Raw genomic sequence first — 56,029 nt, 5'->3', positions numbered from 1 at the left:
TGCGAACGCTTCAAACTCGAACGTCAGGGTCTGTACTTGGTCATCCGCCCCAAAAAGCAACCGGCCCGGACCTAGACCGGCGTTCTATCCCTGCCTCTAGCTGTCGCCTTGTGGGTCCTGATATCCATCCAATAGGCAATCCGGGACGGCGCGGTTCATAAGGTCGCGCGTTCGCTGGATGTGTTCCGGATTGAGGTCTGGACGATCCGCTATGAGATTTCGTGTCCACTCATCATGAATCTGTTCCGTCCATTTTCCACGATACAGACGGCCACCCGCTGCGAGTTCTACAAGGAGGTCTCGCAGCGGGGCCGGATAAAGAACACAGGCGTCGAGGACGGCGGTATATGGAGAGGTCTTAATAGCCCATCCCCAATTCCTGGGCTTGAGCGGCTAGCTCCTCCATTACCTTTTTCCGCTCCTCCTCCGCATTGTTACGGTAGGCAGCCAGATCGCTGAATTTTACGCGCCGATGAGTGCCGACCATATTAAACGGGAGCTTACCCTCTTCGAGTAGGCGAATGAGGTATGGCCTCGATACATTGAGATAGTCAGCCGCCTCCTGTGTCGTGAGTTCGGCATGAACAGGGATTATCGTTACAGCGTTCCCCTGTCCCATTTCGGTGAGGAGATGATTGTGTTGGCTCGATTTGCTCCCTCCAGAAACGCCAGCCGAAGAAGCAGGGCGAACTTGTTGCGGGCCAATTTGACACCAGATCGAACGAAGCTCTCAGCGCTGTTGTAAGGCGGGTTGGTCACGATGTTGTCGGCTGGCGTCTTTGCGGTATTGAAGTCGATTCCGGATGTGCCAAAGCCCCGGTCAAATAGGTCCGAACTGCGTACTGGATTGCCACGGCTCGCCAGAACTCGGGACATCGCCCCGTCGCCGCAAGCACATTCCCATATCTCTCCGGTGAAGGTCTCATTTTCCATGAGGGCATGTGTCGCCCACGCGGGCGTCGGAAAATAGTCGGGGCCGGCGAGATCAGCAAACCGCTTCATGGTGGGCTTGAAGCCACCGTTGAGGTTGTAGGTAGCGTCCATATGATTCGCCCTCCAGTTAACGGGTGCGGCGGATTGACTCAGGCCGGCGGCCATTCCCCCTATCGGCTGGGTAGCGCCATGCTGTCTTTAGCACCGATGGATTTAGGCCCTCAGTCTTAATTGAGCGATTTCTAATATGCCTATAGCTTAGGCAGCGCGGGAGAATGGTTGCCACCACCCGCAATGGCCGGTGCAGTACCCCCCGAAGTGATACCCCCGCTGCACCGGTCGTTGCCTCCGGCGACTGTCGCGCGACGGTATAGACTCCTGTATGCTTTAGCGGAAAGCTTAGGAGGCGGTCATGACCAAGCTGACAAGCGCCGCAGACATGGCCCGGTCGGTGGGCGTTGATCCGAAAGCGTTTCGACTGGCATTGCGAGACGCGCAGTTCCCCTGGCAGCACCAGACCAACGATGATTGGAGCGTGGAACTCGATAGCCCAGAGCATTCATCAATGCGGACCGTGCTGGTAACCCTCCTAAAGAAGCGCAAGAAGCCCATTGCCCGTCTTGTCGGGCGCGCTAATTCAGCGGGTGGCAATCCCTAAAATTGCCACCCGCTGTCCTGACTATATTCCTATTTTCAGCTTGGGTTTGTCAGCCATATAATCGCCCCCAAGAAGGCGATTGTATATTTGACAGACCCATTGGCGAATCTAGGGCGCTTTGATATGAATCGCGCATGGGGTTTCTCGATCAACTCAAAGCCGTTTGGCCTCTCGTGACGCAAGCGCCATGGGGATTTGCGCCGGTTGCGTTTGCCGTCCTTGCTTCAGGATGGGCAGTAGGGCGATTCATGTATGGCCAGCGGATTGCGCTCCTAAAGGAGCGGATCGAATCCTACAAAGAGAAGCTTGACGGCGCGTCACCCGAAGAGGCGCGGTTGCGTATTGACCGGCTTGAAGCTCGCATTCGGCAGTTGGAGGCTACCGCACCGAGAACACTTGGCCCGGAGCAAATGGAGGCTATTGCAGAAGCTGGGCGCCGTTCGCCCGGCAGAATCCTCATAACTTACGATTCGGCTGCGTCGGACGGGGGCGCCTTGCAAGCCCAGTTTTTGCAGGCTTTCCGAAAAGCCGGGTGGACAGCTTCAGGGAATTTCATGGCGGGAGGTGAAGACGATTATCTCCACGAGTTTGTACTGAACCTGCCGGCCGACGCGACACCCGCATCACAGGCCGCCCGCACCGCACTACAGTCAGCTAAAATCAGCTTCGCAAGTGGCCAAAGAAGCAACAATATAGTCCAGATATAGACGCTGAGATCGTGATTTTCGCGAGGGTAATTTAAGGCTTTTTATCGGGCCTTTTCTGCATGTCTTCCTTCGGCGGCGTCGTCTTCGCCACCTTCCGAAGTGCTTCATTCAACGGCTCCTCGGAATCGACGGCGCCAATCTTGCGCGCCAACTCGCGGAATTTCTTATACTGCCTGTCCTTAGCGTGCTGGTCGGATTCCAGAGTGCGAGCAGCTTTCTCTTTTTGCGTCTTTTCGTCGGTCAAGACCGATTCCCTTTACCGGAGTAGGCAAATCACCTATATTCCTTGCGGGCAAGGATCGCTAGTTCGGGTAGCGGACGACGGGATTCGAACCCGCAATGGCTGACTGGGAAGAAAGCTGTTTTACCGTTAAACTACGTCCGCGTAGTTCGCAGGGGTCGGGAAACCGGCCCCTTTCGCGTTAGAATGGGATCTCCTCATCTAGTTCCCGGGATGGCCGAGCAAAGCTGGTTTCTTGCTGTAGAGGCTGCGGGGGCAAGGCGACCCTTTCGCCCTTGGGCGTCAGCACGAACGTTCCATCAGTCACCCGATCCACGTATCCCTTTTCAACGTAGAGCGACATATGGCGCCGCAGGTTTGTCTTGTTGAGTTCAACATTGTTATGCCGACCGAATTCAACGATGTCGTCATAGCCGGCGCCGTTCGGCCGAAGGTCCTTCATCATTGCTAGGATGCTGCGCCAAGCCTCCGACATGCCCCTCCCTGTCGTCGCAGGACGCCGGCGTTTAGGGCGCTCTTCCGGGCTCGCATCGACCTGGGCCTTAACCGCCTCTAACTCTTGCACTCGGCCTTGGAGTTCTCTCCAGCGGGTTTCCTGAACCGCAAGATAGTCTTCCGCGTCGACAACCTTTTGACGGGCGACCTGCATAGCCGTCTCGGCGGCCTGCAGTTCTTGCCTTCGCGTCGCCAGTTGCGATTCGAGGTATTCTTTGATCATGCATCGGACGTAGCGTCACCCGGGGCAGATGTCAATTGCGGGGTTTTTACCCACCCATGTCTTTTTACACGGGGGACGTTGACAGCCGGCAATGAATCGATAATTAATCCCCCTGACGCCCGTCGTCGCACTATTCGTCCCGGCTCTGTCGTTCTGACGCGGCCCGGAACGCAATGGAGCGCTCCGGAGCGCTGGGCTCTTTCCCAGCTAACTCCGAAGGTCAAAGACGATGGTTTATTGTCAGTTGCCTAAAGGCGTTCACGTGCGTGAATACGTTCGTGTCCGCTTTGGAAGGGTAGAGTTCATCACCGAACACTGCCGTTCCTATCCTTCTCGCTAACGGTTTGGCGACCCTGAGAAGGTGATAAGAAGGCGACGGGCGTCACCTGTTCCATCATGAATCATTCGTGAGTCCGGGTCAAGGCCGGCGTCGACGCTTGCGTTGTTCGCCGCGCCAGAGCGGCAACTGAAGTTGGACCGGTTTTCGATAGTGGAGTTCCTTAGATCGTAACAGGCCCGCGATAGGTCAGGCGCTTTCCCTTGGCACCCTTCAACGCGATCAGCGAGCGGACGTTATCTTCTATGCCCAGGGCCGAACGGTTCGAATAGCGGAAGTCGAATTCGGCTAGATAGCGGTGCAGGTGGTGTTCAGCACAATGCTGGTAGACGCCCTTCATGCCGCGCTTGAAGATCGAATAGAAGCCTTCCACGGTATTGGTGTGGATGGTCTTTGCGCCTTCGTAGCGAACGTATTCGTCCTTGGAATGCACAACCGTATCGTGCGAGGCGAACTCGCTGCTGAGATAGCGGTAGCCGCCCCATTCGTCGGTCATCATGGCGGTTTCCTTCGCGATGTTGGCGCGCACGATAGGCATGACTGTTCCGATACGGGCGGTATCGACATGGAAGGAACGGGCACGGCCACCGCGCTCGACCAACGTAACGACGGTGTTCTTGTGAGCGCTGCCACCAGCCTTAACCGGGGTGCCGGCCAAACGTCCGATGTAGGTCTCGTCAACTTCGACGGTCTTGTCGTTGCCGCCCATGGGCGTGAAGTCATCCGAACGCATGGTTTCACGAATGCGATGGCAAAGGAACCAAGCGGTCTTGTAGGTGATTTCCAGAGCGCGGTGCAGCTGGTGCGCCGAAACGCCCTTCTTGCTGGCGCACATGGCGTGGATTGCCTGAAGCCAAATGTGCAGCGGAAGCTTTGACTCTTCGAAGATCGTGCCCATGCGAACCGTGAACTTCTTGCGGCAATCCGAGCACTTGTAGAGGCCGTGGATTTCGAGGCCGTGCGGGTTCTTCTTGGAAGCCTTCGTGCGTCCGCCCTTCAAGGCGTAGTGCTTTTCCATAGAGCCGCAATGATGGCAAACCGGACCCTGCGGCCAGAGCATACCCTCGACATGCTCGAAGGCGGCGGCTTCATCGTGGAAGTAGGGGCGGGACAGAACGGACATTAGCGATAACTCCTTGGATTAGTTATCGCATAATCATTTGGGTCTGTCAAATATATAATCGCCCCCAAGAAACGGGTTCAAACCGTGAACAAAATCTGGCATGGTGCCCATCATGCCCTTCATTTCTCCGATTCCCCTCAACCCGCTGATCGACGGCCGCCAGTCGGAGCGGGCCATGCTGGTGCGGCGTGGCGTGCAGCGGTTGTTGATGGACATGGGCGCGCATGTGCTGCCTGAACTGTCCTTGGCCACCGGCCGCCGTGCCGACCTTGTGGCGCTGACCCGCCAGGGCGACATCTGGATCATCGAGATCAAATCGTCGATCGAGGATTTCCGGGTCGACCGCAAATGGCCGGACTACCGGCTGCATTCCGACCGCTTCTTCTTCGCCACCCATCCCGGCGTGCCCGCGGAGATCTTTCCCGACGAATGCGGTTTCATCCTCTCCGACGGCTATGGCGCCGAGATCCTGCGCGATGCGCCCGAGCACCGCATGGCGGCTGCGACACGCAAGGCGCTGATGCTGAGGATCGCGCGCGCCGGGGCCGCGCGGCTGCTGGCGGCGGAGCTTGCGGGCGTGGCGGTGCCAGCGCTCGAGGGGGAGAGCGAATAGAGTTTTGGGTGCTGCGATCAGCGCCTGGCTGGACGTTTCTGCTCTTCCTGTGGCGCGACGTCTGTCAGCTTTCACCGAAACCGCAAACGGCATACCCACAGAACCCTACTCCATCTCCTCGTCAGCGTCTCCCGCAGCCGGCGCCACCAGCAGCACGGCGGCGCCGACAAGCGCGGCGATGAGGGAGCCGGCGAGGATGCCGACCTTGACCGCATCCTGCAGCGCCACATCGCTGGCGAAGGCGAGCAGGCCGATGAACAGGCTCATGGTGAAGCCGATGCCGCAGAGAAGCGAGATGCCGACCAGGTGCAGCCAGCCGGCATTCGCCGGCAAATCGGCGAAACCCAGCCGAATGGCTAAAGCCGAGGAGCCGAAGACGCCGACCAGTTTGCCGGCGACGAGGCCGGCAGCCACGCCCAGCGTCAGCGGCTCGACCAGCGCGGCCAGGCTGACGCCGGCGAGCGAGACGCCGGCATTGGCGAAGCCGAAGATCGGGATGACGACGAAAGGCACGATCCTGTGCAGACCGTGTTCAAGCCGATGCAGCGGCGAATGTTCAATATCGTGGCTGATGCCGGGAGAGCGTTCGAGCGGAATGGTCAGCGCAAGTGCTACGCCGGCGAGCGTCGCGTGGACGCCCGACTTCAGCACCAGCACCCACAAGACGATGCCGAGCACGAGGTAGGGCACGAGTGTTAGCACCCGCATGCGGTTGAGCACGACGAGCACGGCGATGACCGCGAAGGCAGCACCCAGATAGGCGAGCGACAGGCCACTTGTATAGAACAGCGCGATGATGATCACGGCGCCGAGATCGTCGATGATGGCCAAGGCGGTGAGGAAGATTTTCAGCGAGGCCGGCACGCGATTGCCGAGCAGCGACAGCACGCCGAGCGCAAAGGCGATGTCGGTGGCGGTCGGGATCGCCCAGCCGGACAGGGCAGCGGTGTTGTCGCGGTTGATGGCGACATAGACCAGCGCCGGAACCACCATGCCGCCGGCCGCCGCAACGCCCGGCAGCACGCGACGCGGCCAGGTCGAGAGCTGGCCGTCCAGCATTTCGCGCTTGATCTCCAGCCCGACCAGCAGGAAGAACACCGCCATCAGCCCGTCATTGATCCAGTGCGAGACGCTGAGCGGCCCGAGATAGGCGTGGAGGCCGGCAAAATAGGTTTCGGACAGCGGCGAGTTGGCGACGATGAGGGCAAGTGCCGCCGCGCCCATCAGAATGATGCCCCCGGCTGCCTCGCCATCGAGGAATTCGCGAAAGATGGAAACCGGCCGCGCCGTGTCGTCCCGCATGTCGCCTCCGTCACTTCGGAATCACCTTGGCAGATGATGCGCAAGCCTTGGTTGCGAGGCAAGCAGCCCGCCAGTCAGCCTGTGGTCAGCGCGGCGCGCGCTTGGCGAGAATCCGCTGCAGCGTGCGGCGATGCATGTTGAGCCGGCGCGCGGTCTCGGAGACGTTGCGGTCGCACATTTCGTAGACACGCTGGATGTGCTCCCAGCGCACGCGGTCGGCCGACATTGGATTTTCCGGCGGTGCGGCGCGTTCGCCCGAGGTGCGGGTCAGCGCGGCAAAGATGTCGTCGGCGTCGGCCGGCTTCGACAGATAGTCGATGGCGCCGAGTTTTACCGCGGTCACCGCGGTGGCGATGTTGCCGTAGCCGGTGAGGATGACGGCGCGGGCGTCGTCGCGCTTCTCGCGGATGGCGGCGACGACGTCGAGGCCGTTGCCGTCACCGAGCCGCATGTCGACCACCGCATAGGCCGGCGGATGGGCGCGTGCTTTCGTCACCGCCTCTTCGACGCTGTCGGCCGTCTCGACCACGAAGCCCCTGGTTTCCATGGCGCGGGCAAGCCGCGTCAGGAACGGCTTGTCGTCATCGACGATCAACAGCGAGGTGTCCTCGCCTTCAACCATTGCGCCAGTCGTTTCGTCTCCGCTCATCGCTTCCAGAAATCCTGCTGCCTTAGTTTTACGCAGATACAGTTCCGCAACACTATTGTCCAATTTTTAGCGCCTGCAACCGGGCTCGACAGGGCCACGATGCAGGTTTCAGGCGGTGTCGAACATGCTCGATGACGATTCCGGATTGAGGAAGACGCTGCGCGGCCACGAAATCTGCACCACGGCGCCCTCGCCCAGCCCGCTCGAATTGCGGAAATCGAGCGTGGCGCCGGAGCGTTCGAGCAAGGTCTTGGCGATGAACAGGCCAAGACCCAGGCCGCCGCCGGCCTCGGTGCCTTGGCGCGTCGACATATAAGGCTCGCCGATGCGGTCGATGATCTCGGGCGGAAAGCCCGGCCCGTCGTCGATGATCGAGAAGCTGACGTGATCGTCATCCCAGCTCCAGCGTACGGTGACGGTCTTGCGGGCGAAGTCGACGGCGTTCTCGACCAGATTGCCGAGGCCGTAAATGACGCCCGGGTTGCGCCGTCCGACCGGTTCGGCACCGATGCGCTCGCCCGGCCGGAGCTTGATCGAGATGCCGAAATCGCGGTGCGGCGCCGTCACCTCCTCGACCAGCGAGGTCAGCGGCAGGCGCGATAGATGCGCCTCGCCCTCGGAAGACAGGCTGGTCAGCCGTTTCAGGATCTCGCGGCAGCGTTCGCTCTGCGAGCGCAGCAGCGTTACGTCCTCGCGATATTTCGGGTCGTCGCCAAGCACCTTCTCCATCTCCTTGGCGACAAGCGCGATGGTAGCGAGCGGCGTGCCCAATTCATGCGCGGCGGCGGCGGCAAGGCCATCCAGGGCGGAAAGATGCTGCTCGCGCTGCAGCACCAGCTCGGTGGCGGCGAGCGCGTTGGCGAGCAGGCGCGCTTCCTCGGCGACGCGGAAGGCGTAGATGGCGGTGAAGGCAATCGAGGAAAACACCGCCATCCAGATGCCGGCGACATAGACGAACGGCATCGCTAAAGGCGCGTCTTCATGCCAGGGTAGCGGCTGGTGGAAGAAGACCAGCAGGGTCGCCGCCGCCATGACCAGCGCGCCGAGCACCGCGGTGAGGCGCAGCGGCAGCGACGCCGCCGAGATGACGACGGGCACTGTCATCAGCACTGAAAACGGGTTGGTGAGACCGCCGGTCAAATAGAGCAGGCCGGCAAGCTGCAGGCTGTCGAAGGTCAGGATGACCAAGGCCGACAGCGGGGTCAACCGGTGCGCCGCCGGGTAGCGGAAGGTCAGCCAGAGGTTCATCCAGGCCGAGCAGGCGATCAGCGCGAAGCACATGCTGACCGGTAGCGGGAATTTCAGCCCATAGGCGACGAGAAGCACCGTCAAGCTCTGGCCGACGATGGCCAGCCAGCGCAGCCGGATCAGCGTGTTGAGGCGCAGCCGCTGGCTTTGTTGAAAGTCGGGCGCGTTGAGGATCTTGATCATGGCCAAGGATTATAGCCGGGAAAGGACAAGCGGTAGATGTTTCTATCCGGATGCATCATGTCCCGCGCGGTTTTGCCCGGCTGGTGGCTGCAGCGGCGAGCGGGTTTTCCGGCCAGACATGCCGGGGGTAGCGGCCGCGCATGTCGGTGCGCACATCGGCCCAGGAGCCGCGCCAGAAGCCAGGCAGGTCGCGCGTCGTCTGGATCGGCCGGTGCGCCGGCGACAACAGTTCGAGCGTCAGCGGCACGCTGCCGTTGGCGATCGCCGGATGCCGGTCGAGGCCGAACAGTTCCTGCACACGGATCGCCAGCACCGGCCATTCGCCGTCATAGCGGATCGGCACGTGGCTGCCTGAGGGGGCGTCGAAATGGGTCGGCGCCAGCGCGTCGATGCGGCGCTGCAATTCATGCGGCACCAGCGCCATCAGGCCTGATGAAAGCGTGCCGGAACTGATCGCCGCCAAGGACGACGCGCCGGTGAGGAACGGCAGCAGCCAGTCGTCGAGGCGCTCAAGCAGCGCGGCGTCGGAAACATCGGGCCATGGCGCGCCGAGGCCACGATGCAGCCAGCCGAGCCGCTGGCGCAGCGTTTCCGCCTCCTTGCCCCAGTCCAGCAGCGAGAGGCCGTGTTCGCGCAGAGCCTCGAGGATCGCCTGATCCGCGTCGGCGCCCGATGGCGCCGGCAGCATGCGTTCGGCAAGCGTGATGGCGCCGAGCCTGGCGGTTTCGCGCACGCGCACGGCGCGCCGGTCGAGGTCGAAGCTCGTCTCGCGGCGGGTCTCGATCCTGTCGGCGAGTGCCGCACGGATATCGGCCTCGTCGACGGGAGCCGCCGCGCTGATACGGGCGTTCTGCGCCTTGCCCTGCAGGTCGGCGACGACCAGCCATGTCTCGCCCGCCAGCGCATCGGCGGCATCAAGCATGGCGCCCGAACCGTTGGCGAGCACGAAACGGCCGCGCTCGCCGCGCGCTTTGGCGACGCGATCCGGCCAGGCGTGGATGAGCAAGGCGCCGGCAGGCGCCGGCTCGTTGTTCGTCGCACCGCCGGCCTGTTTCGCCAGCCGCTCGGCAAGCTGCCGCGCCGCGACGGCGCGCGGCGACTTCTCCGTGCGAAACCGCATCAGCCGCCGCTCGAGGTCGGCGCCGTCGCCGCCAAGGCCGCGCTCGGTGAGCAGCACGGCGAGCGTCGCCGCCTCGAAGGCGTGGCCGCTCCTTGCGGCTTCGGCGACCATGTGGGCGAGCCGCACCGGCAGCGCCAGCTTGCGCATAGCGCCGCCCGCATCGGTCAGTCGCCCCTCTCCGTCGATGGCGTGCAACGCGCGCAGCAGCGCCCTCGCCTCGTTGAGCGCCGGCGGCGGCGGCGGATCGAGGAAGGAAAGACTTGTCGGATCTGCAACGCCGAAGGCGGCGCAATCGAGCAGCAGGCCGGAGAGATCCGCCTCGAGGATTTCCGGTGGCGTGAAGGCCGGAAGGGCCGCCGTCTGCTCGGCCCGCCACAGCCGGACGGCGACGCCAGCTTGCGTGCGGCCGGCGCGGCCGGCGCGCTGGTCGGCGGAGGCGCGACTGACCCGCACCGTCTCCAGCCGCGTCAGGCCGCTGGCCGGCTCGTAGCGCGGCAGGCGCGAGAGACCGGAATCGATGACGACACGCACGCCGTCGATGGTGATCGAGGTTTCGGCGATCGAGGTCGCCAGCACCACCTTGCGGCGACCCGAGGGCGCCGGCTTGATGGCGGCATCCTGCGCCCTGTTGTCGAGCATGCCGTAGAGCGGCACGATATCGGTGTCGGCGCCGATGCGGTCCTGAAGGCGCTCGGCCGTTCGCTCGATCTCGCGCTGGCCGGGCAGGAAGGCGAGCACGCTGCCGCTCTCCTCGGCGAGTGCGGCGCGGATCGCCCTGGCCATCGCGTCCTCGATCGGAACACCGGCCGGCCGCTCGTCGTAACGGATGTCGACGGGAAAGGCGCGGCCTTGGCTTTCGATCACCGGGGCGCCGGACAGCAATCCGGCGACGCGCGCCCCGTCGAGCGTTGCCGACATCACCAGCAGACGCAGGTCCGGCCGGAGCGCACCCTGCACGTCGAGCGCCAACGCCAGACCGAAATCGCCGTCGAGCGAGCGCTCGTGGAACTCGTCGAAGAGCACCGCCGAAACACCCGGCAGTTCGGGATCGTCGAGGATCATCCGCGACAACACGCCTTCGGTGACGACGAGGATCTTTGTCCGGGCCGAGGTGCGGTTCTCCATGCGCATGGCGTAGCCGACCGTGCCGCCGGGCTCCTCGCCGATCAGCTCGGCCATGCGGCGGGCGGCAGCGCGGGCGGCGAGCCGGCGCGGCTCGAGCAGGACGATCTTGCCTGCACCCAGCCATGGCGCGTCGAGCAGCGCCAGCGGCACCAGCGTCGTCTTGCCGGCGCCGGGCGGCGCCACCAGCACGGCGCTGTTGCGCTTTGCCAGCGCTTCGCCAAGCGCCGGCAGAACGGCGGAGACTGGGAGCTCCGGCAAGGGTTTCATTTTCATCGCGCCCGCATATCAGCGGCTGCGGTCAGCGCGCAACCGGGCCATCCCGGCCGGCTCAAAGGCGGGTCCGCGAAAACGGGTTCCAGCGCACCGTGCCCAGCCTCGCCTCCTCGCGCACCATGGTCAGCAGGCCTGAGCCGCCGACTACGGCGAGGCCGACCAGCGACAGGGCATCGGGATACTCCTGGAAGAACAGCGCGCCGAGGATCACCGCCCAGACGATCTGCGAATAATGCGTCGGCGCGATGCGGTTGGCAGGGGCGTATTTGACTGCAAGCAGTTGCAGCAACTGTCCGCAGGAGGTGAAGGCGCCCGATATGACAAACCATGCAAGCTGCCTGGCGTCGGGCAGCGTGAAGGATGTAGCGGCAGCACCCATGCCGTTGAAGGCCAGGCCGTAGCCGATCAGCACGCCGAGCATGGTCGTGCGCTTTTCCTGCTGCGCCAGCGAGCGCATCAGGATGACGCTGGTGGCGGCGAGGAAGGCAACGCCGAAAGCAGCAAGATGGCCGAGATGCAACTCGCGAAAGCCCGGCCGCACGACCAGCATGACGCCGGCAAAACCGGCGACCACGGCCAGCCAGCGCCAAGGGCCGACCTTCTCTTTGAGGATGACGGTGGAAAGAATGGTGACGCAGAGCGGCGCCAGGAAGATCAGCGCGTAGGCTTCGGCCAGCGGGATGGTGGTGAAGGCATAGACGCTGAGCACGCCCGATGCGATGCCGGCCCAGGCGCGGGCCTGCACCGCCCAGGGCCGCCTGGTGCGCCAGAAGTCGCGCCAGCGTTCGCCGTTCGGCTGGGTGAAGAGCAGGAAACAGCCGGAAAACAGTCGAGAAGAAGCCGATCTCGAAGACGGTGAACTGCCCGCCCAGGCTTTTGACAACGGCGTCGTTGCACGAATAGCTTGCATAGGCGATCAGGGCGAGCAGGATTGCGTTCGGCACGTTGTTCCATTTCCGGGGAGAGTAGAGTGAGAGTACTGGCGCTCGGCGCGCATCCGGACGACATCGAGATATTCATGTTCGGTACGATGGCCGCCTATGCCACGCAAGGCGCGGAACTGACTTTCGCCATAGCCACGGACGGCGCCAAGGGCGGCAGAGGCGATCCGGCAGCGCTTGCCCGCGCGCGTCGCGAGGAGGCGGCAGAAGCGGCTGGGTTGCTCGGCGTCGTGCCGCGCTTCCTCGACTTTCCCGACGGTGCGCTCGTCGCCGACGCCGCCCTGATCACGGCGCTGAAGGCGCTGATCGGCGAGGTGAAGCCTGATCTCGCCATCACCCATGCGCCGAACGACTATCATGGAGACCACCGCGCGCTATCGGATGGAGTGCGAATCGCCGCGTCTTTCGCTGTGCCGGTGCTGCATGCCGACACGCTTGGCGGCACCGGCTTTTCGCCGACGCTTTATGTCGACATTTCCGGTCACGCCGACATCAAGGCGCGGGCGATCCGGGCGCATCGCTCGCAGGACCCAGAGCGCTTCGTCGACGCGGCGCGCACGCAGAACGAATTTCGCGCCGGCCAGTGCAACGGCGCGAAAGGCATGCTCGCCGAAGCGTTCCGCTTCGAGCCGGTGTTCCCCTTCGCCGACATCCGCGCTCTGCTGCCGCCGGCGCCGCCGATCCGGCCGGTGACGGTCAGTACGAAGATCGTCACGTGAGCCGGCTGCCGGTATGCCGGGCGCTCTGACAGCCACGATGCTCCTGGAATTTTCTTAGCCAGCTCAAGGCCTTCGCAAACCATGCTGCAATGCAGCAACGAATTCGCTTGCCTTGTTTAGTAAAAATTGCATCACTAAACAAATTACTAAACATTCGCCGCGCCACCGCGCCGCCATGTTTGGGCCCCTGAGGAGAGGGGTTAGCGGGCTCTTGAAACCGTCATCCGGACGCGTTTCGCAAATGGGAGGAAGGCATGAAATCGACCTTGAAACTGAAGTTGGGTCTGGCCTCGGCGATGCTTGCGTCGACAGCCGTCTCGAATGTCGCGCATGCGGAAGACCTGACGCTTTGCTGGGCAGCCTGGGACCCGGCCAACGCACTTGTGGAACTGTCCAAGGACTTCACCAAGGAAACCGGCATCGGCATGAAGTTCGAGTTCGTGCCGTGGACCAACTACGCCGACCGCTTCCTCAACGAGCTCAATTCGAAGGGCAAGCTGTGCGACCTGATCATCGGCGACAGCCAGTGGATCGGTGGCGCGGCCGAGAACGGCCACTACGTCAAGCTGAACGACTTCTTCGACAAGGAGAAGATCAGCATGGACGACTTCGTGCCGGCGACCGTGGTCGGCTATTCGGAATGGCCGAAGAATTCGCCGAACTACTGGGCGCTGCCGGCCATGGGCGACGTCGTCGGCTGGACCTACCGCAAGGACTGGTTCTCCAAGCCGGAACTGCAGAAGGAATTCAAGGAGAAGTATGGCTGGGATCTCGCCGCTCCGACGACCTTCGACCAGCTGAAGCAGATCGCCGAGTTCTTCCAGAAGCGTGAGATCGACGGCAAGACGGTCTACGGTGCCTCGATCTATACCGAGCGCGGCTCGGAAGGCATCACCATGGGCGCCATGGACGTGCTCTACAGCTTCGGCTTCAAATACGAGAACCCCGACAAGCCCTATGAGATGGACGGCTTCGTCAATTCCGAGAAATCGGTGAAGGGGCTGGAGTTCTACAAGGCGCTCTATGACTGCTGCACGCCGCCCGGCGCCTCGAACAGCTACATGGGCGAAGGCGTCGATGCCTTCAAATCCGGGCAGGTTGCGATGCACATGAACTTCGCCTTCACCTGGCCGGGCCTGCAGAAGGACGAGAATGTGGGTGGCGACAAGATCGGCTACTTCGCCAATCCCAAAGGCCCCGACGGCGAGCAGTTCGCCCAGCTCGGCGGCCAGGGCATTTCTGTTGTCTCCTATTCCGACAAGCAGGAATCGGCGTTGAAATACATCAAGTGGTTCGCCAACAAGGACGTGCAGGCCAAGTGGTGGTCGCTTGGCGGCTTTTCCTGCCTCAACGCGGTCGTGAAAGACCCGAACTTCCCGGCCAGCCAGCCCTATGCGCAGACCTTCCTCGACTCGATGGCCATCGTGAAGGACTTCTGGGCCGAGCCGAGCTACGCGCCGCTGCTGCAGGCCTCGCAGAAGCGCTTCCACGACTATGTCGTCGCCGGTCAGGGTTCGGCCAAGGACGCGCTTGACGGCCTGGTCAAGGACTGGACGCAGGTCTTCCAGGACGACGGCAAAATGTGAACGGCTCCTCCCGAGCTAGACCCGAGCGTCCCGTGCCGCCCTTGGCACGGGACGCAGTTCAGATAAATTCCATTGTCGAGACGTAAAGTGACCGAAGCAGGACTGACCATGCTCAATCGGACTGCGGACAGCGTTGCCCGAGCCACGCCTGAGCCGTTGGCCCGCAAGGTCCGGGGCATCAGCGACAAGGGCCTCGCCTGGCTGTTCATCTCGCCGACGATCCTTTTGCTGCTCGCCATCAACATCTTTCCGCTGTTCTGGGCGATCTACCTGTCCTTCACCAACTACCGGGCCAACCGCCCCAACGAGGTGGTGAAGAACCTCGGTCTTGCCAACTACAGGCGTATCCTCGGCGACCAGGACATCTGGATCGCCATGCAGACGACGGCGCATTTCGTGTTCTGGACCATTCTTTTGCAGACGCTGATCGGCTTCACGCTGGCCTGGCTGATCGACCGCAAATTCCGCGGCCACGCCTTTTGGACGACGATTATCCTGGTGCCGATGATGCTGTCGCCGGCGGTGGTCGGCAATTTCTGGCGCTTCCTCTACGAGCCGCAGATCGGGCTGTTCGCCTACGCCATCTCGTTCGTGTCGGGCATTCCGCCAACGGACATCCAGATGCTCTCCAACGTCTCGCTGGCGCCGTGGTCGATCATCATCGTCGACACCTGGATGTGGACGCCCTACGTGATGCTGATCTGCCTCGCCGGGCTGCGCTCGATCCCCGAATACATCTATGAGGCGGCCGAGGTCGACCGCGCCTCCAACTGGCGGCAGTTCTGGTCGATCACGCTGCCGATGGCCCTGCCCTTCATCATGCTGGCGGTGCTGTTTCGCGGCATCGAGAATTTCAAGATGTTCGACATGGTCAATCTCTTGACCGGCGGCGGACCGGGTTCGACCACCGAGGTCGCCTCGATCACCCTGAAGCGGCAGGCCTTCGAGAGCTGGCGCACCGGCTATTCCTCGGCCTTCGCCATCATCCTGTTCGTCGCGGTGTTCGGGCTGGCCAACATCTACGTCAAGGCGCTGAACAAGGTGAAGCAGAGATGAGCCTGACCACAGCCCATTCCGTCGTCGCACCTTCGGCAAACGCGAAGCTCATCGCCGGCACGATCATCGTGGCCTATGCGCTGATCTCGATCGTGCCGCTGCTGTGGATCTTCGCCACCAGCTTCAAGACGCCGCCCGACTCGATCGCCTATCCGCCTAAGGTCGTGTTCCAGCCGAGCATCGAGGGCTATTGCAATTTGTTCACGACCCGCACGCGGCAGACGCCGGAATACATCAACTCGCTGGGACCGGCGACCGGCTTCTGCGACGAGACGGTGCGCAAGCGCAACATGGTGATCGCCGGCCCGTCGAACTTCCTGCCGCGCTTCGTCAATTCGCTGATCATCGCCTTCGGCTCGACCTTCTGCGCGGTGTTCCTCGGCACGCTGTCGGCCTATGGCTTCTCGCGCTTCAAGGTGCCTTTGGCCGACGACTTGCTGTTCTTCATCCTGTCGACGCGCATGATGCCGCCGATCGCGGTCGCGATCCCGATCTATCTGATGTACCGCGAGCTCGGCCTCTCCGACACCGCACTTGGCATGATCTTGCTCTACACGGCGGTCAACGTGTCGCTCGCGGTATGGCTGCTCAAAGGCTTCATCGACGAGATCCCGCGCGAATATGAGGAAGCGGCGATGATCGACGGTTACACGCGGCTACAGGCCTTCTGGCGCACGGTTTTGCCGCAGGCGACCACCGGCATTGCCGCGACCGCCATCTTCTGCCTGATCTTCGCCTGGAACGAGTATGCGTTCGCAGCGCTCTTGACGTCCGGCACGGCGCAGACCGCGCCGCCCTTCATCCCGACCATCATCGGCGAAGGCGGCCAGGACTGGCCGGCGGTGGCGGCCGGCACGACGATCTTCCTGGTGCCGATCCTGGTCTTCACCATCCTGCTTCGCAAGCAATTGCTGCGCGGCATCACTTTCGGCGCGGTGCGCAAATGAGCCTGACCCAACCGACGAAACGCAAATCGCGCTGGCCGGCCTGGGCCAGGCGCGGGTTTATGGAAAACGTCGCAACAGTGATCATCGCCATCGGCTTCCTGATGCTGTTCCAGCCCTTTGCGCTCTCGCTCTACACCTATTCCTTCATCACCATGCTTTTCGGCACGGCGATGTTCATCGTCGTCTCGAAGTTCCCGGAGTAGACGATGGCCGAGATCCGCGTCCAGAATTTGAGAAAAGCCTTCGGCGATTTCGTCGCCGTGCAGGATTCCAGCTTTGTCGTCGAAGATGGCGAGTTCTTCGTCATGCTCGGGCCGTCGGGCTGCGGCAAGACGACGACATTGCGCATGATCGCCGGGCTGGAATTGCCGACAGGCGGCAACATCCTGCTCGGCGGCGAGGACGTCACCATGCGCCGCGCCCGCGAGCGTGACATCGCCTTCGTCTTCCAGCTGTTCGCGCTCTATCCGCATATGAATGTGCGCAAGAACATCGGCTTTCCGCTACTGGCGCAGGGCATGCCTGCCGTCGAAATCCGCGAACGGGTGGAAGAGACGGCGAAGCTGCTGCGCATCGATCATCTGCTCAACAAATCTGTCTCCGGCCTTGCCGGCGGCGACCGCCAGCGCGTGGCGCTCGGCCGCGCCATCGTGCGCCGGCCGAAATGCTTCCTGATGGACGAGCCGCTGGGGACCCTTGACACTGAATTTCGCGATTTGATGGTCCATGAATTGCGCGAGCTGCACAACCGCATCCACGCCACCACGGTCTATGTCACGCACGACCAGATGGAAGCCATGTCTATGGCCGACAAGATCGCGGTGATGAACCACGGCGTCATCGAGCAGTTCGGCACGCCGCGCGAGATCTACGACCGGCCCGCGACGATGTTCGTCGCCGATTTCATCGGCTCGCCGCCGATGAATTTTTTGAGGTTTGGCGGTGGACTGGCAAAGGGCGCGAAGGAAATCGTCGTGCAAGGCGCCAAGGTGGCGGTGCCGGAGGTGCGCGAGGATATCGCGCCGTCTGACATGGCGCTCGGCATCAGGCCCGAACACATCCGCTTCGACGATGCCTCGAAACTGCGCGGCGCGATCTACGGGACCGAATATCTCGGCACCACGCAGATCGTCGCGGTGGAGACGGCGGACGGCATCATCAAGGCACGGGTGCCGGCCGAAATCCGGCTCGCCGCGGGCGACCATGTCGGCCTTTCGCTGAACAGCGCGCGGTTGTCGCTGTTCGACAAGGGGTCAGGGCGCGCGGTCAGAACCGCGGTTCATGACTCGGCCTCCCAGGGGAGAGCGCAGCATGGCTGACGTGCACATCAGAAACGTGAGCAAGAGCTTCGGCGAGCAGATCGCCGTGAGCGGTCTCGACCTGCATATCGCCGACGGTGAATTCGTCGTGCTGCTCGGGCCGACCGGCGCCGGCAAGACGACGACACTGCGGCTGATCGCCGGGCTGGAGCGGCCGGATGCCGGCACGATCCATATTGGCGGCCACAATGCGACAGCGCTGTCGCCGGCTGAGCGCGACACCGCCTTCGTCTTCCAGCAATATTCGCTCTATCCGCATCTGTCGGTCTACGACAACCTGGCCTTTCCGCTGCGCTCGCCGGCGCGAAAGATGCCGGAAGACCAGATCCGCCGCCGCGTCGAGGACGTGGCGAAGATGGTGCGCATCCACCACAAGCTGAACAACCGCTCGACGAAACTCTCGGGCGGCGAGATGCAACGCGTCGCCATCGGCCGGGCGCTGGTGCGCAGGCCGGCGATCTATCTGATGGACGAGCCGCTGTCGTCGCTCGACGCCAAGCTGCGCGGCGATCTCCGGCTCGAACTGAAGCGCATCCAGGCCGAGCTGGGCGCCACTATGCTCTATGTCACGCACGACCAGATCGAGGCGATGACCATGGCCGACCGCATCGGCATCCTGGCCGATGGCGTGCTGGTGCAGATAGGCACGCCGCGCGCGATCTATTCGGAGCCGGCAAATCTCCATGTCGCGGCACGGCTCGGCCAGCCGGCGATCAACCTGTTGCCTGCCGGGCTGCTGCCCGATGGCGGCGCGCCGGCCGGAACCAGGACCATCGGCGCCCGCACCGAGCATCTTTCGATCGACAAGGCGGCGAATGGCCATGCCGACGGCGTCGTCGACTGGGTCGAGCATCTGGGCGACCAGAACCATCTGCACGTGACGGTCGGGGCCAAAAAACTGGTGACGCTGACCGACCCCGACACGCCGCTGGCGAAAGGCGACAAGGTGACGATCCGCTACCGCGCGCCGCTTTATTTCGGCGCGGACGGGCAGAGGCTGATGTGAGCGGTTCGAAGTGTTCTCCATCCGGGCTCTTGCAACGCCGGATTTCTGATTGACTGACGCGGCACGGGACGGGACGAATTCGATGAAGCACTTTTTCAACCGCAGGGACTCGATCGTCACCGAAGCGCTCGACGGTTTGCTGAGGACGATCGGCGCCGGCGACTTGGCGCGTCTCGACGGTTATCCCGAGATAAAGGTCGTCCTGCGCGCCGACTGGGACAAGACGAAGGTGAGCGTCGTGTCCGGCGGCGGCGCCGGCCATGAACCCTCACATGCCGGCTTTGTCGGCAAGGGCATGCTGACCGCCGCGGTTTCGGGCGAGATCTTCGCTTCGCCGAGCGTCGAAGCGGTGCTGGCGGCCATTCGCGCCGTTACCGGCCCTGCCGGCTGCCTGCTCATCGTCAAGAACTATACGGGCGATCGCCTCAATTTCGGCCTGGCTGCCGAGAAGGCGCGCGCCGAGGGCTTTGGCGTCGAGATGGTGATCGTGGCCGACGACATCGCGCTGCCCGACATCGCCCAGCCGCGCGGTGTCGCCGGCACCTTGTTCGTGCACAAGATCGCCGGGCAGCTGTCGGAGACCGGCCATGATCTGACTGCGGTCGCGGCAGCAGCGCGCGCGGCGGCCGCCGATATCGTTTCACTCGGCATCTCGCTCTCGTCCTGCTCGATCCCCGGTCAGCCGCACGCGGAACGGCTGGGAGCCGGCGATGGCGAGCTCGGTCTCGGCATTCATGGCGAGCCGGGCGTCGAACGCATTGCCGTCCAGAGTGCCGAGAAACTGGTTGCGATCATGGTCGAGCGCATCGCGGCGCGGCTCGATCCCGCAGCCGATTATGCGCTGCTGATCAACAATCTCGGCTCCGTGCCACCGCTCGAGATGGCCCTTGTCGCCAACGTCGTGCTTGCCTCGCCGCTGGCGGCACGGGTGACGCTTACCATCGGGCCAGGGCCGCTGATGACGGCGCTCAACATGAATGGTTTTTCGTTGTCGCTGATCCGGCTCGATGCGGAACGCGAGGCTGCCCTGCGGGCACCGGTGGCGCCGCACGCCTGGATGCCGGCGCGAGCCGTCCGAGCGCCGGCGATCGTGCCGGTGGCAAGTGCTTCTGTCCGGCACACGGCAAGAAAAGCCAGCAAGGACACGCATACCGAGCGGCTTGTCGTCACCATCTGCGAACGGCTGATCTCGCTCGAAGCGACATTGAACGCACTGGATGCCAAGGCCGGCGACGGCGACACCGGCTCGACAGTGGCGACCGGCGCGCGCAGCGTGCTCGAGCGGCTTGGCATCTTGCCGCTCGCCGACCCTGCAGCGACCCTTGGCGAGGTCGGCGATATTCTGAGCAAATCCATGGGCGGCTCCAGCGGGGTCCTGCTGTCGATCTTCTTCACCGCCGCAGCGCAGGCGCTGGAGAGCGGCGTCGGCGTGAGCAAGGCGCTGCTCGCGGGCCTCGACCGGATGACCTTCTACGGCGGCGCCAAGCCGGGCGACCGCACCATGATCGATGCGCTGGAGCCCGCCCTGAAAGCGCTCGACACCGGCGACCTGGAAGACGCTGCAGCTGCGGCGCGGCGGGGTGCCGAGGCCACTGCTGCCATGCGCAAGGCCAAGGCCGGGCGGTCCGCCTATATCGGCGACCAGCTTCATGGCGTGGTCGACCCTGGCGCCCACGCCGTTGCCGAGGTCTTCACCGCCTTGGCGGAGTTGCACGCGACGGCCTGAAGGTGGATGACGATGCTTCGACTGTCAGACAGGGAATCGTCCCACACTGCGCAAAGAGCGGGAACCGGAAGCATGGCTGACATGGCCACGGCAGATCTTTCCAGGCTAATCGAGGCTGCGGCGGACACGATCGCGGCGCATGCCGACGAATTGACCGCGCTCGACCAGGCGATCGGCGACGGCGACCATGGACTGAACATGAAGCGCGGCTTCGAGGCGGTACGCGCCGAGGCCGATGCGTTCGCGGCAAAACCGTTGCCGGAGGCGCTGAAGGCGATCGGCACCAAGCTGGTGATGACCGTCGGCGGCGCTTCCGGCCCGCTGTTCGGCACGCTGTTCATGGCGCTGGGCAAGGAGATTTCGGCCGGGCCGGACCGTGCCACGCTGACGATGGCCTTCGGCAAGGCCATCGAAGCCGTAGCCGCGCGCGGCAAGTCGCAAACCGGACAAAAAACCATGCTCGACGTGCTGCAGCCGGTGCATGAGGCGCTGGCCGAGGAAAAGACAGCCGCCGAGATCGTCGCCGTCGCCGACAGGGCGGCGCAGGCCACGGTGCCTATGAAGGCCTTGCGCGGGCGCGCGTCGTTCCTCGGCGACCGCTCGATCGGCCATATGGACGCCGGCGCCCGCTCGACCGCGCTGCTGGTACGGGCGGTGGCCGAAACAATCGAGAGGCACGCATGAGCAATGTCGGCATCGTCATCGTATCGCATTCGCCGCTGGTCGCCGAAGGCACAGCGGACATGGTGCGCCAGATGGTCGGCGACGAAGTGCCGCTTGCATGGTGCGGTGGAAACGGCCATGGCGGGCTGGGAACCAGCGTCGAAGCCATCATGGGTGCCATCGAAAAGGCCTGGTCGGAGGCAGGCGTGGCCATTCTCGTCGATCTCGGCGGCGCCGAGACCAACTCGGAGATGGCGGTGGAGATGATCGGCGAGCCGCGCGCGCAGAAGATCGTCGTCTGCAACGCACCGATCGTCGAAGGCGCCGTGATGGCGGCGACGGAGGCGTCCGGCGGCGCCTCGCTCAAGGAAGTGGTGGCGACGGCGCATGAATTGTCGCCGGCGTGAACGAACGGGAATTTTGACAGCATGTCCGCATCCGCCGAAGCCACCGTCCTGATCACCCACGAGGTCGGTCTGCACGCGCGCCCTTCGGTGAAGTTCACCAAGCTCGCCAAGACCTTTGCGGCCGAAGTGGAGGTGGCGCTCGCCGCCAACGGGCCGTGGTTCGACGCCAAGAGTATCGTAAAGGTGATGGCGGCCAAGGCGCCGAAGGGCACGTTGCTGCATATCCGGGCCAAAGGGGATGGCGCCGGCGAAGCGGTCGTCGCGCTGGCCGAGCTGGTGCGGCGCGATTTCGACGAGAGCGGGGATCATGCCCGGACCGCTTAGGCTGCAGGGGATTTCGGCCTCGGCCGGCTATGCCGAGGGGCCGCTGTTCCGTCTCGACCGCACCGCCTTGCATTACACCGTCAAGGCGACCGCAGCCGATGAAAAGGCCGCGCTGGAGGCTGCAATCGGCATGGCGACGGGGCGGCTTGGCGCCCTGATCGAGACCGCCGACAGCGAGGCCGCCGGCATCCTCGAATTCCAGATCGCCATGCTGGAGGACGATGCGCTGAGCGGCCCGGCTTTTGCGGCGATTGATGCAGATCAGCCCGCCGATGCGGCATGGCGACGGGCGCTGGATGCCGAGATCGCCGGCTACGAAACATCCGACCAGGATTATTTCCGGGCGCGCGCCGCCGACCTGCGCGACATCAGGGACCAGGTGCTGCGCGCCTTGAGCGAGGACGATGAGAGCGCGGCACCTGCCGGCGCGATCTTCTACGGCGAAGACATCGCGCCGACGCGGTTTCTCGAAACCGACTGGAGTAGCGGCGGCGGCATCGCGCTGAAGGCCGGCAGTGCCGCCAGCCATGTCGCCATGCTGGCACGCTCGCGCGGCGTGCCGATGGTTGTCGGGCTTGGCGCTTCGCCGGCTAATCCCGTTGGCGTTGCCCTGCTCGACGCCGAGCATGGCGGCATCGTGCTGGCGCCGTCAAAGGCGGAGATCGAGGCGTTCCGCCGGTCGTCATCGTCCTTCGCGGCACGCCGCGACAAGGCGGAAACCTATCTGGCACGACCCGCGGTGACGAAGGTCGGCACGGCTGTGCGGGTTCAGGTCAACATCGCCGATCCGTCCGACGTAGACGGCATCGATATCGCGACCTGCGACGGCGTCGGGCTGATGCGCACCGAGTTCCTGTTCGGCAAGACATTGCCAGACGAGGAGACGCAGTACCGTGCCTATCGCAAGGTTCTGGAATGGGCCGGAGAAAAACCGGTCACCATCCGCACCGTCGATGCCGGCGGCGACAAGCCGGTGCCGGGTTTCACGGTCGAGGAAGGCAACCCGTTTCTCGGCCTGCGCGGCATCAGGCTGTCGCTGGCGCGGCCCGAGATCTTGCGGGTGCAAATCCGGGCATTGCTGCGCGCCGGCATCCACGGCAATCTGAAAGTGATGTTTCCGATGATTGCCGTCGCTGACGAATATGCACGCGCCGCAGCCCTGCTCACGGAGGAGCAGACCGGGCTTGCCGCGCGCGGTGTCGCGCACAAAATGCCGCCGCTCGGCATCATGGTCGAGGTGCCGTCGGTGGCGATCGCGCCGGAGGCGTTCGCCGATGTCGCCTTCTTCTCGATCGGCTCGAACGATCTGACGCAATATGTGATGGCTGCGGCCCGCGACAACGCTTCGGTCGCGCACCTGAATTCGGTCCGACATCCGGCCGTGCTCCGGCTGATCGCCTCGGTCGTCGCCTTCGGACGGGAGCGGAAAATACCTGTCAGCCTGTGCGGCGATGCCGGCGGCGACCCGGCATCGATCCCGGCGCTGCTCGAAGCCGGCCTGCGCGACCTCTCGGTGGCGCCTGCCCAACTCGCCATGGCCAAGGCGGCCATCGCAGATGTAACCGTCTAGGCGCCGGCATGGTCGACCAGACGCCTGAACCCGGTCCGGAAGAGGCGATCCGCGCCTACAAGACGATCCTGTCGCATGTCATCGACCAGCGCCCGTCCGGCATGCGCCAGCGCCTCGCCGATGCGCTCGGCAAGCATCGCAGCTTCGTCACCCAGATCTCCAGCCCGGCCTATTCGATCCCGATCCCATCTAAACATTTGCCGGCTATCTTCTCCGTCTGCCATTTCAGCCAGGCCGAGCGCGACCAGTTCCTCGTCGCTTACCACCAGGCGCATCCGGGCAAGATGTCGGTGGCATCGGGTCTGCGCAAGACGCGGCATGTGTCGCTGATCGTTCCCGATTTCGGCGACGACAGGCAGAACGCCGCGCTGGACCGGGCAATCAACGATTTCATCCAGAAGATCACCAGCATCGCCGGCAAGGGCAGCGGCTAATCGCCTTAAGCAAAAGTGTGTCGGGAGGACACCATGAAGAAATTCCTGAATTCGGTAGACACGATGCTGACCGAAAGCCTTGATGGCTTCGTCGCCGCCCATGCCGACATCCTCGTGCTGGGCGAGGAGCACAAATTCGTCCGCCGCAAGGTGCTGAAGCCGGGCAAGGTGGCGCTGATCTCCGGCGGCGGCTCGGGCCACGAGCCGCTGCATGGCGGGCTGGTCGGGCACGGCATGCTCGACGCCGCCTGCCCCGGCCAGGTGTTCACCTCGCCGACGCCGGACCAGATGCTGGCGGCGGCGCAGGCCGTCGACACCGGCGCCGGCTGCCTGTTCATCGTCAAGAACTACGAGGGCGACGTGATGAACTTCGACATGGCGGCCGAGATGTCGGAGGGCGTCATGCAAGTGGTGACCAATGACGATGTCGCGGTCGAGAATTCATCCTACACCACAGGCAGGCGCGGGGTTGCCGGCACGCTGGTGGTCGAGAAGATCCTCGGTGCGGCGGCAGAGCAAGGCATGGCGCTGGAAGCGCTGAAGGCACTGGGCGAGCGCGTCAATGGCGCAACGCGCTCGATGGGCGTGGCCTTGACCAGTTGCACCGTGCCGGCGGCCGGCAAGCCGACCTTCGATATAGGCGACGGCGAGATGGAGTTCGGCGTCGGCATTCATGGCGAGCCCGGCAGGCGGCGCGATGCCTTGAAGAGCGCCGATGCCATCGCCGAGGAGATCTGCACGGCGATCCTGGGCGATCTGGACGGCAGCGCAAAGGGCCCGGCGCTGCTGTTCGTCAACGGCTTCGGCGGCACGCCGCTGATGGAACTCTATTTGATGTACAACAGCGCCCGGGCGATTTTCGAGAAGCACGGGGTGACTGTAACCCGCTCGCTGGTCGGATCCTATGTCACGTCACTCGACATGGCCGGCTGCTCGATCACGCTGACCATGCTCGACGCCGAGACGACCGCATTGTGGGACGCACCCGTGCATACGGCTGCACTGCGCTGGGGAATGTAGCCCGGACACCCGCGGCCTGTCAGGCCGGCGTCAAAATCCTGTGGATCAGATTGTCGGTCCCGAACTGCCGTTGCCCGCCGTGACGCTGGACAATCTGCCGGCCTTGCGCAGCACCGGCGCCACATATTTCTTCTTGGTCATCCGAATAGCCTCCGATTTTGCGCCAAGAATGGAGGATAACCCTTCGCCAAGTCAATTCTGGCGCCAGGTTTGGTGCCGCCGCACTGGTTTCCGTGGTGCTTTTCTGCAACCATATTCGCAACATTGTCTTCCAATGCGCAAAACGCCGACCCAGGTTGATGCTGCCACCACTTGCGCCCGCTGATGAAAATCTGCTGCTGAACTATGCGGATCCGGAGGCTCGAACGGCCGAGGTTCCGACAGCTAAAACTTTGTTGGCCCTGCTGGCCAATGCCGAATTCCACGGCGTGCTGCCGATCATGCTGCGCAAACTGCAGGAGCGCAGCGACGCGCATCTGCCTCGGGATGCCGGCGTGCAGGAGACGCTATCCGATCTGCGCCAGAAGTCGACGTTGGTCACCGGGCAGTCGATGCTGCTGCAATACCATGGCGACCGCATCATGAAGGCGCTCGCCGCGGACAAGATTCCGGCGCGGATCGTCAAGGGTCCGGCCTTTGCACGAAAGCTGTACCGCAATGTCGCCGATCGCCCCTTTACCGACATCGACATCCTGGTGGAGCCGGCCCGTCTCGACGACGCCAACCGGGTGATAGCAGCATCCGGTTTCCGGCTGTGCAGCGGCGAAGCCCAGTCGCAAGATCTGCAGGAGTTCAAATGGCTGGAGAAGGAGAATTCGAGCCTGCTGATCGAGCTGCATGGCAATCTGGTGCATGATTCCGGCATGCGGCGGCGGCTGTCGCTGGGGTTCAAGGAATTGCGCGCGATCGACGGCGACGAGGCCGACACGCCGGCCGCCCTGCTCACCATCGCAATTGTCCACGCCTCCGGCGGACATAAATTCCACCGGCTGCAGCTTTGCGTGGACGTGCTGCAAGGCGTGCGGGCGCTGCAAACGCCCGATGCGGAAGCGCGCCTGCTGGAGGCGGCGCGCATGACCGGCATCGAGCTTGAACTGGCGACCGTGCTCGATGTGACCGGCCGGCTGTTCGACGAGCCCCGCGGGCTCGAACTCGCCAACCGGATCAGGCCCGATCTCGGCATTCGGCTCGCCAGATGGCTGATCACCCGGGATACGCTGCTCGGCGTCAATTCGAGGAACAGGATGCGTTCGCGCCTGCGGCGCGATGCCTTCCGCTGGGTCCAGAGATTGGCGAAGCCAAGGCCATATCGTGCCTGATCCCGGAACAGGCCCGGTCGTCCTGCCGTCAGTCGGCCAACGCCGAGCGGATCAAGGACGCCGCATCGGCCGGCTGTGCGCCCACCTCCAGCGCAAAGGTCGGAACTGTCGAGACCAGCCGGGCGATCGTCGCCAGCCGGCGCTTCTGCAGCGGCAGCAGGCCGGTCATGCCGGTCCTGACATTGTCGGCGGCCAGCGCCACCATGGCGTCGGTCCTGGCCATGGCAACGAGCCGGGTCTGGCCATCGGCCGAACGCGCTAGATGAAGGAGTGCTGCGACCGGCCGGGCACCGGGGCCTTCGACGCGGATGATCTTGCCGAGGTGCTCGAGCGAAACGGCCTGTTCGCCATTGCGGTCCCAGGAGGGACCGAGGCAGGGCGAAACGAGCGGGACCAGCTCGGCCGTCTTGCGGTGGATCTTCACATGGCGCGGCAGGCCCCAGGCGACGGCCTTGTCCGACGCCACGTTCAGGATCATGGCATCGTCGGAGCAGAGGCCGAAGCCCTGCGAAGCCAGAGCGAGCGACGTCGTCGTCTTGCCGGTGCCGCTGGGCGCATGGACGAGAACCAGGGCATCGCTATCCGGCAGCGTCAGCCCGGCCGTGTGCAGCATATGCTGGCCGCCGGCATCGAGCGCGGCATCGAGCACCAGCATCCAGAGCGTCCAGGCGATCTTCGTATCCGGGCGGACGCGGATTTCGGCCCAACGCTCGCCGGCATGGATCGAGACCGTGTGGCGGCCGGGGAAGATCAGATGGACGATCTCACTGGCGTCGACCATGCGGCAGTGGCCGTCCTCGGGCACCTCGCCGTCGAAGGCGAGTGTCCCGGCCGGCGTCTCGGGCAGTGAAAGCGTCTCGACGACGCTGACGCGAAAATCCGGCTCTACCGTGCCGGTGATGCGCAAGGTGCCGAGCATGCGGTCCAACTCCCGCCACAGCTCGGCGCGTTCGGCCGAGATGCCGATGACCTGTCCGTCAAGGGCATAGCAGGTATCTGCGGCCGAGCCGCTCAAGCGGTTTTGCCCTCGGCGTGGTGACGATAGATCTCCACCATTCCGGGCAGGCTGTCGCTGACCACCGGCCGGCCGTCGAGGCAGACCCAGCAATGCGCCGACATGCGTGGCGCATGCATCGACTTCGGGTCGACGCCGAAGCGCAGATCCGGGTCGAAGCCGGCAAGGCGCAGGAAGCGATGCGCCAGCAGGCCTTCCCTGAGACACCTGCGGTCGCGCATCAGCCAGGGATGCCTGACCGTGCGGTTGACGCTGGCGACGATGTAGGCGGAGGGCAGGCCGAGATAAGGGGTCGGCGCGCTGAGCGGCGCCCATTTCAGCACGGTCTCGAAATCGCGTTGGCCGATCAGCACCGGCATCAGCCGCGCGCTGGCCCATAGATGGGCGCGAAACAGCGCGCGCAAGAACGGGCCGTCTGCCATCACGCCCCCGGATCGGCGAGGATACCTTCCGTCACCAATTCGGCGGCCAGGGCCGCCATGTCCTGGTCGAGCATATCCTTGTCGACCTCGAACTCGTCGGACAGCAGATCGACGATCTGGTCGAGGCTGCGCGCGCCGTCGACCTTGTCGAGAAAGGCTTCGGTGGTGCCGTTGCAGGTAAAGAGTTGGCCGCTGCGCGCCAGAAGCACCACGGCGCCGTCGCCGACATGCTGTACCGAGGCGTCGTCCGCCAGCCGCAGAACCATTTCAGAGGCGATTTCGACCATGGGCCCTCCCCAGACCATGTACGTTAGCTGGAGAGCAATTAGCGCGGCAGCGCGGTGCTGTCTATCGTCGGGCTGCTTCTATCGCTGAAGCGGCCTTCTTGCGTCGGCTACCTGCTGACAGCCGTGGCCACCAATTTCGACAGTTTCTCGCGCTTGCTCAACACAGGCTTTTCGTAAGTTTTCTTCACTGGAACCCCCGAATTTCGTCGAAGATTGTACGTGCCGATCAGCGGCGGCCTTTGTCAAGCCGGCGAACCGATTCTGCCGGAGAGTTGCTTTTGTTCCCCTAGGTAAGCTAAAAAGTCGCCGGGGCTTAGGGGAGTAGTTAGTATGCGTTACAATTGGGAACGGGCGCCGACGGCGTTCGAACGTCATCGGAAAGCCCTGGCGGCGGCGATATTGATAGCCGGCGGCGTCGGCCTGATGCTGGCGGCATTACCGCTCTAACAGCTGATATCATCGACCGACACGAACGCGCTTCGGGCGCCAGAGGGTTGGTGGGTGGCCGCCAGGCCGGGGCCGGCTCGACGCGCCTGGCCGGTCACGGCGATGAAGTGGCGGTCGCGTCCTTCAAAGCCCTGGCTGAAACGCTGCACGTCAAGCACGGCCGGCTTGCCGTCGGGCTATCACCCAAGCATCAGCTGCTGAGCCGACGTCCTTGGCTGCGGCATCGCGATCCCCAAAGCCATGGTGCCGGATATCCGCGCCCAAGGCGAGAGCAGGCATCGACGAAATTCCGGGAAGACATGGTTTCGAAAAACGGCATAGGCTAATGCAAGACGGCAAATTTTCCTGGAGGAAGTTGGATGGCGTCACGCTACCATGAAGTCTACGAAGGCTGGAAACGCGACCCGGAACTGTTCTGGGCCGAGGCGGCCAAAGCGATCGACTGGTATTCGCCCCCCGACAGTGTCTTCGATGCGCAAGCCGGCGTTTACGGCCGCTGGTTCACCGGTGCCTCCTGCAACACCTGCTTCAACGCCGTCGACCGTCACGTCGCAGGCGGCCGCGCCGACCAGATCGCGCTGATCCACGATAGCGCGATCACCGGCACGGTCAGGAAGTTCACCTATGCCGAACTGAAGCGCGAGGTGGTCGCGCTGACTTCGGTGCTCAAGAACCGTGGCGTCGGCAAGGGCGACCGCGTCATCATCTACATGCCGATGGTGCCGGAAGCGGCCTTCGCCATGCTTGCCTGCGCGCGCCTCGGCGCCGTGCATTCGGTGGTCTTCGGCGGCTTCGCCTCGCACGAGCTTGCCACCCGCATCGACGACGCCAGGCCGAAGCTGATTATTTCCGCTTCCTGCGGCCTGGAGCCTGGACGCACCGTCGCCTACAAGCCGCTGCTCGACACTGCCATCGAGCTTTCCAAACACAAGCCGGACGCCTGCCTGATCCTGCAGCGCGACCAGTTGCGCTGTGAATTGAAAGACCATTACGACATCGACTATGCCGACGCCGTTGCCCGCGAGCGCGCCGCCGGCGCCAATGTCGATTGCGTCCCGGTGCTGGCCACGGATCCGCTCTACATCATCTACACGTCAGGCACGACCGGCCAGCCGAAGGGCATCGTGCGCGACAATGGCGGCCACATGGTCGCGCTGAAATGGACGATGGAAAACGAGTTCGGCGTCAGGCCGGGCGAGGTGTTCTGGGCGGCATCCGATGTCGGCTGGGTGGTCGGCCATTCCTACATCGTCTACGGCCCGCTGCTGCATGGCTGCACCAGCATCCTGTTCGAGGGCAAACCGATCGGCACGCCGGATGCCGGCACATATTGGCGGGTTATCGCCGAGCACGGAGTCGTCGCGCTGTTCACCGCGCCGACCGCCTTCCGCGCCATCAAGGGGCAAGACCCCAAGGGCGAATTCGTGCCGAAATTCGATCTGTCGAAATTCCGCACGCTGTTCCTCGCCGGCGAGCGTGCCGACCCGGAAACCATCAAATGGGCGGAGCAGAAACTGAACGTGCCGGTGATCGACCATTGGTGGCAGACCGAAACCGGCTCGCCGATGACCATCAATCCGGCCGGGCTCGGGCTGCTGCCGGTGAAATACGGCTCGCCCGGTGTGCCGATGCCCGGCTACGACATCCGCGTGCTCGACGATGCCGGCCATGAAGTGCCGCGCGGCACGCTGGGCAATGTCGTGGTCAAGCTGCCGCTGCCGGCTGGCTGCCTGCCAACGCTGTGGAATGCCGACGCCCGGTTCCGGCAGGCCTATCTCGAAGAATTCCCCGGCTTCTATAAGACGGCCGACGCCGGCATGATGGACGAGGACGGCTATCTGTTCGTCATGGCTCGCACCGACGACATCATCAACGTCGCCGGCCACCGGCTGTCGACCGGCGCCATGGAAGAGGTGCTTTCAGCGCATCCGGACGTTGCCGAATGCGCCGTCATCGGCATCGCCGATCAGATGAAGGGCCAGGTTCCGCTCGGGTTTGTCGTTTTGAATGCGGGCGTCACGCGCGACACCGGCGCCATCGAAAGCGAGGTCGTCTCCCTGGTGCGTGAACGGATTGGTCCGGTCGCCGCCTTCAAGACGGTGGTGACGATCAAGCGCCTGCCCAAGACGCGGTCCGGCAAGATCCTGCGCGGCACGATGCAGAAGATCGCCGACAAGGAAGAATGGACCATGCCGGCGACCATCGACGACCCCGTCATCCTTGACGAGATCACCGCGGCGCTGAAGGGACGCGGGATAGGGGTTTAGCGCAACGTCCGCCTCCTGTTGGCGACAGCAAAGCCGGCAAAGGCAAACCGCCCTCAGAGCAAGACCGGTGGGAGGCGAACGCGGATTCGCCGCCGCGTCCAATCTCTTCTTGTGCAATGCAGCAATTCACCCTAGAGTCCCTATGGGGGGCCACCGATGAGACGGCATGGCTCAGCAAAAGACTACATTTGGCGGCGTCGACATCTTGCGGTTTCTCGCTGCTGTCCTCGTAATGTTCTACCACTACGGCTACTGGGTTTGGGCATTCCCCGGCGGTGTTTCGGCACGCGCCAGCGGCGGCATCCCGCCGCATCCTGAAATGGATTTTCTGGGCTCCGGCTGGGTCGGCGTGCAGGTGTTCTTCGTCATCAGCGGCTTCGTCATCGCCTTCAGCGCCGAGAATTCGACCCCACTGCGGTTCTTCGAGGCAAGGGTGAAGCGCCTGGCGCCGGCGGCGTGGGTGTGTGCCCCCATCACCGCGGCGGTGTTGCTTCTGGTCGACCTCAGCTGGCCGACGGATGCGGTGATACGGCTCGTTCGCACCGGCCTGTTCGTTCCGTTCGATCCCTGGGTCGACAGCGTCTACTGGACCCTCGGCATCGAAATCGCTTTCTATGCCGTGGTCTGGACCTTGCTGCGGCTCGGGCGCTTCCACCTGATGGAAACCGTGGCCATCGTGATCGGGCTGATCAGCACATTCTTCTGGTGCCTCTATTATCCCCTCGATTTGTCCGATCTCGCCGAGACGCGGTGGCTCCAGCTTGCACTGGTCCATCATGGCTGCTTCTTCGCCGTCGGCGTGATGCTGTGGCTGATGCGGTTCAAGGCGGTGACGAGGGCCCGGCTCGGTTTCTCAGCGCTGTTCCTGGTCGGCGGCGTGCTGCAGATCGCAAGCTCGGTCGACGTGCACAGCATCAAGGTCGAAGCGACGATGCCCTATGCGCCGCCGATCGTCATGTTCCTTGCCGCCACGGGGCTGATGGCGTGGTCGCTGCGGCTCAACCTGTCCTGGCGCGGCTGGCGTCGGATCGGGCTGATGACTTACCCGCTCTATCTCATCCATGACGTCGTCGGTGCTGCCATGCTCGGCGCCTTGGTCCGCGCCGGCGTGCCGTACCTGCTTTCGATCGCTACTGTCGGCGCAACCATGATCGCCGCGAGTTGGCTGGTGGCGATAGAGGCCGAGCCGCGAATTAGGCTTCTGCTCGACCAAACCGTGTTCCGCTACCGGCTCAAGGCGGCATAAACGCCGCTCCAGCACTTATTTACCAAGACAGGGACTGCTCCTCACCGGTATGGAATTTCCGGCGCCAAGCATGGTATCGAGGCTTCATGCGTGCCCGTGTGACATGCTCCCTAACGCCAAAAGACCTGTGCGAGCACCGAGCCTCAATCCGTGAGCCTGTTCCAGCGATCGAGAAAGCCGCGCGCCGCGCCGCGCGAACGGCTGCAGATGGATATGCAGGATACGATCGTCTACGCGATCGGCGACGTGCATGGGTGCTACAACGAACTGCGTTCGCTGGAGCAGAAGATCGTTCTCGATGCGCTGCCCTTCCGCGGGCGCAAGATCATCATCATGCTCGGCGACTATGTCGATCGCGGGCCGCAGTCCAAACGCGTGCTCGATCATCTCACGGCGCCGCCACCCAGGGGCTTCCTGCGCGTCTGCCTGGCGGGAAACCACGAGGTGGCGATGCTGAACTATCTCGACGGCTATCTTCCGCGAGAACCCTGGCTGGCGGAGGGCGGCCTGGAAACGCTGTTTTCCTACGGGATCGATGCGCGGCATCTCGCCAATCTCTACAGTTCGAGCGAAGCGGTCGACCGGCGTATCCGCGAGGTCATTCCCGCCAGCCATGTCAGCTTCATGCGCGCGCTGCCGGTGATGGTCTGCTCGAGGAAATTCGTCTTCGTCCATGCCGGCATCAGGCCCGGCATCGATCTCGCCGATCAGGACGAAGACGACCTGCTCAGCATCCGCTCCGACTTCTTCGACAGCGTCCATCTGCTCGACCGATGGGTGGTGCACGGGCATACGATCGTGGACGTGCCCAGGCTCGACGGGCACCGGCTCGGCATCGACACCGGCGCCTTTCAGAGCGGACGGCTGACCGCCGTCAGGATAGCCGGCAAGTACGGCAAGCTGATATTTTCCTAGAGCGTTTCAGCTTTTCATAGAACCGCCGACCCGCTCTAAGTATTTGTTTTTACGCAATTCCGGACGGAAACCCTAGGCAGCCCTGCGCGTTTCCGACTTGTCCAGATAGTAGGTCGAGTATTTGTCGAAGAACTTCTCGGAACCGCCGAGCGATCCGTATTTGGCGAGCTTCTTCAGATCGACCTTGTTCAGCACCGCGCCAACGATCTTGTTGGCGACGTATGGCTCGGATTCCAGCAGCGAGCGCACCACCGCGCGCGGCGTGCGGCCCCATTCGGTGACAAGCACGAAACCGTCGACCAGCGGGGCAAAGGCCTTGGCGTCGACCACGGGGCCGAGCGGCGGCAGATCGACGACGACGTATTCGAACGTCTCCTTGGCGTTCTCGATGAAGCGCCGCATGCCGGCCGAGGAGAGAAGCTCGCTGGTGTGCGAGAACTGGCCGCGCAGGACGGCGGGAATGATCGCCAGCTTCGTCTGCCGGTCGACCTTGCCGACCGACTGCCAGGTCTTGCCGTTGACGACAGCCTCCATCAGCCCCTGCTCGGCTTCCATGCCAAGGCTGCGGCTGAGGCCGGGGTTGCGCAAATCGCCGTCAATGAGCAGCGTCTTGGCGCCATTGGCGGCAAGCAATCCCGCCAGATTGGCCGCGACCGTCGACTTGCCCTCACCGGGCAGCAGCGAGATCACGCCGATGACCTTGCTGCCTTGCCCTTCCATGACGACGTCGAAGGCGATCTTGGCGTTGCGCAGCGTTTCGGCGAACATCGAGGCGGGAGCGTCGATGCTGACCCGCATGCGCGCCCGTTTCTCGGCGGCGGACAGGCTGGCGGTCTTGGCATCGGCCTGGACATCGTCCGGCTTGGCGTCCTTGCCGGGTTTGCCGCCGCCGATCGTCGGCAGATAGCCGAGGAATTTGAGGCCGACGCGATCGCGAATGTCCTCGCCGGTTCTGAAGAACCGTTCGTTGAACTCGTTCAGGCCACCAAATCCGGCCCCCAGCAGCACGCCAAGCACGAGCGTAAGCGCCAGCACCTTGGATGTGCGCGGGCCCGCGGCCGACAGCGGCATTGTCGCATCGGAGATGATGCGGACCTTGCCCACCGGGAAGGATTGCTGCTGCGAGGCTTCCTCATAGCGGCTGAGGAATGTCTGATAGAGCGTGGTGAGCGCCGTCGCCTGCTGGTCGAGATCGCGCAGCTTGACCTGCGACTGGTTGTCGATGGAGCTCTTGCCGGCGGCGGTTGCGATCTTCTCCCTGAGCGCGGTCTCGCGCGCCTGCGCCACCTGATAGTCGTTGCGATAGCTTTCGGTCAGTTGCTTCAGCTGTCCGAAGATCTGCGCCGACACATCGGCCTTTTCCTTGGCAAGTGCTACCGCCTGGGGGTGATCCTTGCCGAAATTGGCCTCGACATCCTGCAGCCGCTTGGCGACGGTCAGATAGCGGGTTTTGAGCGTTGCAATGACCGAGCTGGCCGGCTGGTCGCTCGAGATGGCGGAGTCCTGGAAAGCATTGTCCGTGCCACTGTCCACGATGGTCTTGTACTGCTGGTAGCGGGCGCTGGCGCGTGCCGTGTCGGCCTGCGCGACGATGAGCTGGCTGTTCAGGTCGGACAGTTGCTTGTCGCTGATCAGCTGGCCGTCGCTGCCCGCGGACAGCCCGTGCTCGGCCCTGAACATCTCGACCGCCAGGGCGGCCTTCTGCGAGCTTTCGCGAAGCTCGGTCAGCCGGCCCTGCAGCCAGACCGCCGCGCGCTCGGTGGCGTCGAAGCTCGCATTGAGCTGGTCAGCGAGATAGGCCTCGGAATAGGCCTTGGTGATTGCGGTCGCGAGCGCCGGGTCCGTCGACTGATAGCCAAGGTCGATCACATAGCTGCGGCCGTTGCGCTGCGCCAACACCTCGCTCTGCAGCTTGAGGATCGCGTAGTCGCGGCGCGCAGTGGCCATCATGGCCTCACGCGTCGCGGCGTCGACATTTTCGAGACCAGGGATATCCGGGCCCGAACTGCCGCGGAAATAGCCAACCAGCCCGCGCACGAAGCCGATGCCCTTCGCCAAGGCAGACGTCGGAGGATTCATGAACTCTTCGTTCTGGTCGAGCTTCAGCTTGTCGACGACCACCGAGGCCAGCCGCGCCGAGGTGAGGATCTCGATCTGGCTGAGCAGGGAGGCATCGGTCTGCATGGTGGCCGACGCCGCCGAGATGTCGTCGACGACCTTGTTCAGGCCTTCGTCGATCAGCACACTGGCAACCGAGATATACTGCTTGGGCGTGGTCTGCAGATAAAGCACGCCCATGAATAGACCGATGATCGCGCACACGGCCACCACCTTGGCCTGCCGGGCAGCCATGCCGAGCAGGCGCTCGATGTCGATGAAGTCTTCACCCTTTTCCGCGTCCGTACCGGGCAAAGGCACCCTCTTGTCGAGAGGAAAGTTGGCATAATTCATCGTCGGTCCAATTCCAGGTTGCAGGCGCTAACGGCCTTCGAAGATTGGCGTCGTCACCAGAAAAGACCACGCAACATTCATGCCAGAAGGCGCTTGGCCGGACCGGCCAAGCGCGGCGGCGTATGTCACGCCATCATCGATACGCACATACTCCCAAAAAATGGGCATTATGCGGCTTCTTCCCGGCGCTCATGCGACCGGACGAACTCCTGAAGCATTTCGAAGATCGGTCCCTTCATGTCGTCGCGCGCCAGGGCGAACGCGACATTGGCCTGGATGAAACCCTCCTTCGAACCGCAGTCGAACATGCGGCCGTTGAAAGGCTGGGCAAAGAAGGCCTGCGACTGCGCCAGGCGGACCATGGCGTCGGTCAGTTGGATCTCGTTGCCGGCGCCGCGTTGCTGGTTGCCGAGCAGCGCGAATATCTCCGGCTGCAGAATATAGCGGCCGTTGATGTAGAAGTTCGATGGCGCATTGGCGGGCGCTGGCTTCTCGACCATGGCGGTCACCTCGAAGCCGCTACCGACCTCGGCGCCACGGCCGACGATGCCGTATTTGCTGGTTTCGCTGGGTTCGCAACGCTCGACGGCGATGACGTTTCCGCCGGTACGCTCATAGAGATCGACGGTTTCGGCAAGGCATCCGCGCCCACCGAAGGACACCATGTCGGGAAGCAGCAGGGCGAAGGGCTCGTCGCCGATGACTTCGCGCGCGCACCACACCGCATGGCCGAGACCCTGCGGCGACTGCTGGCGGATGAAGCTGGTGGCGCCGGCCACCGGAAGCAGGCTTTCAAGCGACTGGAGCTGCGCCTTCTTGCCGGTCTGCTCCAGGGTGCCGATCAGTTCAGGATGCAGGTCGAAATAGTCTTCGATGACCGCCTTGTTGCGGCCGGTGACGAAGACGATGTGCTCGATGCCGGCCTCGAAGGCCTCGTCTACCGCATATTGCACGACAGGCCTGTCGACCACCGGCAGCATTTCCTTGGGCATCGACTTGGTCGCCGGCAGGAACCGCGTTCCCAACCCCGCCACCGGTATGACTGCCTTCCTGACTTTCTTCATTGCAAATTCCTTCTGAGGAGATCGACTTTCAATACCTGCCGGCCACGAACGTTCCTTCATGTGCCCGCATCTTCACCTCCCCGCCCCCACGGCAAACTGTGCCGCAACCCGTCGCAGCCGGACAGCGATCGGCATGCTCATATGCCTGACTGCTGCCGGATCGCTGAGCGCCGTCCGTATCGCCTTGAGCGGGGACCGCGCCTTGATGTGTTGAACCAGAGACAGGAACGATGCCGCCCGGCGCAAGCTGCGGCTGCGCCTGGCGAAAGCGGCCGTGGCCTTCGGGTCCATCGCATGCGTCTGGGCAAAGATCGCATCGGCCTTGCGCATCGCTTCGACGTGATGAAGCTCGAGCACGCGGGAAATGGAGCCGCTGCGGATATGGTAAACGTAGCCGGTCGTCGGCTCGACCACGCATCTGCCACCCTTGGCCAAAGCGCTGGCCAACAGGATGTAGTCTTCGCCGATGATCAGACCTTCATCGTAGCGAAGGCCGTTTTCGTTGAGGAAACGGCGCTGGAAGATCGGCTTGAGATAGCCAAGGTTGAACCGCGATTCGAAGACTATGTTGCCGGCTATGTAATCGGCCAACGAGATTTCGCCCAGGCTCTCCAGATAGTTGGCCGGGAACATCGTGTCCTCGGCAACGCCGTCCTCGCGCACGACCTGGAGGTTGTCGATCGCGATCTCGGCGCCGGCCTTTTCCGCCCGCGCGATCATGGTGCTGAGCCGGCCGGGATAGACCGCATCGTCGGCATCGAGGACGGCGACCCAGCGGCCGCGGGCAAGCTCGAGGCCGGCATTCCTGGCCCCGCCGGGACCGTGGTTTTCGGGCAAAGCGACGACGCGCACGATGTCTTGCGGGTAGGAACGCGCCACTTCGAGCGTCCTGTCGCGCGAGGTGTCGTCGACGACGATGACCTCGACGCTGACGTCGCGCTGGGCAATGGCGCTGGCGATCGCCCGGTCAAGGGTCGCCTCGGCGTTGTAGGCGGCGATGACGAAGCTGACGTCAGGCTGCACGCTTGCCCCCTTCCTGTGGCGAGGGCAGACCGTATTGGCGGATTTCGCGAACGCCCACGAGACCGCTTACAACGCCGACATGCATGATGCCGCGCAGCACGCTGCGGTTCCGGCGAACCGGGCTGACCACTGTTGCGATCGCCATGGCGAAGCAATAGGCCGCCTTTGCCGAGGCAAGGCCGATTTCCCTGACTCGCCGGACGCCAGTTGCGTTGTTGCCGAGCAGGTGACCATGCGTCTGGCCGAAACGGAAGCGGCGGCGGCGCAGCCAGTCGAATGCGGCCCTGGCGCGCGGCACCACCTCGTCGACAAAGGCCCCCGGCGAAAAGGCGATGCGGCCGCCGGCCTTGACCATGTGATCGAAGAATTCGGTGTCCTCGCCGCCGGTCTGGCCGCGCGCCAGGCTGAAGCGGCGGTCGCGAAGGCTGGCGTCGCTTGTCCTCAGCAGGACATTGCAGGTGTAGCCGGTGCGGATTTCGCCATGCACCCAGACTGGCAAGGTCGAGTGGAAATCGCCTTTGCGCATCCAGGCCGGCGCATCCGATCCGTAACGCGCCCGCACCGGGCCGAGCACGGCGGCGGCACCACTCGCCTCGGCCGTCGCGACCAGCTCGGCGAGCCATTGCGGCGAGGCCGTTTCGTCGTCATCGATGAAGGCGACAAAATCCGATACGCTGGCGTCGAGACAGGCGTTGCGCGCGATCGAGATGTTGCGCGCGGGCGCATGGCGGTAGCGGACCGGCAGCTTCAATTCCTGCGCCAGCGCCTTGACCAGCGGCTGGGCGCTTGGCGCATCGTCATTGTCGGCGACGACCACGCCGATTTCGAAGCCGGCCGGCCGGTCCATGGCGGCGATGGAGCGAAGCGTGTCGGCAAGCTCAGGCCGCCGGAACGTGCAGACGCAGATGTCGACGCTGCCTTTTATTGCCGCGCCCATCACGCTACCCCTTGCTGCGTCTGCGGTCGCGGCTCGAGAAGCTGCAGCCAGAAGCCCATCGACCAGCCCAGATGCATGACCATCGCCGACACCCCGACAAGCGCAAGCGCCATATCGCGCCGCCTGATGGCGGTCACGAGGCCATAGAAGATGCAGACCATCGACCATGCAAGGAACGGCAGCGCCGCCAGCGCGTACACGAGGAAAAAGGGCGTCAGCAGAACCACGGGAAACACCAGCAGCGGTATCATCTGCCGGACCTTCGGCATCACGCGGTGCTTGAGAACGTTCTTGGCGCGGCCGCGGCCATAGCCGAGATACTGGAAATACAGGCTCTTCAGCGAGGAGCGCGGATAGTAGACCATCTGCGTCCTGCCGCTCATCCAGATACGGTATCCGGCCTGGCGAAGCCGGTGGTCGAACTCGGCATCCTCATTGTGGCTGAACGTCTCGTCATAGCCGCCGACCGCTTTGAACGCCGATATGCGCATCAATGCGTGGTGACCGTGGTCGACCCATTCTCCAGCCGACAAATGCCGGTGCTTGGAGCCGCCGGTGCCGAGCTTCGAGTTCTGCGCCGCGGCAACCGCCTTCTGCATGGCGCCGGTGCCGCTGGTCAGCATCGAGACGACGACCGAATCCGCACCCGTGGCCAGCGCCTCGTCGACCAGCCGGTCGCAGTAGTCCTGGGGATAGCCGCCATGCGCATCGATGCGGATCAGATATTCGGCACCATCGCCGAAAGTGGCCACGGCAAGATTGAGCGCGGCGCTCTGGATGCGCTTCGGGTTGTGGAGCAGGACGACCCGAGGATCCCTTGCCGCGACCGCCTTGGCGATCCCGAGCGTGCCGTCGGTGCTGCCGCCATCGGCAACGACGATGCGGGCGCCGAGCCGTTCGGCCGCCGGCCGAAGCTGCCCGAGCAGTGCCCCGATATGGGCTGCTTCGTTGAGGCACGGAATGACGATCAAGTTCGATGGGGGCAGGCTCGATGCGGGCATTTCGGTTTGCGTCATCAGGCCTCGTCCATCCTTGTTTCCATTTCCGATCATCCTATGCCAGCGCCTCGGTGACGAAGGGGCCGGGCGCGGCAGCCAGGCCACGCAGCTTGTCGACGAAGGCCAGGCAATCGCTGCGATCGTAGCTCCAGGTCCGCGGGTTGCGGGCAACCACCCGCGCCTTCAGCTTGCGGAAGCGATCCTCTTCCATCTTGCCCAGCGCCGTTTCGAGCACCTCGGGCGCGGCTTCGGGCAACAGAACGCCGATGTCCTGCTGGTTGAGGAAGCGCCCGGTTTCGGTGTTGCCCATCGAGATCGGCACGGCGCCGAAGCGGCACCCCTCATAGAGGCGGTTGGGGAGCAGCCATTCGGAATTCTGGCCTTCCTCGAAGAAATCGATCGCCCAGGAGAAATGCACCTCGCTGTAGATCGCCGCCATATCCTCCGGGTTGCGATAGGGGCCGCGGAAGGAGAGAAAGGGCTCGGCCGCGACGAAGGCGTGGAAATCGGGAAATTCGGAAAGTGCCGGGCGACCTCGAAGGATGACCTCGAAGCGTCCGTCGAGGCGGCGGGTGAATTCTGCCAGCAACTCAAGCGAGCGGCGGCATCTGAGCGCACCGAACCAGCCGATTCGCCAAGGCGGCGCGGCAGGATTTTCCGCCTTCAACCGGGCATCTACCGCCACGGGCGCGGTATCGAAGTATTTGTTTTCGACCAGCTCGACCGGTGCGGCGATTTGTCCAAACGGCTTGAAATAATTGGCGATGAAGGCCGGCGAACTGGTCACCAGAAGCTTCACGTCGCGCGCCAGATAGCGTTCCGCGCTGCGCAGCGCCTTGCCCAGCAGGTCGTCGCGCAGCACCAGGCGATGGATGTCGAGGCATTCGTAGACGATCGGTACCGCCCCTTGGAAAACGGCCTTGGCGCGCCGGGCAAGCGCCAGCATTTCAAGGTTACGTGCGATGATGAGGTCGGGCCGCGGCATTGTGGCGAGCTTCGACCCGATCGAGATCGCCGCCTTGGCGACAGCCGCCAGGCGCTGGCCGAATCGGCCGTCGCGTGTCGCGCCGAGGTCGATCGGGCGCAGTCCCTCGATCTCCGTGACCGGGCCTGTGGTGCGGCGGAAGCCCGCCAGTGTAACCCTGGCGCCGCCTGCTCTGAGCATTATGATCCGTCGTCGCACCGCCGGATCGGAAACGTCATGTACCAAGTACAGGACATGCAGCATGAAACTCGACCGCTGTTGGCCCACCCACAGGGATGCTAGTACAGCTTTTGCTGCATCGCAACATTTTTGGTGCAGCGTAGCAAGAATTAGCCATTCTTGCCGCACTGCACAAGTATTGAGCGCTGCGGCTTTCCCTGCGGCCGTGCGCGCCCTGGCATCGGCAATTTCAGACTTGTGGGGGACGGCGATTGCGATTCGCCGGAACAAGCCGACTCCACTGAATCTTGCTCGGCTGATATCTCGGTTAATTAGTCGCTAATATTCTATTGCACTGCAGCAAAAAATGGTTTTTAAATGGTAACAGGGAAGTTGAGTTGAGGATTGGGCCTAGGGATCCGCGCTTGCATCTAATTGCAGTGTGGAATTGCAGGATCGTGGCTACTCTGCCCTAATAGAGGACGCAAAGATCCCGGTCCCACTGTTTGAATACGGGTGGGTGACGCATGGGCAAATCTCTTCGTATTGCTGTCTACAAAGACAAATACCCGACCAGCTTCGTTACGCCGCGAGCGTCCAGACATACAATGCTGCGCAAGCGATTTCTGCCGTTCAACCTTGTCTCGTCGAAGCTGGAAGGCGTGACGTTGATCGAGCCTGACCTGTCAGTCGACATTGTCCATGCATTCAATCGGATACCGATCAATTCCTCGAAGTTCGTCATCACCTTCGAATCGCATTTGCCGCGTCATTTTGCCCTTCGCAAACGCGGGCAGGTGGCGCGTTACATGGTGTCGCAGATCACCCATCCCAGCTGCCGCCGCATTATTGCCCTGTCGCATTTTGCCCGCAGATGTTTTCTTGCCCAACACGCCGACAATCCGGAACTCAGCCTGCTGACCGACAAGCTGATGGTGCGCCACCCGAACATCGTCGTGCCCGGCACGGGGGATGCGATGGCTGAAGATGCGGCGGAAGAACTTGTGTTGACATTCGTCGGCGCTCATTTCGGTCGCAAAGGCGGGTGCGTCGCGGTAACGATCGCGGAAAAGGCCGTAGAGCAGAATTTGCCGATTCGCGTGAACATCGTCTCGAGCCTCCAGGTTGGCGGTCACATATGGACAGATCCGACAACGCCAGGGTTCTTTGAACCCTATCTCAAGCTGATTGAGCTGAAGAATATCCAGCATCACGGCGTGTTGCCAAACCACTCGGTGCGGCAATTGCTGGGCAATTCGCATTTCTGCATACTTGCCACCTTCGGCGACACATTCGGATATTCGGCAATGGAATCAATGTCGGAGCATACTCCGGTTCTTGGAACGAGGGTGTGCGCCCTGCCGGAATTCCTGGAGGATGGCGTCAACGGGATTTCGTTGCCGGTAAAGCTCGACAAGGTCGGCAATTGGTCGAATCCTGGATACAACTCGCGCGGCGATGCGCACTTCGCCCAATATTTCCGCGATGAAGTCGAACGGCTTGCCAGCCTGGCCGTGGAACGGTTGAAGGCCTATATCGGGCGACCGGATTTGATGGCGCCGCTTCGGCGCGAAGCCCGCAGGACAGCGGAAATCATGTTCGCAGCAGGGCCTGCAGGCGCATTTCTCGATGGGCTTTACGATCGTGTCGCATTGGAACGAACGAACGAGTCGGCGCGGCTCAATCCGACCCTCGACGTATCTTCTCCCGAGTCCTTGCCGCTCGAGCCAGACGAGCGGCAAGCGCCGCGACAGATCGATGGCGCCATACAAACAGCCTTGCCGCAGCACGACATCCCGAAAGCCTCCGCGGCGTGAGCATTCCATTACGGCCCTGGCTCCGGGGGTCGAGGCCCCGTCCCCTTTGCCAGCCATTGGCTGGCTGATCGGCAGGGCTCTATTTCCAACTTCGTCTTCCAACTTCGTCGCGATTTCTCCACATCGGCGGGAGGCTTTGTTGCATTGCAACATTTTTTGATGCAGTCTGGCGAAGAATTGCCTTATCCTTGTTGCACTGCATGATCGATTCAACAGGTTGGCTGCCTCAGGCTCGGCGACAAGCGAGCCAAGGCCACGCCCAAAGCATCAGGAATCCTGAATTTGGAAGCCAATATATTCGATCCGCCAGAGGGCTCGCTCCGCAGATCGGTCGGGCGCGGTGCCATCGTCACGGCCATGGCGCAGTCCGTGCGCGTCGCGACGCAGATCATCTCCGTCATCGTGCTGTCGCGGCTATTGTCGCCACAAGATTTCGGCGTCGTGGCGATGTGTGCGCCGGTGCTTGCCTTTATCGCGCTGTTCCAGGATTTCGGCCTGACCCAGGCGACGATCCAGAAGACCGGCATCCGTCACGACGAGGTCAACTCTCTCTTCTGGATCAATGTCGCGGTCAGTGCCGTCCTTGCGTGCGTGCTGGCCGGCGCCGCACCCTTAGTCGCCGACTTCTACGGCGAACCGCGGGTTTCGGGCCTGGTGGCGGCGTTGGGGCTGCAGATCATGGCTTATGGCCTCGGCGCCCAGCACCTGGCGCTTTTGACGCGCCGCATGCAATTCACGCGTCTGGCGATCATCGACGTCTGCAGTGCCGTCACGGGCCTTGCCGTCTCGATCGCCTGGACCTTCATCGACCGTTCCTACTGGGCGCTCTTTGCCGGCACGCTGACCGGAGCGGTGCTGCCGACGCTTTGCTACTGGGCCAGTTCCAGATGGCGGCCGGACATGCCGCGCAAGGTCGAGGGCATTGGTCAACTGCTCAATTTCGGCGCCGGCATCACCGGCTTCAACTTCGCCAACTTCTTTGCCCGCAACCTCGACAATGTGCTGATCGGCAAATATTGGGGCGAAGCTCAGCTCGGCCTCTATGACCGCGCCTACAAGCTGCTGCTGTTTCCGCTCAGCCAGATCACCAACCCGCTGTCCAAGGTCATGGTGCCGGCCCTTTCCAGGCTGAAAGACGAGCCAGACCGCTACCGCAGCGCCTATCTGCGCGTCATGCCGCTGATCCTGCTGGTTGCGCTGCCGGGCGTCGCCTTCGCGACCGCCATGTCCAACGTGCTGATCCCCTTCGTGCTTGGCGAGCAGTGGCGGCAGAGCTCCGACATCTTCCTGGCGCTCGGCTTTGCCGGGCTGCTGCAGCCGCTCAACAATCCGGCGGGCTGGCTGTTCGTCAGCCAGGGCCGCTCGGGCGATTTCATGCGCTGGGGCATCGTGACTGCGGTGACGTCGGTGTTGGCCTTCCTGGTCGGACTGCCCTATGGCGCGCTCGGCGTGGCGATCGCCTATGCGGTCAGCGAATATCTGAGAACGCCTTTCCTGTGGCTCTATGTCGGCAAGACTGGGCCGCTGAAGGCGCACCACATGCTGCGCGCGGCAACCCCCTTCGTGCTTGGCGCGCACCTGGCGCTAGCCGCCGTCTGGTTCGCCAAGCCATTCCTGCCGCAACAGCATATCGTCGCTATGGCCGGCGCGGTGGTTCTGGCCTATGTCACCACCATCCTGGTCGCGCTATGCTTCGCCGCCGGCCGTGAATCCTTGCGCGAGGCCTTGAAGCTGGTGCCGATGCGGGCACCGGCGGCTGTGCCCAGCGGGGCAAAATAACATACGCACACTCGAGGATCTGACCCAGACCATGCACTACCGATCGATTTCCGACATGAACGACGCCATCGTCAGCAACCTTCACCGGCTGCCGCGCGACATCGACCTGGTGGTCGGCGTGCCGAGAAGCGGCATTCTTGCCGCCACGCTGGTGAGCCTTGCGGCAAACATCCCGATGACCGACCTCGACAGCTTCATCGCCGGCAAGATCTACTCATCGGGCATTACCAAACGCCGCGCCGCGCTCGACCGGCAGGCCTCCGACATGCGCAAGATTCTGGTGATCGACGACAGCGTCAGCGGCGGCAACGCCATGCGCGATGCGCGCAACCGGATCGAGGCCGCCGGCATCACGGCGGACTTCACCTTTGCCGCGGTGTTCGGGCTGTTGTCACAGCACCAGGAAACCGATGTCGTCTTCGAAGTGGTGCCGTACCCCAGGATGTTCCAGTGGAATTTCATGCACCACAAATTCCTGGAACAAAGCTGTGTCGATATTGACGGCGTGCTTTGCCTCGATCCGACCGAGGCGGAAAACGACGACGGCCCTGCCTATGAGAAATTCCTCGCCGAAGCGCGGCCGCTCTTTGCCCCTACCCGCAAGATCGGCTGGCTGGTCACCAGCCGGCTGGAGAAATACCGCACGCTGACCGAGACCTGGCTCGACAAGCACGACGTCAAATACCATCATCTGATCATGCTCGACCTGCCGAGCAAGGCGGAGCGGCAACGGCTTGGCGTGCACGGCAGCTTCAAGGCCGATTTCTACCGCAAGTCCGATGCCATGCTTTTCATCGAAAGCGAGCACCAACAGGCGCTCAAGATCGCCAAATTGTCGGGCAAGCCGGTGCTGTGCGTGGAGACACATCTGGTCGCGTATCCCGACGCCTTGTCTCTGCCTGCGCTTGGACAGGCTGCCCGCAACCTTCCAGGCAAATTGAAGCAAATAAATTCGCAGGAGGGGCGCAAGACAGCGATCAAGGGCGTCGCACGCACGCTGCTCGGCAAACGGGGCTACGAGACGCTCAAGAACAGGGTCAAGCGACCGGCCTAGATGCCCTTTCCAAGGCCTCCGCCCATGGAGAGAAGCTGCCATCGGAGATCCAAACATGAATTCGACACGCAGAAAGCTCCTGGCATTTCTCGCTGCTTCTACAGCGATGCAATTGTCTGTTGCCCGTGCCTTGGCGCAGAGCACGCCTGCAGCAGACGCGGAGCTCGCCGCCGATAAGCTGCCTGATTGGTCAGGGGTCAAGCTCCAGCTCTGGAAGTACGGCAATCCTTTCGTACCGTCACAATGGAGTGAGCCCAAGCTCGGAGGCTATGACTGGAAGGCTGAGAATGCCAAGATCGTCGACGGCGCGCTACAGCTCACCGTCAGCGAGAAAGCCTCCGCGGAAGTCATAGCCGGCGGCAAATCGGAGCGTTCGTCGGCAAGATGGGAAGTGGATGTAACTCTGCCGACGATGAAGCCGGGGCTCATTGCCGCACCGCTCTGGACCTTCAACAAGAAAGCGAATGAGGAAATCGACTTTGAGATCGTCGGCACAAAAGGGTTGCAGCTCACTGTTTGGGCAAATGTCGACAATCATCACAAGGCCGTTTGGGTAAAATGGATCCTGCCCGGAGATCTATCTGGCAAACGATACCGTTTTGGCCTCGAGTATGAGGCCGGCAAACGTGTTGTTTTCTTCGTTGACGGCAAGGAAGCAGCGGTCGTCACACCGGCCGATGCCACTGGCGGTGCCTTTCCGAGCAAGCCCATGAAGCCTTATTTCGACCTATGGGTTGCGGCAGGCGCGGTCATGGACCCGCGTTGGGCCGGAAAATGGGAGCCAATGGCGGCCTCAGACAGGTTGGTCATGACAATTCATGGTTATCGGCAGACTGATCTTAGCCAGTGAGACCGTGATTTGGGGCTTCTAGCTCCTCTCTATGCGGCCTGCCGCGAGGGCCGCTGCGCCGCCTTGTCGAGCAACGAGAAGAAGGTGGCGAACTGACGCTGCGGGTCCAAAGCGGGGCGCTCCGAGAATGTACGCGCCGCCGTGGAAAGCCGCGCATACTCCTGGGCATCGTTCCACAGCAGCCTGATCGCCGCCACCCAATCGTCGAGCGGACCGTCATAGTCCAGCACCACGCCGCCCGAGCCAATGGCTTCGGGGAGGCCGCCGCGGCACGAGCCGACGACGGGAATGCCGCTGCAATGGGCTTCCGACGCCACCCGGCCCCAAGCCTCCTCCCACTTGCTGGGAGCGAGCAGGATCCTGGTGCGGCCATAGACGGTCTTCATGTCGCTGGTGCGGCTCTCCAGCTTGACATTGGGGTATGACGCGATCGTCTGTTCGATCCGGGCCCGATGATCGTCGTCGAGCTTCCAGCTTTCGACGAACAGGAACGGGATTTCGGGGCAGGCGGCGGCGATGCGCACCGCCAGGTCAAAGCCCTTTTCCTCGTAAGGGTTGATCAGCGTGACGAACTCGCCTGTCGTCGGCGTGCTGTAGAAGCCGGGATTGATGGTCGGCGGAATGACCGTCGAATCGATGTCGAATTTCTGCTTGTAGGTGCGCGCCGTGAATTCGGAATTGGCGATGTAGAGAGCCGAACGCAACTCGCGCAGGTCGCCGCCCAGTTCATGGAATTCGACATTCCTGAGATAGACGACCAGCGGCACGCCTTCCGCCTCCAGCGCCTTGCCGATCGGAACCGACTTGTGGCACTGGACCACGGCGACATCCGGCCTCAGCTTCTTGACGGCAAAGCCGGCAGCCTCCCAGGGAAACCAGGCCCGCACCACCGGATAGCCCGGATAGGAGTCGATGACGGCACGCTGCCGCAAAAGCTTCATCTTGGCGCGCGCCTTGTAGCCGAAGACGCCCTGGCCGAAGAGCGCGGCAAGCACCGACGCCTCATGGCCATGCTCGATCAACTGCTCGGCCAGATGATGGGTGCTGGACTGGACGCCGCCGCTGAACTGGGGCGTGTAACCGTTGCCACCTGCAAAAAGGACTTTCATGGGATCGGGCTCCTTGTCGCATTCTCGTGTTTCGTTCGGACGCTGGCCAGGGCCAGCGACTTGCCTTCGCCTCAAGCGACTTTCGGCGGCTCCAGATTTGCGAACGGATTGGTACAGGATTGCCAGCCGGTAAACCGGATCGGGTCGTTCGGCGAGCTGCGCCATGCGTAGTCGGTCAGCACATGGAATTCGGCGATGACCCAGCGGTCGAAATGCACCAGGTCTTCCCGCTTTTCATGCGGCAGCAGCCGGCGTACGGCGCCCAATTTGAGCTCCTCGACCAGAGTCACCGCATCGCTCAGCTTTTCGTTCGGAAATACCCAGGGATTCCGGTTGCGGAATTCCAGCACGAACTGCTGCAAATGCTCGATGCGCATGTTCAGCGGACCGAGATATCTTTCCAGCGTGACGCGGACCAGGTCCTCGTCCGAGAACGAGGACACGGCAGCGTAAGCAATGCCGGTGGAGGCAAGCCCGCCGGCGACTAGGGCCAATGCAGAGCGTCGCGTGATCGTCATCATTGCAGAGCTCCCATCATGCGATCCGGCTCGCTGCCCTCAGCGACAGCGCTGCCGCTGTCAGGCTTGGATTGACGCAGGAGCAACTGGGATAGGTGCTCGTGCCGACAACGACGAGGTTCCTCAACTGGTGGTGGATCATGTCGCGGTCGACAACCGAATCCGCGGGGCCAGTGCCCATTCGCAACGTGCCTTGCACATGCGATTCAGTTGGCCGGATGCCGCGATCGAACAGCTTTTCGACCGGCAGCGGCTTAAGCAGCGCCGGCAGCCTTTCCAGCGCCTTGGCCATGCCGTTGACAGCATAGTCCGACGCACCCTTGAAGCTGACGAAGGCGTTCTCATCCTTATCGAGGATGACGCGGTTTTCCGGATCGAGCAGGTTTTCGGTGACGATGACCAGCGGCAGCGTCTGCCGCAGCCGTCCCTTCTCGGCCCGCATGCCATGCTGCCAGCGGTTCTCGAAATAGACCAGCGCCGCCGCGTGCTCGGCGCGGTGGGGGCCGTCATAAAGGCCGAAATTCAGACCGGTGGTGATGGTGCTGCCGTCGAAATTGTCGACGCCGTCAAGATAGACCTCGAAGTTCCAGCCATAGGATTCGTGCAGGCCGAGGCCGACGAATTCTCCGCCGAGCCCGGATCGCAACATGATCGCCGGGCTCTGGATCGCATTGGCGCCGAGCACGAACAGATCGCCACTGGCTGAATATTCCTTGCCGCCATGGGTGAACACCACCGAGCGGACGGAGCCGCCGACATGGTCGAGGCGCCGCACTTCCGAGCTGAGGCAGACCGAAACATCCGGATGCTCGAAGACGTGCATCAGGCCGTTGTTGACGGTGAACTTGGCATCGGCCGGGCACAGCCAGCAGCGCAAATTGGCACAGCACGAGCTTCGCTGTGACGTTGGCACCCGAGCCCGCGCGGTCGGCATGACGAAATGCTGGTCGGGCTGCGCCGCCTTCATCATCCGGTCCGGCGTCGACATGCGGTGCGGCGGCTGCGGAAACGGTTTCGAGCGCGGCAGCATCTGAGCCATGTCGGGATCGCCCGAGATCGACATGACCTCCTCGGCGTCGCAATAGAACGGCTCGAGTTCGTCATAGCTGATCGGCCAGTCATTGCCGACGCCATAGGTGCTTTTCAACCGGAAGTCGTTCGGATGGAAGCGCGGCGTCTGCGCGAACCAGCAATTCGTACCGCCGCCCAGGCCGATGGTGTAGTTCCATGGCTTGTCGGAGTTGGTCTTGTAGGTCGACTCGTCGTCGATATCGGTGTTGGCGTTCTGGCCGAGCTGCCACTCATGCGTGTTGTGCCGGCCCCATTCCAGAACCAGGATACGCGCTTTGCGGCGCTTGGCGAATGCGTGCAGGAAGAAGGCCGAACCAAAACCGGAGCCGATGGCGATGATATCGAAATGCTCGTTGGCAATTTGCTCGGGCCTGATATCCAGCACCATCAGATCCTATCCTTTCCCGATAGCAGCGCGTTCACCGGCGGCCTCGTTGTCGTTCGTCGAGGCCGCCTCTGAGCGGGCCTTCACGCAGCCACCCTGCCGATCGAGTGATATTCGATGCCGTGGCGGGCGATTACCTTCGGGTCGTAGAGATTGCGGCCGTCGAAGATGACCGGCGTGGTCAGCGCATCCTTCAGCGCGTCGAAGGACGGCGCGCGGAAGCTCTTCCACTCGGTGGCGATCATCAGAGCCTCGGCGCCGCGCAGAGCCGCCTCCTTGGTGCCACAGAGCAGCAGATCGTCGCGCAGCCCATAGATGGCCTGGCATTCCTGCATCGCCTCGGGATCATAGGCCTGCACCTTCGCGCCCGCCTTCCACAGCGCTTCCATCAAATTGCGGGCCGGCGCCTCGCGCATGTCGTCGGTGTTCGGCTTGAAGGCCAGGCCCCACAGCGCGAAGGTCTTGCCTTTGAGGTTGCCCTTGAAGTAGCGGCTCACCTTGTCGAACAGAACGGACTTCTGCTCGTTGTTGCGCTCCTCGACGGCGCGCAGCAGCTTGGCGTCGAACTTGACGCCCTCGGCGGTCTTGATCAGGGCGCGCACGTCCTTGGGGAAGCACGAGCCGCCATAGCCAAGACCCGGGTAGATGAAGTGGTAGCCGATGCGCGGATCGCTGCCGATACCCTTGCGCACCTCCTCGATGTCGGCGCCGAGCTGTTCGGCCAGATTGGCCATTTCGTTCATGAAGCTGATCTTGGTGGCCAGCATGCAGTTGGCCGCGTATTTGGTGAATTCGGCGCTACGCACGTCCATCACGATCATCTTCTCGTGGTTGCGGTTGAACGGAGCGTAGAGTTCGCGCATCACCGCCTCGGTGCCCTCGCTCGATGTGCCGACGATGATACGGTCCGGCTTCATGCAGTCGGCCACCGCAGAACCCTCCTTGAGGAATTCCGGGTTCGAGGCGACATCAAAGGTCAGATCCTCGCGACCCCTTTTCTTCAGCGTCTCGGCGATCCTGGCCTTGATCTTTTCGCAGGTGCCGACCGGCACGGTCGACTTGCCGACGACGATCTTGGGCGCCTCCATCTCGCGGCCGATAGCTTCGGCGACCGCCAGCACATATTTGAGGTCGGCCGAACCGTCCTCGCCGGGCGGCGTGCCGACGGCGATCATCTGGATCTCGCCATGCTTGACCGCGGCCTTGGCATCGGTGGTGAATTTGATGCGGCCGGCGGCATGGTTTTCCTTGACGAGGTTTTCGAGCCCGGGTTCGAAGATCGGGATGAGGCCCTGGTTGAGCCGTTCGACCTTCTTCTCGTCGATATCGACGCACACCACCTGATGCCCGACTTCCGCGAGCACGGCGGCCTGCACCAGACCAACATAGCCTATTCCAAAGACCGTCAAGTTCATTCGGTGTGCTTCCTGTTCAGGGCCGTCTTCGGTGCGGCCGGTTCAGATGGCAGGCCGTCCAGGGCCCGTTTCCTATTGGAGCACGATCCGAAGCCGGTTCCCATTTTCTGCTGCATTCGATTCGGGATCATGCCTAGTTGCTGTTGCTTATGCTGCATGCCAGCGATTCCGGGAACTGGCAGGGCTGGCCAAGCGCGGTGAATGCGACGCGCTCCACCTGCATCGTGACCTTGCGGCCCGGATCCGAGAAGGCGCCCATCCAGCTGGTCAGCTTCTCGCTGCCCCAGAGGCTGAAGAATATCTTTTGCGAGTGGGTCGGCAACTCCGCCGGGTCCGTCACTTCCTGGACGAGCTTGCCGTTGACGTAGAAGCGCAGCCGCTCCTTTTCCCAGACGAAGCCGTAGTCGTTGAAAGCCTTGTCGGTGCCGCCTTCGACATCGGCGAGCTTTTCGTTCTTCGGCTTGCCGGAAATGTAAGTGTTGACCTGCACCTTGGAGGTGTCCTTGGTCAGGATCTCGAAGTCGATCTCGTCCCATGGCTGCTTGTCCTGGGGACCGATGTAGGAGAAGAACGCGGCATTCAGACCGGACCCGGTGTCCGTTTTCATGCGCGCCTCATAGGTTCCGTAGCCGTAGCGCTTTTTGGTCTGGATCTCGCCGCAGGCGAAGGCGCGGTCCTTGGTCTGGCGCTTTTCGAAGCCCAGCGTGAGCACGCCGTCGGACAGGCTGACCAGGCTCTTCGACCAGGTACAGTTCTGGTGGGGGCCGTTCGACCAGCCGTCGGATACGTACCAGCGCGAATGATCGAACTTGGTGAAATCATCGACGAATGAGGGTTCGCTCGGCAAGTCCTGCGCGTAGGCAGGGTGCACCGTTGCGGCAGCGGCCAGGAGAAGCGCTCCCGCCATACACGACTGCCACAAGCTGCTTTGCCGATTCGACCGCATCGACGGCGTGGCATCGGCCACGACGATGGCGATAGTCTTGGGATCTGCCTTCATACCAACTTACCTTTGTGCTGTCCGCCCAACCCAAAGTCACCAATTGGCCCGCCGCATGACGAGCCGCTGCTGATTCTCCGCCCCTCTAGAACTCCTCGTTACCTGCCTCGTGCCGCAAGACCGGCGGCCGGAACCGAAACCTCGCCGTCAGGCCCTGCCTGCGGGCTTGACGAACCCGGCCTGCGTATTGGGAGACTCGCCATTCTCTTCGACGATCGCGTCGAGTGAATGACGCAGTTCCTTCATCAGACTGTTCTGGCGGGCAAGCGCTGCAATGCGCCGCTCGCAATTCAGTATCGATGTCGTCAGTTCGCTGACTTCGGACACCTTGCTCGTCGATGCCGAGCCGTTCTCCATCGCCTCGACCAGGAAGGCTGCGTTCGTCGCCTTTGACCGATAGCGATTCTCAAGCCCGGTCTTCTCCACCTCGATCTCGGTCGCGATCTGATCCAGCAACCTTGCGAGACGATCGAAACGCTGGAGATCGGTCTGCCGGTCCCGGGCTGGATCCCTGGATCTGAAGCCGAATATCGAAGCCATCCGGTTGGCCTTCCACAATTGCTGCACCGCAACATACACTGCCATTCCCGGGCCAACTAGGCAACCTCGGAGTTGGGCAAAGGCGTTTTTTTCGAACTTCCGACCGCTGCCGCGGCGGCCGTAAGCCTAGTTTTCCGCGGTTGCGGCGTTGGCAGCCATGAGGAAGCGCATCGGCGGCACCTGCTGGCGTTTCGAGGCAAGGCCGGTATGGCGAAACAGCGCCTCCAGCTTGTCGGCGGCGACGCCGCGAACGATGGGAATGAGGTTCGACTGGCTGGCCAGGGCGTAGGCGGCGGCCGATGCCAGGCCCCGCTCGGCCTTCACGTCGAGGAAGTTGCGTAGCCGGTATTTGTCGCGCACGTGGCGTTCGTGCTTGCGCAGCACCGCTTTGGAGGTTTCCGGCAGGCTGTCGATCTTGAGCAGCGCCAGGTCGGCGTCGGCCAGACGCTTCAGATCCAGCGTCCGGTGGCGGCCGCTCAGCGAATCGGCACGAACGATCGCGCCGTAGCCGCAGGACCGTATGACCTTGAAGCGCGCGCCGCCGGCTACGGCGCGCGCATAGAGTTCGTAGTCTTCTCCCAGGCGCAGGCTTTCGTCGTAGCGCAGCCCGTGGCGCTCGAGAAAGGCCCGGCTGATCACCGGCTTAAGGAAGCCAAGCTCGCCGCGCTGCACGCGGCGCCTGGAAATGTTACCTTCGACGAACCGTTCGAGGTCGAGGAATTCCGGGTCGGCGGAGAATGGCGGAGCGACGACTTTCGAGACATCGGTCGCCGCATCGTCCCTGATCAGCATGATGTTGTCGGCGGCGAAGTCCCAGTCGGCGCTGGCGAACAGCCTGCGAAACCGGCCTTCGAGGAAGAAATCGTCGGCGTCGAGAATGCTGATGAACGGCGAAGTGGAGCCGGCAATCGCGGCATTGCGGGCGAAAGAGGGGCCTTTGTTGATGTCGAGGCGCATGACCGAGAGCCGGCCGCTGCCATCGTCTGCGGCGCGCGCCACTTGCGCCGTGTCATCGGTGGAGGCATCGTCGACGACGACGACTTCCGCCACTTCGGGCTCGCGCAACGCCGAGGCGATGGCGGCCGGGATGGTGCGGGCTGCGTTGCGGGCTGCGATGATCACGCAGACCCGGGATCCTGTGCTGGACATCAATTCACCTCTCGATTGCACGAGTTCTTCCGAATGTTCTGCCCCTTGATGCCCAAAACGATGTTCACCGGCTGTCCGCCTCGCTGACTGTCGGCCTTTCGAAAATGCGCCGGCTGAGATCGGCGGACGCCGCCCAGCCGGCCTCGGCCAGATAGCGGACCGGCTCGCGGCCGCACAATTCCCACAACACGGTGCGCCGCTGCGGCCAGCGCAAGGACGACAGCCAGGGCGCGATCACCATGTGAAACAGGTCGGCATTTTCGATGCGTGACAGAATGCGGGTGGCGCGCTCCGACAGGAGCGTGCCCGAGCCGCCAAGCAGCACATCGGCGGCCCTGAGGCCGAGCAGCAGCGTGTCCGCCAGCCCCTGCCCGGCCGCGTAGTCGAGCACGCTCTGCTGTTCCGCTTCGCTCAGCCGGCTGGCGCTGGCCCTGATATCGCAGACATAGCCGGCGCAGGGCTCGCGATTGAAGAAGGCCTTGGCAACGCTGATGCAGGACAAGAGCAGCGTGTCGGAGGCGGAGGTGAACGGCACCCTGGCGCCGGCGATCTCGACCTCGCGTTTGCAGCGCAAGAACCCATCCGTATCGCGCGGGCTCGGCGAACCGGGCTGCTGCAGACGGTAGTGCAAATCGACCGTGGACGGTTTCAATCCGCCGCCCCTGACCATGTGCTGCTCGCCAAGGAAACGCAGCCACCAGAGCGAGCGGGATTTGCCGGCGACTTCGTAACCGATCGAGCGCAGTGCCTCGCGCGCTTTGAAGAAGCCAGCCTGGGAGACCAATATGTCGACATCTCCCGAAGGCTTGATGAAATGGTCGCCATAGAGCAACTGCTGCTGGAACGGCCCCTTCAGGAAGACGAAATCGATCTGCCTGTCGCGCAGCACCTGATGGATGGCCATCGAGTCCATCATGCAGGACGAGTTCATCGAAACCGTCCGCCTGCGATAGGTGTCGAGCCATGCAAGCAGTTCGGGCGGCGCTTGTGTTGCCGGCGCGCGCGACAGGGCCTTGAGCACGAAGGTCGCAACCTTGTTCAGCCTGACGATGTCGGCGACGCTGGCAAGCGAGATAGCCGGCGCTGGCATCTCGCCGGCGGCGGCAGCCGGTCCGGACGCGAAGAACAGCCTCAGGCAGGCCTGCACATAGGCGACTTCATCGGCGCAGTCGGCGGCGCGCAGCCTATCGTAAGAACCTTCCCGCACGGCCATTCCTGACAAAGTCTCCGCAAAAACCCCGGTCGGCGCCTTATATTGCAACTGCGAAGCAAAGCATCGTCAAAATCGCTTCCGCCGTCCAGTTTTTCCTTAGGCGTCCCGTTTTGATGCAACCACAACGTTCAAGTGCGGCATGCGAGCGTGGTCGGCCGGAACTCCGATCGAGAGCCGAACTAGGGCTGCTATGAACGCCAAATTGGGCAATTTGCGGACAAATTTCTTCGTGCTAATAAAGCGGGCATTTGAGTCAAAAAATTTATCATAATCAAATCATATGCTTAATTCGGCGTCATTGGCGCGTCGTTGAATTCCGCTATCAAGCGTGACTAGGATGCGATTGCCGAAGGTTTGATCACAGGCAGAGCCAAGCGCAACCGACAATTGATTAACAGTTGGTAAATCAGGCTTGACTCACATAAGACGCCATGCAGCTATTGCATTGCAGCATTGCAATGTGCTGACGGCACTCGACAGGCCGTTTCCAGTCCCTATCGGAGAGTAAAATGGAACAGAATGTTGAAAAGCATGAGTACGAAACGCCTAGCCTGACGGTCCACGGTTCGATCGAGACCATCACGCAAGGCGGCGGTGGCTCGACGGCGCTCGACGCGTCGTTTCCCGCCCATACGCCGATCGGCGAACTCACGTTCTCCTGAGCTTGGTTTCGTCCCGGAGTACAAAGTTGGGGCTCCGGGCGTAAATGAAAAGGGAGGCCGGGGGGCAAAATCCCCCGGCTTTCCAACCGGTCCTGAACATGACGAAGCGTAGCGTATTGTAAACGAGGTTTTGGGATGAACTGGAACCCATCGGACCGCGATAGCGTAAGTGCTACCAATGACGCCGTGGCCTGCGAGTTCGGCAACGGGCTGGCGCTGCTCAATTTGAAATCCAACATCTATTACAGCCTGAACAGCGTCGGGGCCTATATCTGGGAACTGATCCAGGAGCCGCGGCCGATCGCGGATATCCGCAGCGCGGTGCTCACGCGCTACGACGTCGATCCGGAGCGTTGCAAGGCCGACGTCGACGGGTTGTTGAAAGGCCTGGCCGAGGCAGGGCTTGCGAGGCTCCACCATGAGGAACTTGTCTAGGGTTCTCTCCTTGAGTGGCTCGGAGATGCTGTTTCTGGCGCACTGTCTGCTGGTGGTCGCGGCGGTGCGCTTGGGATTGACGCTGTTTTCGTACAACCGTCTTCGCCGCATGGTGACGCGGCTCGATGCGCCTCACGAGGCCGGCATCGGCGACCTCAGGCGGGTCGCCTGGGGCGTTGCCGCGGCAGCTCGTCTCGTTCCCTATGCAAGCTGCCTTACCCAGGCGCTCTCCGGCCAATATATTCTCGCCCGCCAGGGCAACGCCTCGAAAATACGCATTGGCATCGAGCGGGACACCGGCACGCAATTGAAGGCGCATGCCTGGCTAATGAGCGGCAACAATGTTGTCCTTGGCGGTTCCATCAGTGGTTTCGCCCATCTCGTCGATCACGGCCAGTAGCCAATGAGCGGCATCGCCGGAATTATGCCCAGGCAGCAAGGCAGGCCGACCGCCGCGGCCGACATCCAGCAAATGCTGGCGCGCATGCAGCATCGCGCCCGTGACGGCAGTTCTTGGTGGGTGGACGCGACCGCACCCCTTGGAGCGGC

General features: G+C 63.0%; 56 protein-coding genes, 1 tRNA gene and 1 pseudogene (1 of these 58 cut by a window edge). 29 read left to right on the top strand and 29 right to left on the bottom strand.

What is annotated here, in order from left to right; genetic code table 11:
- Positions 1-358: 358 nt before the first annotated feature.
- Together D3227_RS02140 and D3227_RS02135 are read right to left on the bottom strand one after the other, a co-directional pair.
- Positions 359-619, bottom strand: a complete 261-nt coding sequence (locus D3227_RS02140; RefSeq protein WP_120012015.1) for a helix-turn-helix domain-containing protein — start codon at positions 617-619, stop codon at positions 359-361.
- On the bottom strand, positions 598-1,044 hold the full coding sequence (locus D3227_RS02135; protein ID WP_245451618.1) for a hypothetical protein: 447 nt from the start codon (positions 1,042-1,044) through the stop codon (positions 598-600). Before D3227_RS02135 ends, D3227_RS02140 begins: the two co-directional genes overlap by 22 nt.
- A gap of 301 nt (positions 1,045-1,345) precedes the next feature.
- Here D3227_RS02135 and D3227_RS02130 point away from each other — a divergent pair, with 301 nt between their 5' ends.
- Together D3227_RS02130 and D3227_RS02125 are read left to right on the top strand one after the other, a co-directional pair.
- A complete protein-coding gene (locus tag D3227_RS02130) occupies positions 1,346-1,591 on the top strand; it encodes a hypothetical protein (RefSeq protein WP_120012014.1) in 246 nt (81 codons plus the stop codon).
- A gap of 134 nt (positions 1,592-1,725) precedes the next feature.
- The gene (locus D3227_RS02125; protein WP_120012013.1) at positions 1,726-2,298 is read left to right on the top strand and encodes a hypothetical protein; all 573 of its coding nucleotides are present in this window, start codon (positions 1,726-1,728) and stop codon (positions 2,296-2,298) included.
- A 31-nt stretch (positions 2,299-2,329) separates the two neighbouring features.
- On the opposite strand, the gene D3227_RS02120 is transcribed toward D3227_RS02125, so the two are convergent.
- The 4 genes from D3227_RS02120 to D3227_RS02105 form a co-directional block, all read right to left on the bottom strand.
- Positions 2,330-2,542: a hypothetical protein gene (locus D3227_RS02120; RefSeq protein ID WP_120012012.1), complete on the bottom strand. Its 213-nt coding sequence runs from the start codon at positions 2,540-2,542 to the stop codon at positions 2,330-2,332.
- A 69-nt stretch (positions 2,543-2,611) separates the two neighbouring features.
- Positions 2,612-2,683: transfer RNA gene (locus tag D3227_RS02115), tRNA-OTHER, on the bottom strand.
- Positions 2,684-2,720: 37 nt separating this feature from the next.
- Positions 2,721-3,257 (bottom strand): hypothetical protein, encoded by a 537-nt coding sequence (locus D3227_RS02110; protein WP_120012011.1) that lies wholly within the window; start codon positions 3,255-3,257, stop codon positions 2,721-2,723.
- Between the two features lie 500 nt (positions 3,258-3,757).
- A complete protein-coding gene (locus tag D3227_RS02105) occupies positions 3,758-4,717 on the bottom strand; it encodes an IS1595 family transposase (protein WP_120012010.1) in 960 nt (319 codons plus the stop codon).
- Between the two features lie 112 nt (positions 4,718-4,829).
- Here D3227_RS02105 and D3227_RS02100 point away from each other — a divergent pair, with 112 nt between their 5' ends.
- Entirely contained in the window at positions 4,830-5,330 is a 501-nt protein-coding gene (locus D3227_RS02100; protein ID WP_167480569.1) for an MmcB family DNA repair protein, read from the top strand.
- A 105-nt stretch (positions 5,331-5,435) separates the two neighbouring features.
- On the opposite strand, the gene nhaA is transcribed toward D3227_RS02100, so the two are convergent.
- The 5 genes and pseudogenes from nhaA to D3227_RS02075 all read right to left on the bottom strand — a co-directional run bounded on the left by nhaA (position 5,436) and on the right by D3227_RS02075 (position 12,174).
- Complete coding sequence (gene nhaA / locus D3227_RS02095) at positions 5,436-6,632, bottom strand: Na+/H+ antiporter NhaA (RefSeq protein ID WP_120012008.1); 1,197 nt, start codon at positions 6,630-6,632, stop codon at positions 5,436-5,438.
- 85 nt (positions 6,633-6,717) lie between these two features.
- Complete coding sequence (locus D3227_RS02090; RefSeq protein WP_040584356.1) at positions 6,718-7,281, bottom strand: ActR/PrrA/RegA family redox response regulator transcription factor; 564 nt, start codon at positions 7,279-7,281, stop codon at positions 6,718-6,720.
- A gap of 108 nt (positions 7,282-7,389) precedes the next feature.
- Positions 7,390-8,712, bottom strand: a complete 1,323-nt coding sequence (locus tag D3227_RS02085) for an ActS/PrrB/RegB family redox-sensitive histidine kinase (RefSeq protein ID WP_167480575.1) — start codon at positions 8,710-8,712, stop codon at positions 7,390-7,392.
- Between the two features lie 55 nt (positions 8,713-8,767).
- Complete coding sequence (gene hrpB / locus D3227_RS02080; RefSeq protein WP_120012006.1) at positions 8,768-11,230, bottom strand: ATP-dependent helicase HrpB; 2,463 nt, start codon at positions 11,228-11,230, stop codon at positions 8,768-8,770.
- A gap of 55 nt (positions 11,231-11,285) precedes the next feature.
- Positions 11,286-12,174: pseudogene (locus D3227_RS02075) on the bottom strand (DMT family transporter).
- A gap of 26 nt (positions 12,175-12,200) precedes the next feature.
- Between D3227_RS02075 and D3227_RS02070 the strand changes: the two are divergent.
- The 14 genes from D3227_RS02070 to dhaK all read left to right on the top strand — a co-directional run bounded on the left by D3227_RS02070 (position 12,201) and on the right by dhaK (position 24,948).
- Positions 12,201-12,890, top strand: a complete 690-nt coding sequence (locus D3227_RS02070) for a PIG-L deacetylase family protein (protein ID WP_120012005.1) — start codon at positions 12,201-12,203, stop codon at positions 12,888-12,890.
- 254 nt (positions 12,891-13,144) lie between these two features.
- On the top strand, positions 13,145-14,476 hold the full coding sequence (locus tag D3227_RS02065) for an ABC transporter substrate-binding protein (RefSeq protein ID WP_120012004.1): 1,332 nt from the start codon (positions 13,145-13,147) through the stop codon (positions 14,474-14,476).
- Between the two features lie 108 nt (positions 14,477-14,584).
- Entirely contained in the window at positions 14,585-15,532 is a 948-nt protein-coding gene (locus D3227_RS02060; protein ID WP_120012232.1) for a carbohydrate ABC transporter permease, read from the top strand.
- Positions 15,529-16,479, top strand: coding sequence for a carbohydrate ABC transporter permease (locus tag D3227_RS02055; protein ID WP_120012003.1), 951 nt, complete (start codon positions 15,529-15,531; stop codon positions 16,477-16,479). Before D3227_RS02060 ends, D3227_RS02055 begins: the two co-directional genes overlap by 4 nt.
- Entirely contained in the window at positions 16,476-16,682 is a 207-nt protein-coding gene (locus D3227_RS02050; RefSeq protein ID WP_120012002.1) for a hypothetical protein, read from the top strand. Before D3227_RS02055 ends, D3227_RS02050 begins: the two co-directional genes overlap by 4 nt.
- A 3-nt stretch (positions 16,683-16,685) precedes the next feature.
- Positions 16,686-17,798, top strand: a complete 1,113-nt coding sequence (locus D3227_RS02045) for an ABC transporter ATP-binding protein (protein WP_120012001.1) — start codon at positions 16,686-16,688, stop codon at positions 17,796-17,798.
- Positions 17,791-18,804: an ABC transporter ATP-binding protein gene (locus tag D3227_RS02040; RefSeq protein WP_120012000.1), complete on the top strand. Its 1,014-nt coding sequence runs from the start codon at positions 17,791-17,793 to the stop codon at positions 18,802-18,804. The genes D3227_RS02045 and D3227_RS02040 overlap by 8 nt, the downstream gene beginning before the upstream one ends.
- An 82-nt stretch (positions 18,805-18,886) precedes the next feature.
- A complete protein-coding gene (locus D3227_RS02035) occupies positions 18,887-20,530 on the top strand; it encodes a dihydroxyacetone kinase subunit DhaK (protein WP_120011999.1) in 1,644 nt (547 codons plus the stop codon).
- Between the two features lie 81 nt (positions 20,531-20,611).
- Positions 20,612-21,214 (top strand): dihydroxyacetone kinase subunit DhaL, encoded by a 603-nt coding sequence (dhaL, locus tag D3227_RS02030; protein ID WP_120012230.1) that lies wholly within the window; start codon positions 20,612-20,614, stop codon positions 21,212-21,214.
- Complete coding sequence (dhaM, locus tag D3227_RS02025) at positions 21,211-21,600, top strand: dihydroxyacetone kinase phosphoryl donor subunit DhaM (protein ID WP_120011998.1); 390 nt, start codon at positions 21,211-21,213, stop codon at positions 21,598-21,600. Before dhaL ends, dhaM begins: the two co-directional genes overlap by 4 nt.
- 21 nt (positions 21,601-21,621) lie before the next feature.
- Positions 21,622-21,924 (top strand): HPr family phosphocarrier protein, encoded by a 303-nt coding sequence (locus tag D3227_RS02020; RefSeq protein ID WP_120011997.1) that lies wholly within the window; start codon positions 21,622-21,624, stop codon positions 21,922-21,924.
- Positions 21,908-23,494 (top strand): phosphoenolpyruvate--protein phosphotransferase, encoded by a 1,587-nt coding sequence (ptsP, locus tag D3227_RS02015; RefSeq protein WP_120011996.1) that lies wholly within the window; start codon positions 21,908-21,910, stop codon positions 23,492-23,494. Before D3227_RS02020 ends, ptsP begins: the two co-directional genes overlap by 17 nt.
- Positions 23,495-23,502: 8 nt before the next feature.
- On the top strand, positions 23,503-23,928 hold the full coding sequence (locus D3227_RS02010; RefSeq protein ID WP_120011995.1) for a hypothetical protein: 426 nt from the start codon (positions 23,503-23,505) through the stop codon (positions 23,926-23,928).
- Between the two features lie 33 nt (positions 23,929-23,961).
- Positions 23,962-24,948 carry a dihydroxyacetone kinase subunit DhaK gene (dhaK, locus tag D3227_RS02005; RefSeq protein ID WP_120011994.1) on the top strand — a complete coding sequence of 329 codons (987 nt, stop codon included), beginning with the start codon at positions 23,962-23,964 and terminating at the stop codon, positions 24,946-24,948.
- 45 nt (positions 24,949-24,993) lie between these two features.
- On the opposite strand, the gene D3227_RS02000 is transcribed toward dhaK, so the two are convergent.
- On the bottom strand, positions 24,994-25,089 hold the full coding sequence (locus tag D3227_RS02000) for a lasso RiPP family leader peptide-containing protein (RefSeq protein ID WP_120011993.1): 96 nt from the start codon (positions 25,087-25,089) through the stop codon (positions 24,994-24,996).
- A 158-nt stretch (positions 25,090-25,247) separates the two neighbouring features.
- Here D3227_RS02000 and D3227_RS01995 point away from each other — a divergent pair, with 158 nt between their 5' ends.
- The gene (locus D3227_RS01995; RefSeq protein ID WP_120011992.1) at positions 25,248-26,267 is read left to right on the top strand and encodes a nucleotidyltransferase family protein; all 1,020 of its coding nucleotides are present in this window, start codon (positions 25,248-25,250) and stop codon (positions 26,265-26,267) included.
- A gap of 28 nt (positions 26,268-26,295) precedes the next feature.
- Here D3227_RS01995 and D3227_RS01990 read toward each other — a convergent pair whose 3' ends face one another.
- The 3 genes from D3227_RS01990 to D3227_RS01980 are packed head-to-tail and all read right to left on the bottom strand — an operon-like array spanning position 26,296 to position 27,991.
- Positions 26,296-27,282, bottom strand: a complete 987-nt coding sequence (locus tag D3227_RS01990) for a phosphoenolpyruvate carboxykinase (ATP) (RefSeq protein WP_120011991.1) — start codon at positions 27,280-27,282, stop codon at positions 26,296-26,298.
- Entirely contained in the window at positions 27,279-27,704 is a 426-nt protein-coding gene (locus D3227_RS01985; RefSeq protein ID WP_120011990.1) for a lasso peptide biosynthesis B2 protein, read from the bottom strand. The genes D3227_RS01990 and D3227_RS01985 overlap by 4 nt, the downstream gene beginning before the upstream one ends.
- The gene (locus D3227_RS01980; protein ID WP_120011989.1) at positions 27,704-27,991 is read right to left on the bottom strand and encodes a PqqD family protein; all 288 of its coding nucleotides are present in this window, start codon (positions 27,989-27,991) and stop codon (positions 27,704-27,706) included. Before D3227_RS01980 ends, D3227_RS01985 begins: the two co-directional genes overlap by 1 nt.
- An 806-nt stretch (positions 27,992-28,797) precedes the next feature.
- Here D3227_RS01980 and D3227_RS01975 point away from each other — a divergent pair.
- The 3 genes from D3227_RS01975 to D3227_RS01965 all read left to right on the top strand — a co-directional run bounded on the left by D3227_RS01975 (position 28,798) and on the right by D3227_RS01965 (position 32,866).
- Positions 28,798-30,705: a propionyl-CoA synthetase gene (locus D3227_RS01975; RefSeq protein WP_120011988.1), complete on the top strand. Its 1,908-nt coding sequence runs from the start codon at positions 28,798-28,800 to the stop codon at positions 30,703-30,705.
- A gap of 166 nt (positions 30,706-30,871) precedes the next feature.
- On the top strand, positions 30,872-31,951 hold the full coding sequence (locus tag D3227_RS01970) for an acyltransferase family protein (protein ID WP_120011987.1): 1,080 nt from the start codon (positions 30,872-30,874) through the stop codon (positions 31,949-31,951).
- Positions 31,952-32,101: 150 nt separating this feature from the next.
- A complete protein-coding gene (locus tag D3227_RS01965; protein WP_120011986.1) occupies positions 32,102-32,866 on the top strand; it encodes a metallophosphoesterase family protein in 765 nt (254 codons plus the stop codon).
- Between the two features lie 72 nt (positions 32,867-32,938).
- Here the strand turns inward: D3227_RS01965 and D3227_RS01960 are convergent, their stop codons facing one another.
- The 6 genes from D3227_RS01960 to D3227_RS01935 form a co-directional block, all read right to left on the bottom strand.
- Positions 32,939-35,317: a polysaccharide biosynthesis tyrosine autokinase gene (locus D3227_RS01960; protein ID WP_120011985.1), complete on the bottom strand. Its 2,379-nt coding sequence runs from the start codon at positions 35,315-35,317 to the stop codon at positions 32,939-32,941.
- A 167-nt stretch (positions 35,318-35,484) separates the two neighbouring features.
- Positions 35,485-36,381 (bottom strand): UTP--glucose-1-phosphate uridylyltransferase GalU, encoded by an 897-nt coding sequence (gene galU / locus D3227_RS01955; RefSeq protein WP_120011984.1) that lies wholly within the window; start codon positions 36,379-36,381, stop codon positions 35,485-35,487.
- A 72-nt stretch (positions 36,382-36,453) separates the two neighbouring features.
- Positions 36,454-37,404, bottom strand: a complete 951-nt coding sequence (locus D3227_RS01950) for a glycosyltransferase family 2 protein (RefSeq protein WP_120011983.1) — start codon at positions 37,402-37,404, stop codon at positions 36,454-36,456.
- Complete coding sequence (locus D3227_RS01945) at positions 37,394-38,341, bottom strand: glycosyltransferase family 2 protein (RefSeq protein ID WP_120011982.1); 948 nt, start codon at positions 38,339-38,341, stop codon at positions 37,394-37,396. The genes D3227_RS01950 and D3227_RS01945 overlap by 11 nt, the downstream gene beginning before the upstream one ends.
- A complete protein-coding gene (locus tag D3227_RS01940) occupies positions 38,341-39,357 on the bottom strand; it encodes a glycosyltransferase family 2 protein (RefSeq protein ID WP_120012228.1) in 1,017 nt (338 codons plus the stop codon). Before D3227_RS01940 ends, D3227_RS01945 begins: the two co-directional genes overlap by 1 nt.
- Positions 39,358-39,394: 37 nt before the next feature.
- Positions 39,395-40,567, bottom strand: coding sequence for a glycosyltransferase family protein (locus D3227_RS01935; protein ID WP_120011981.1), 1,173 nt, complete (start codon positions 40,565-40,567; stop codon positions 39,395-39,397).
- A 443-nt stretch (positions 40,568-41,010) separates the two neighbouring features.
- Between D3227_RS01935 and D3227_RS01930 the strand changes: the two genes are divergently transcribed.
- The 4 genes from D3227_RS01930 to D3227_RS01915 all read left to right on the top strand — a co-directional run bounded on the left by D3227_RS01930 (position 41,011) and on the right by D3227_RS01915 (position 45,983).
- On the top strand, positions 41,011-42,300 hold the full coding sequence (locus D3227_RS01930; RefSeq protein WP_120011980.1) for a glycosyltransferase: 1,290 nt from the start codon (positions 41,011-41,013) through the stop codon (positions 42,298-42,300).
- Positions 42,301-42,582: 282 nt separating this feature from the next.
- Positions 42,583-44,079 (top strand): lipopolysaccharide biosynthesis protein, encoded by a 1,497-nt coding sequence (locus D3227_RS01925; RefSeq protein ID WP_120011979.1) that lies wholly within the window; start codon positions 42,583-42,585, stop codon positions 44,077-44,079.
- 31 nt (positions 44,080-44,110) lie between these two features.
- Positions 44,111-45,133, top strand: a complete 1,023-nt coding sequence (locus D3227_RS01920; protein WP_120011978.1) for a phosphoribosyltransferase — start codon at positions 44,111-44,113, stop codon at positions 45,131-45,133.
- Between the two features lie 55 nt (positions 45,134-45,188).
- Complete coding sequence (locus D3227_RS01915) at positions 45,189-45,983, top strand: glycoside hydrolase family 16 protein (protein WP_120011977.1); 795 nt, start codon at positions 45,189-45,191, stop codon at positions 45,981-45,983.
- 29 nt (positions 45,984-46,012) lie between these two features.
- Here the strand turns inward: D3227_RS01915 and D3227_RS01910 are convergent, their stop codons facing one another.
- From D3227_RS01910 to D3227_RS01875, 8 genes are all read right to left on the bottom strand, one after another.
- A complete protein-coding gene (locus D3227_RS01910; RefSeq protein ID WP_120011976.1) occupies positions 46,013-47,092 on the bottom strand; it encodes a glycosyltransferase in 1,080 nt (359 codons plus the stop codon).
- Positions 47,093-47,163: 71 nt separating this feature from the next.
- Positions 47,164-47,613: a hypothetical protein gene (locus D3227_RS01905; RefSeq protein ID WP_120011975.1), complete on the bottom strand. Its 450-nt coding sequence runs from the start codon at positions 47,611-47,613 to the stop codon at positions 47,164-47,166.
- A 13-nt stretch (positions 47,614-47,626) separates the two neighbouring features.
- Positions 47,627-49,069: a GMC oxidoreductase gene (locus tag D3227_RS01900; protein ID WP_120011974.1), complete on the bottom strand. Its 1,443-nt coding sequence runs from the start codon at positions 49,067-49,069 to the stop codon at positions 47,627-47,629.
- Positions 49,070-49,149: 80 nt separating this feature from the next.
- Positions 49,150-50,481 (bottom strand): UDP-glucose dehydrogenase family protein, encoded by a 1,332-nt coding sequence (locus D3227_RS01895; RefSeq protein WP_120011973.1) that lies wholly within the window; start codon positions 50,479-50,481, stop codon positions 49,150-49,152.
- 133 nt (positions 50,482-50,614) lie between these two features.
- Complete coding sequence (exoK, locus tag D3227_RS01890) at positions 50,615-51,388, bottom strand: endo-1,3-1,4-beta-glycanase ExoK (RefSeq protein ID WP_245451626.1); 774 nt, start codon at positions 51,386-51,388, stop codon at positions 50,615-50,617.
- A gap of 240 nt (positions 51,389-51,628) precedes the next feature.
- Positions 51,629-52,021 (bottom strand): hypothetical protein, encoded by a 393-nt coding sequence (locus D3227_RS01885; protein ID WP_120012226.1) that lies wholly within the window; start codon positions 52,019-52,021, stop codon positions 51,629-51,631.
- 126 nt (positions 52,022-52,147) lie between these two features.
- On the bottom strand, positions 52,148-53,170 hold the full coding sequence (locus D3227_RS01880) for a glycosyltransferase family 2 protein (RefSeq protein WP_120011971.1): 1,023 nt from the start codon (positions 53,168-53,170) through the stop codon (positions 52,148-52,150).
- 64 nt (positions 53,171-53,234) lie between these two features.
- A complete protein-coding gene (locus D3227_RS01875; protein WP_120011970.1) occupies positions 53,235-54,383 on the bottom strand; it encodes a nucleotidyltransferase family protein in 1,149 nt (382 codons plus the stop codon).
- Positions 54,384-54,892: 509 nt separating this feature from the next.
- Here D3227_RS01875 and D3227_RS01870 point away from each other — a divergent pair.
- The 4 genes from D3227_RS01870 to D3227_RS01855 form a co-directional block, all read left to right on the top strand.
- A complete protein-coding gene (locus D3227_RS01870; RefSeq protein ID WP_006205257.1) occupies positions 54,893-55,045 on the top strand; it encodes a lasso peptide in 153 nt (50 codons plus the stop codon).
- A 135-nt stretch (positions 55,046-55,180) separates the two neighbouring features.
- Entirely contained in the window at positions 55,181-55,480 is a 300-nt protein-coding gene (locus D3227_RS01865; protein WP_120011969.1) for a PqqD family protein, read from the top strand.
- Between the two features lie 10 nt (positions 55,481-55,490).
- Complete coding sequence (locus tag D3227_RS01860) at positions 55,491-55,880, top strand: lasso peptide biosynthesis B2 protein (protein WP_245451616.1); 390 nt, start codon at positions 55,491-55,493, stop codon at positions 55,878-55,880.
- Between the two features lie 3 nt (positions 55,881-55,883).
- Positions 55,884-56,029, top strand: partial view of a lasso peptide isopeptide bond-forming cyclase gene (locus D3227_RS01855; protein WP_120011967.1) — the 5' end (the start) only. 1,786 nt of this gene lie beyond the right edge of the window; the window shows 146 of its 1,932 coding nt (coding positions 1-146); it begins with the start codon at positions 55,884-55,886; its stop codon lies off the right edge, out of view.

It is taken from the genome of Mesorhizobium waimense (genome assembly GCF_003601975.1).
In the GTDB taxonomy this organism is placed as follows: Bacteria; Pseudomonadota; Alphaproteobacteria; order Rhizobiales; family Rhizobiaceae; genus Mesorhizobium; species Mesorhizobium waimense.
Note: the sequence above shows the minus strand (reverse complement) of the source record. Positions and strands in the feature narration are given on the sequence as shown.

Excerpts from the sequence above, each read along its gene's own strand:
- D3227_RS01895 (WP_120011973.1), bottom strand. The coding sequence starts at position 50,481 with ATGAACTTGACGGTCTTTGGAATAGGCTATGTTGGTCTGGTGCAGGCC.
- D3227_RS01880 (WP_120011971.1), bottom strand. The coding sequence starts at position 53,170 with ATGTCCAGCACAGGATCCCGGGTCTGCGTGATCATCGCAGCCCGCAAC.
- D3227_RS01995 (WP_120011992.1), top strand. The coding sequence starts at position 25,248 with ATGCTGCCACCACTTGCGCCCGCTGATGAAAATCTGCTGCTGAACTAT.
- D3227_RS01945 (WP_120011982.1), bottom strand. The coding sequence starts at position 38,341 with ATGGGCGCGGCAATAAAAGGCAGCGTCGACATCTGCGTCTGCACGTTC.
- D3227_RS02090 (WP_040584356.1), bottom strand. The coding sequence starts at position 7,281 with ATGAGCGGAGACGAAACGACTGGCGCAATGGTTGAAGGCGAGGACACC.
- dhaK (WP_120011994.1), top strand. The coding sequence starts at position 23,962 with ATGAAGAAATTCCTGAATTCGGTAGACACGATGCTGACCGAAAGCCTT.
- D3227_RS02055 (WP_120012003.1), top strand. The coding sequence starts at position 15,529 with ATGAGCCTGACCACAGCCCATTCCGTCGTCGCACCTTCGGCAAACGCG.
- D3227_RS02100 (WP_167480569.1), top strand. The coding sequence starts at position 4,830 with ATGCCCTTCATTTCTCCGATTCCCCTCAACCCGCTGATCGACGGCCGC.
- D3227_RS01970 (WP_120011987.1), top strand. The coding sequence starts at position 30,872 with ATGGCTCAGCAAAAGACTACATTTGGCGGCGTCGACATCTTGCGGTTT.
- ptsP (WP_120011996.1), top strand. The coding sequence starts at position 21,908 with ATGCCCGGACCGCTTAGGCTGCAGGGGATTTCGGCCTCGGCCGGCTAT.
- dhaL (WP_120012230.1), top strand. The coding sequence starts at position 20,612 with ATGGCCACGGCAGATCTTTCCAGGCTAATCGAGGCTGCGGCGGACACG.
- D3227_RS01870 (WP_006205257.1), top strand. The coding sequence starts at position 54,893 with ATGGAACAGAATGTTGAAAAGCATGAGTACGAAACGCCTAGCCTGACG.
- dhaM (WP_120011998.1), top strand. The coding sequence starts at position 21,211 with ATGAGCAATGTCGGCATCGTCATCGTATCGCATTCGCCGCTGGTCGCC.
- D3227_RS01940 (WP_120012228.1), bottom strand. The coding sequence starts at position 39,357 with ATGACGCAAACCGAAATGCCCGCATCGAGCCTGCCCCCATCGAACTTG.
- D3227_RS02135 (WP_245451618.1), bottom strand. The coding sequence starts at position 1,044 with ATGGACGCTACCTACAACCTCAACGGTGGCTTCAAGCCCACCATGAAG.
- D3227_RS01885 (WP_120012226.1), bottom strand. The coding sequence starts at position 52,021 with ATGGCTTCGATATTCGGCTTCAGATCCAGGGATCCAGCCCGGGACCGG.
- D3227_RS01875 (WP_120011970.1), bottom strand. The coding sequence starts at position 54,383 with ATGGCCGTGCGGGAAGGTTCTTACGATAGGCTGCGCGCCGCCGACTGC.
- D3227_RS01900 (WP_120011974.1), bottom strand. The coding sequence starts at position 49,069 with ATGGTGCTGGATATCAGGCCCGAGCAAATTGCCAACGAGCATTTCGAT.
- nhaA (WP_120012008.1), bottom strand. The coding sequence starts at position 6,632 with ATGCGGGACGACACGGCGCGGCCGGTTTCCATCTTTCGCGAATTCCTC.
- D3227_RS02085 (WP_167480575.1), bottom strand. The coding sequence starts at position 8,712 with ATGATCAAGATCCTCAACGCGCCCGACTTTCAACAAAGCCAGCGGCTG.
- D3227_RS01985 (WP_120011990.1), bottom strand. The coding sequence starts at position 27,704 with ATGGCAGACGGCCCGTTCTTGCGCGCGCTGTTTCGCGCCCATCTATGG.
- D3227_RS02020 (WP_120011997.1), top strand. The coding sequence starts at position 21,622 with ATGTCCGCATCCGCCGAAGCCACCGTCCTGATCACCCACGAGGTCGGT.
- D3227_RS01905 (WP_120011975.1), bottom strand. The coding sequence starts at position 47,613 with ATGATGACGATCACGCGACGCTCTGCATTGGCCCTAGTCGCCGGCGGG.
- D3227_RS01975 (WP_120011988.1), top strand. The coding sequence starts at position 28,798 with ATGGCGTCACGCTACCATGAAGTCTACGAAGGCTGGAAACGCGACCCG.
- D3227_RS01915 (WP_120011977.1), top strand. The coding sequence starts at position 45,189 with ATGAATTCGACACGCAGAAAGCTCCTGGCATTTCTCGCTGCTTCTACA.
- D3227_RS02040 (WP_120012000.1), top strand. The coding sequence starts at position 17,791 with ATGGCTGACGTGCACATCAGAAACGTGAGCAAGAGCTTCGGCGAGCAG.
- D3227_RS02010 (WP_120011995.1), top strand. The coding sequence starts at position 23,503 with ATGGTCGACCAGACGCCTGAACCCGGTCCGGAAGAGGCGATCCGCGCC.
- galU (WP_120011984.1), bottom strand. The coding sequence starts at position 36,381 with ATGAAGAAAGTCAGGAAGGCAGTCATACCGGTGGCGGGGTTGGGAACG.
- D3227_RS02110 (WP_120012011.1), bottom strand. The coding sequence starts at position 3,257 with ATGATCAAAGAATACCTCGAATCGCAACTGGCGACGCGAAGGCAAGAA.
- D3227_RS02130 (WP_120012014.1), top strand. The coding sequence starts at position 1,346 with ATGACCAAGCTGACAAGCGCCGCAGACATGGCCCGGTCGGTGGGCGTT.
- D3227_RS01980 (WP_120011989.1), bottom strand. The coding sequence starts at position 27,991 with ATGGTCGAAATCGCCTCTGAAATGGTTCTGCGGCTGGCGGACGACGCC.
- D3227_RS01960 (WP_120011985.1), bottom strand. The coding sequence starts at position 35,317 with ATGAATTATGCCAACTTTCCTCTCGACAAGAGGGTGCCTTTGCCCGGT.
- D3227_RS02140 (WP_120012015.1), bottom strand. The coding sequence starts at position 619 with ATGGGACAGGGGAACGCTGTAACGATAATCCCTGTTCATGCCGAACTC.
- D3227_RS01910 (WP_120011976.1), bottom strand. The coding sequence starts at position 47,092 with ATGAAAGTCCTTTTTGCAGGTGGCAACGGTTACACGCCCCAGTTCAGC.
- D3227_RS02060 (WP_120012232.1), top strand. The coding sequence starts at position 14,585 with ATGCTCAATCGGACTGCGGACAGCGTTGCCCGAGCCACGCCTGAGCCG.
- D3227_RS02050 (WP_120012002.1), top strand. The coding sequence starts at position 16,476 with ATGAGCCTGACCCAACCGACGAAACGCAAATCGCGCTGGCCGGCCTGG.
- D3227_RS01930 (WP_120011980.1), top strand. The coding sequence starts at position 41,011 with ATGGGCAAATCTCTTCGTATTGCTGTCTACAAAGACAAATACCCGACC.
- D3227_RS01865 (WP_120011969.1), top strand. The coding sequence starts at position 55,181 with ATGAACTGGAACCCATCGGACCGCGATAGCGTAAGTGCTACCAATGAC.
- D3227_RS01935 (WP_120011981.1), bottom strand. The coding sequence starts at position 40,567 with ATGCTGCATGTCCTGTACTTGGTACATGACGTTTCCGATCCGGCGGTG.
- D3227_RS02045 (WP_120012001.1), top strand. The coding sequence starts at position 16,686 with ATGGCCGAGATCCGCGTCCAGAATTTGAGAAAAGCCTTCGGCGATTTC.
- D3227_RS01920 (WP_120011978.1), top strand. The coding sequence starts at position 44,111 with ATGCACTACCGATCGATTTCCGACATGAACGACGCCATCGTCAGCAAC.
- exoK (WP_245451626.1), bottom strand. The coding sequence starts at position 51,388 with ATGGCGGGAGCGCTTCTCCTGGCCGCTGCCGCAACGGTGCACCCTGCC.
- D3227_RS02000 (WP_120011993.1), bottom strand. The coding sequence starts at position 25,089 with ATGACCAAGAAGAAATATGTGGCGCCGGTGCTGCGCAAGGCCGGCAGA.
- D3227_RS02065 (WP_120012004.1), top strand. The coding sequence starts at position 13,145 with ATGAAATCGACCTTGAAACTGAAGTTGGGTCTGGCCTCGGCGATGCTT.
- hrpB (WP_120012006.1), bottom strand. The coding sequence starts at position 11,230 with ATGAAAATGAAACCCTTGCCGGAGCTCCCAGTCTCCGCCGTTCTGCCG.
- D3227_RS02105 (WP_120012010.1), bottom strand. The coding sequence starts at position 4,717 with ATGTCCGTTCTGTCCCGCCCCTACTTCCACGATGAAGCCGCCGCCTTC.
- D3227_RS02125 (WP_120012013.1), top strand. The coding sequence starts at position 1,726 with ATGGGGTTTCTCGATCAACTCAAAGCCGTTTGGCCTCTCGTGACGCAA.
- D3227_RS02035 (WP_120011999.1), top strand. The coding sequence starts at position 18,887 with ATGAAGCACTTTTTCAACCGCAGGGACTCGATCGTCACCGAAGCGCTC.